This is a genomic window from Vibrio sp. 1731, assembly GCF_033339955.1.
Taxonomy (GTDB): Bacteria; Pseudomonadota; Gammaproteobacteria; order Enterobacterales; family Vibrionaceae; genus Vibrio; species Vibrio alginolyticus.
Map to the genome: position 1 here is coordinate 57,672 of NZ_JAWOVO010000001.1, position 57,671 is coordinate 115,342.

58 protein-coding genes (1 of these 58 only partly in view) are annotated in these 57,671 nt (G+C 43.5%); 27 read left to right on the forward strand and 31 right to left on the reverse strand.

The window, feature by feature from the left end; translation table 11 throughout:
* The 4 genes from R7035_RS00180 to rmf all read left to right on the forward strand — a co-directional run.
* On the forward strand, positions 1 to 37 hold the 3' end of the coding sequence (locus R7035_RS00180; protein WP_017821808.1) for a glutaredoxin family protein. The gene continues 206 nt to the left of window position 1, outside the view; 37 of the gene's 243 nt are visible here — the last part of the coding sequence; its start codon lies beyond the left edge, outside the window; the stop codon is at positions 35 to 37.
* Positions 15 to 1,934: an ABC transporter ATP-binding protein gene (locus R7035_RS00185; RefSeq protein ID WP_054730902.1), complete on the forward strand. Its 1,920-nt coding sequence runs from the start codon at positions 15 to 17 to the stop codon at positions 1,932 to 1,934. The genes R7035_RS00180 and R7035_RS00185 overlap by 23 nt, the downstream gene beginning before the upstream one ends.
* A 7-nt stretch (positions 1,935 to 1,941) precedes the next feature.
* Entirely contained in the window at positions 1,942 to 3,675 is a 1,734-nt protein-coding gene (locus tag R7035_RS00190; protein ID WP_256901109.1) for a DUF3466 family protein, read from the forward strand.
* A gap of 181 nt (positions 3,676 to 3,856) precedes the next feature.
* Complete coding sequence (rmf, locus tag R7035_RS00195; protein WP_005377453.1) at positions 3,857 to 4,030, forward strand: ribosome modulation factor; 174 nt, start codon at positions 3,857 to 3,859, stop codon at positions 4,028 to 4,030.
* A 140-nt stretch (positions 4,031 to 4,170) separates the two neighbouring features.
* Here the strand turns inward: rmf and fabA are convergent, their stop codons facing one another.
* Both fabA and R7035_RS00205 read right to left on the reverse strand, forming a co-directional pair.
* Complete coding sequence (gene fabA / locus R7035_RS00200; RefSeq protein ID WP_005390081.1) at positions 4,171 to 4,689, reverse strand: bifunctional 3-hydroxydecanoyl-ACP dehydratase/trans-2-decenoyl-ACP isomerase; 519 nt, start codon at positions 4,687 to 4,689, stop codon at positions 4,171 to 4,173.
* A 70-nt stretch (positions 4,690 to 4,759) separates the two neighbouring features.
* The gene (locus tag R7035_RS00205; RefSeq protein ID WP_132937250.1) at positions 4,760 to 6,400 is read right to left on the reverse strand and encodes a Lon protease family protein; all 1,641 of its coding nucleotides are present in this window, start codon (positions 6,398 to 6,400) and stop codon (positions 4,760 to 4,762) included.
* 210 nt (positions 6,401 to 6,610) lie between these two features.
* On the opposite strand from R7035_RS00205, the gene matP reads away from it, so the two are divergent.
* The 5 genes from matP (at position 6,611) to R7035_RS00230 (ending at position 9,020) form a co-directional block, all read left to right on the forward strand.
* Complete coding sequence (gene matP, locus R7035_RS00210; protein WP_005396497.1) at positions 6,611 to 7,060, forward strand: macrodomain Ter protein MatP; 450 nt, start codon at positions 6,611 to 6,613, stop codon at positions 7,058 to 7,060.
* 15 nt (positions 7,061 to 7,075) lie between these two features.
* The gene (locus R7035_RS00215) at positions 7,076 to 7,387 is read left to right on the forward strand and encodes a DUF3634 family protein (protein ID WP_005377468.1); all 312 of its coding nucleotides are present in this window, start codon (positions 7,076 to 7,078) and stop codon (positions 7,385 to 7,387) included.
* Between the two features lie 114 nt (positions 7,388 to 7,501).
* Entirely contained in the window at positions 7,502 to 7,825 is a 324-nt protein-coding gene (locus tag R7035_RS00220) for a hypothetical protein (RefSeq protein WP_132937251.1), read from the forward strand.
* A 520-nt stretch (positions 7,826 to 8,345) separates the two neighbouring features.
* Positions 8,346 to 8,711, forward strand: a complete 366-nt coding sequence (locus R7035_RS00225; protein WP_262662257.1) for a regulator — start codon at positions 8,346 to 8,348, stop codon at positions 8,709 to 8,711.
* 84 nt (positions 8,712 to 8,795) lie between these two features.
* Positions 8,796 to 9,020, forward strand: a complete 225-nt coding sequence (locus tag R7035_RS00230) for a hypothetical protein (protein ID WP_262662254.1) — start codon at positions 8,796 to 8,798, stop codon at positions 9,018 to 9,020.
* Positions 9,021 to 9,045: 25 nt separating this feature from the next.
* Here the strand turns inward: R7035_RS00230 and R7035_RS00235 are convergent, their stop codons facing one another.
* The 3 genes from R7035_RS00235 to R7035_RS00245 are packed head-to-tail and all read right to left on the reverse strand — an operon-like array spanning position 9,046 to position 10,385.
* Complete coding sequence (locus R7035_RS00235) at positions 9,046 to 9,465, reverse strand: protein-export chaperone SecB (protein ID WP_262662252.1); 420 nt, start codon at positions 9,463 to 9,465, stop codon at positions 9,046 to 9,048.
* A 1-nt stretch (position 9,466) separates the two neighbouring features.
* The gene (locus R7035_RS00240; RefSeq protein WP_262662250.1) at positions 9,467 to 9,784 is read right to left on the reverse strand and encodes a hypothetical protein; all 318 of its coding nucleotides are present in this window, start codon (positions 9,782 to 9,784) and stop codon (positions 9,467 to 9,469) included.
* A 19-nt stretch (positions 9,785 to 9,803) separates the two neighbouring features.
* Positions 9,804 to 10,385, reverse strand: a complete 582-nt coding sequence (locus tag R7035_RS00245; protein ID WP_262662248.1) for a hypothetical protein — start codon at positions 10,383 to 10,385, stop codon at positions 9,804 to 9,806.
* Positions 10,386 to 10,622: 237 nt separating this feature from the next.
* On the opposite strand from R7035_RS00245, the gene R7035_RS00250 reads away from it, so the two are divergent.
* Positions 10,623 to 11,249: a DUF2726 domain-containing protein gene (locus R7035_RS00250; protein ID WP_262662246.1), complete on the forward strand. Its 627-nt coding sequence runs from the start codon at positions 10,623 to 10,625 to the stop codon at positions 11,247 to 11,249.
* A gap of 39 nt (positions 11,250 to 11,288) precedes the next feature.
* Here the strand turns inward: R7035_RS00250 and R7035_RS00255 are convergent, their stop codons facing one another.
* The 8 genes from R7035_RS00255 to R7035_RS00290 all read right to left on the reverse strand — a co-directional run bounded on the left by R7035_RS00255 (position 11,289) and on the right by R7035_RS00290 (position 19,137).
* The gene (locus R7035_RS00255) at positions 11,289 to 12,641 is read right to left on the reverse strand and encodes a secretin N-terminal domain-containing protein (RefSeq protein ID WP_318145912.1); all 1,353 of its coding nucleotides are present in this window, start codon (positions 12,639 to 12,641) and stop codon (positions 11,289 to 11,291) included.
* Between the two features lie 17 nt (positions 12,642 to 12,658).
* On the reverse strand, positions 12,659 to 13,732 hold the full coding sequence (locus tag R7035_RS00260) for a zonular occludens toxin domain-containing protein (protein WP_025816149.1): 1,074 nt from the start codon (positions 13,730 to 13,732) through the stop codon (positions 12,659 to 12,661).
* A complete protein-coding gene (locus R7035_RS00265) occupies positions 13,732 to 14,091 on the reverse strand; it encodes a DUF5455 family protein (RefSeq protein ID WP_012841818.1) in 360 nt (119 codons plus the stop codon). Before R7035_RS00265 ends, R7035_RS00260 begins: the two co-directional genes overlap by 1 nt.
* Positions 14,091 to 15,677: a chemotaxis protein gene (locus tag R7035_RS00270; RefSeq protein ID WP_318145913.1), complete on the reverse strand. Its 1,587-nt coding sequence runs from the start codon at positions 15,675 to 15,677 to the stop codon at positions 14,091 to 14,093. Before R7035_RS00270 ends, R7035_RS00265 begins: the two co-directional genes overlap by 1 nt.
* Positions 15,678 to 15,749: 72 nt before the next feature.
* Positions 15,750 to 16,013 (reverse strand): major coat protein, encoded by a 264-nt coding sequence (locus R7035_RS00275; protein ID WP_318145914.1) that lies wholly within the window; start codon positions 16,011 to 16,013, stop codon positions 15,750 to 15,752.
* A gap of 270 nt (positions 16,014 to 16,283) precedes the next feature.
* Positions 16,284 to 16,589, reverse strand: coding sequence for a hypothetical protein (locus R7035_RS00280; RefSeq protein ID WP_005389159.1), 306 nt, complete (start codon positions 16,587 to 16,589; stop codon positions 16,284 to 16,286).
* A gap of 83 nt (positions 16,590 to 16,672) precedes the next feature.
* The gene (locus R7035_RS00285) at positions 16,673 to 18,703 is read right to left on the reverse strand and encodes a replication endonuclease (protein WP_318145915.1); all 2,031 of its coding nucleotides are present in this window, start codon (positions 18,701 to 18,703) and stop codon (positions 16,673 to 16,675) included.
* Positions 18,703 to 19,137, reverse strand: coding sequence for a hypothetical protein (locus R7035_RS00290; protein ID WP_318145916.1), 435 nt, complete (start codon positions 19,135 to 19,137; stop codon positions 18,703 to 18,705). Before R7035_RS00290 ends, R7035_RS00285 begins: the two co-directional genes overlap by 1 nt.
* Before the next feature lie 93 nt (positions 19,138 to 19,230).
* On the opposite strand from R7035_RS00290, the gene R7035_RS00295 reads away from it, so the two are divergent.
* Entirely contained in the window at positions 19,231 to 19,599 is a 369-nt protein-coding gene (locus R7035_RS00295; protein ID WP_025522911.1) for a DUF3693 domain-containing protein, read from the forward strand.
* Between the two features lie 173 nt (positions 19,600 to 19,772).
* Here R7035_RS00295 and R7035_RS00300 read toward each other — a convergent pair whose 3' ends face one another.
* The 3 genes from R7035_RS00300 to R7035_RS00310 all read right to left on the reverse strand — a co-directional run bounded on the left by R7035_RS00300 (position 19,773) and on the right by R7035_RS00310 (position 23,135).
* The gene (locus R7035_RS00300) at positions 19,773 to 21,494 is read right to left on the reverse strand and encodes an ATP-binding protein (RefSeq protein WP_213971245.1); all 1,722 of its coding nucleotides are present in this window, start codon (positions 21,492 to 21,494) and stop codon (positions 19,773 to 19,775) included.
* The gene (locus R7035_RS00305; protein WP_017634895.1) at positions 21,484 to 22,665 is read right to left on the reverse strand and encodes an FIST signal transduction protein; all 1,182 of its coding nucleotides are present in this window, start codon (positions 22,663 to 22,665) and stop codon (positions 21,484 to 21,486) included. Before R7035_RS00305 ends, R7035_RS00300 begins: the two co-directional genes overlap by 11 nt.
* Positions 22,666 to 22,778: 113 nt before the next feature.
* Positions 22,779 to 23,135, reverse strand: coding sequence for a hypothetical protein (locus R7035_RS00310; protein ID WP_005377473.1), 357 nt, complete (start codon positions 23,133 to 23,135; stop codon positions 22,779 to 22,781).
* Positions 23,136 to 23,392: 257 nt separating this feature from the next.
* Between R7035_RS00310 and ccoN the strand changes: the two genes are divergently transcribed.
* The 10 genes from ccoN to uspE all read left to right on the forward strand — a co-directional run bounded on the left by ccoN (position 23,393) and on the right by uspE (position 32,394).
* On the forward strand, positions 23,393 to 24,820 hold the full coding sequence (gene ccoN / locus R7035_RS00315; RefSeq protein WP_005396488.1) for a cytochrome-c oxidase, cbb3-type subunit I: 1,428 nt from the start codon (positions 23,393 to 23,395) through the stop codon (positions 24,818 to 24,820).
* Between the two features lie 12 nt (positions 24,821 to 24,832).
* Positions 24,833 to 25,453: a cytochrome-c oxidase, cbb3-type subunit II gene (gene ccoO / locus R7035_RS00320; RefSeq protein ID WP_005377475.1), complete on the forward strand. Its 621-nt coding sequence runs from the start codon at positions 24,833 to 24,835 to the stop codon at positions 25,451 to 25,453.
* A 9-nt stretch (positions 25,454 to 25,462) separates the two neighbouring features.
* Positions 25,463 to 25,636 carry a cbb3-type cytochrome oxidase subunit 3 gene (locus tag R7035_RS00325; protein ID WP_005377485.1) on the forward strand — a complete coding sequence of 58 codons (174 nt, stop codon included), beginning with the start codon at positions 25,463 to 25,465 and terminating at the stop codon, positions 25,634 to 25,636.
* Positions 25,636 to 26,610 carry a cytochrome-c oxidase, cbb3-type subunit III gene (ccoP, locus tag R7035_RS00330; RefSeq protein ID WP_005377487.1) on the forward strand — a complete coding sequence of 325 codons (975 nt, stop codon included), beginning with the start codon at positions 25,636 to 25,638 and terminating at the stop codon, positions 26,608 to 26,610. The genes R7035_RS00325 and ccoP overlap by 1 nt, the downstream gene beginning before the upstream one ends.
* A 105-nt stretch (positions 26,611 to 26,715) precedes the next feature.
* Positions 26,716 to 27,192: a FixH family protein gene (locus R7035_RS00335; protein WP_005377489.1), complete on the forward strand. Its 477-nt coding sequence runs from the start codon at positions 26,716 to 26,718 to the stop codon at positions 27,190 to 27,192.
* Between the two features lie 4 nt (positions 27,193 to 27,196).
* On the forward strand, positions 27,197 to 29,560 hold the full coding sequence (locus R7035_RS00340; protein ID WP_206970822.1) for a heavy metal translocating P-type ATPase: 2,364 nt from the start codon (positions 27,197 to 27,199) through the stop codon (positions 29,558 to 29,560).
* 15 nt (positions 29,561 to 29,575) lie between these two features.
* Complete coding sequence (gene ccoS / locus R7035_RS00345; protein WP_005377493.1) at positions 29,576 to 29,740, forward strand: cbb3-type cytochrome oxidase assembly protein CcoS; 165 nt, start codon at positions 29,576 to 29,578, stop codon at positions 29,738 to 29,740.
* A gap of 8 nt (positions 29,741 to 29,748) precedes the next feature.
* Positions 29,749 to 30,429, forward strand: a complete 681-nt coding sequence (locus R7035_RS00350; RefSeq protein WP_172563260.1) for a sulfite exporter TauE/SafE family protein — start codon at positions 29,749 to 29,751, stop codon at positions 30,427 to 30,429.
* A 90-nt stretch (positions 30,430 to 30,519) separates the two neighbouring features.
* Positions 30,520 to 31,266, forward strand: coding sequence for an FNR family transcription factor (locus tag R7035_RS00355; protein ID WP_005377497.1), 747 nt, complete (start codon positions 30,520 to 30,522; stop codon positions 31,264 to 31,266).
* 180 nt (positions 31,267 to 31,446) lie between these two features.
* Complete coding sequence (gene uspE / locus R7035_RS00360; RefSeq protein ID WP_005377500.1) at positions 31,447 to 32,394, forward strand: universal stress protein UspE; 948 nt, start codon at positions 31,447 to 31,449, stop codon at positions 32,392 to 32,394.
* A 140-nt stretch (positions 32,395 to 32,534) separates the two neighbouring features.
* On the opposite strand, the gene ttcA is transcribed toward uspE, so the two are convergent.
* From ttcA to R7035_RS00380, 4 genes are all read right to left on the reverse strand, one after another.
* A complete protein-coding gene (gene ttcA, locus R7035_RS00365; RefSeq protein ID WP_005377502.1) occupies positions 32,535 to 33,428 on the reverse strand; it encodes a tRNA 2-thiocytidine(32) synthetase TtcA in 894 nt (297 codons plus the stop codon).
* Between the two features lie 198 nt (positions 33,429 to 33,626).
* Positions 33,627 to 34,289, reverse strand: a complete 663-nt coding sequence (locus R7035_RS00370) for a DUF2987 domain-containing protein (protein ID WP_025766641.1) — start codon at positions 34,287 to 34,289, stop codon at positions 33,627 to 33,629.
* Between the two features lie 13 nt (positions 34,290 to 34,302).
* The gene (locus R7035_RS00375; protein ID WP_025766642.1) at positions 34,303 to 35,139 is read right to left on the reverse strand and encodes a glucosaminidase domain-containing protein; all 837 of its coding nucleotides are present in this window, start codon (positions 35,137 to 35,139) and stop codon (positions 34,303 to 34,305) included.
* On the reverse strand, positions 35,132 to 35,929 hold the full coding sequence (locus tag R7035_RS00380) for a hypothetical protein (protein ID WP_005389175.1): 798 nt from the start codon (positions 35,927 to 35,929) through the stop codon (positions 35,132 to 35,134). The genes R7035_RS00375 and R7035_RS00380 overlap by 8 nt, the downstream gene beginning before the upstream one ends.
* 400 nt (positions 35,930 to 36,329) lie before the next feature.
* Here R7035_RS00380 and potA point away from each other — a divergent pair, with 400 nt between their 5' ends.
* The 5 genes from potA to R7035_RS00405 all read left to right on the forward strand — a co-directional run bounded on the left by potA (position 36,330) and on the right by R7035_RS00405 (position 41,477).
* Positions 36,330 to 37,445 carry a spermidine/putrescine ABC transporter ATP-binding protein PotA gene (gene potA / locus R7035_RS00385; protein WP_017634901.1) on the forward strand — a complete coding sequence of 372 codons (1,116 nt, stop codon included), beginning with the start codon at positions 36,330 to 36,332 and terminating at the stop codon, positions 37,443 to 37,445.
* Positions 37,426 to 38,286 (forward strand): spermidine/putrescine ABC transporter permease PotB, encoded by an 861-nt coding sequence (gene potB / locus R7035_RS00390; RefSeq protein WP_213970427.1) that lies wholly within the window; start codon positions 37,426 to 37,428, stop codon positions 38,284 to 38,286. The genes potA and potB overlap by 20 nt, the downstream gene beginning before the upstream one ends.
* Entirely contained in the window at positions 38,286 to 39,056 is a 771-nt protein-coding gene (potC, locus tag R7035_RS00395; RefSeq protein WP_255984309.1) for a spermidine/putrescine ABC transporter permease PotC, read from the forward strand. The genes potB and potC overlap by 1 nt, the downstream gene beginning before the upstream one ends.
* Before the next feature lie 102 nt (positions 39,057 to 39,158).
* Entirely contained in the window at positions 39,159 to 40,190 is a 1,032-nt protein-coding gene (locus R7035_RS00400; protein ID WP_186584256.1) for an extracellular solute-binding protein, read from the forward strand.
* 249 nt (positions 40,191 to 40,439) lie between these two features.
* Complete coding sequence (locus tag R7035_RS00405) at positions 40,440 to 41,477, forward strand: extracellular solute-binding protein (protein WP_033905298.1); 1,038 nt, start codon at positions 40,440 to 40,442, stop codon at positions 41,475 to 41,477.
* Positions 41,478 to 41,565: 88 nt separating this feature from the next.
* Here R7035_RS00405 and cobB read toward each other — a convergent pair whose 3' ends face one another.
* Positions 41,566 to 42,297, reverse strand: coding sequence for a Sir2 family NAD+-dependent deacetylase (cobB, locus tag R7035_RS00410; RefSeq protein WP_005377522.1), 732 nt, complete (start codon positions 42,295 to 42,297; stop codon positions 41,566 to 41,568).
* 118 nt (positions 42,298 to 42,415) lie between these two features.
* Between cobB and R7035_RS00415 the strand changes: the two genes are divergently transcribed.
* The gene (locus R7035_RS00415) at positions 42,416 to 42,589 is read left to right on the forward strand and encodes a hypothetical protein (RefSeq protein WP_169695108.1); all 174 of its coding nucleotides are present in this window, start codon (positions 42,416 to 42,418) and stop codon (positions 42,587 to 42,589) included.
* A gap of 32 nt (positions 42,590 to 42,621) precedes the next feature.
* On the opposite strand, the gene R7035_RS00420 is transcribed toward R7035_RS00415, so the two are convergent.
* From R7035_RS00420 to R7035_RS00465, 10 genes are all read right to left on the reverse strand, one after another.
* A complete protein-coding gene (locus R7035_RS00420; RefSeq protein ID WP_262651995.1) occupies positions 42,622 to 43,842 on the reverse strand; it encodes an ammonium transporter in 1,221 nt (406 codons plus the stop codon).
* 342 nt (positions 43,843 to 44,184) lie between these two features.
* Positions 44,185 to 45,072 carry an immunity 49 family protein gene (locus tag R7035_RS00425; protein WP_258478519.1) on the reverse strand — a complete coding sequence of 296 codons (888 nt, stop codon included), beginning with the start codon at positions 45,070 to 45,072 and terminating at the stop codon, positions 44,185 to 44,187.
* 1 nt (position 45,073) lies between these two features.
* Positions 45,074 to 49,459, reverse strand: a complete 4,386-nt coding sequence (locus tag R7035_RS00430; protein ID WP_318145917.1) for an RHS repeat-associated core domain-containing protein — start codon at positions 49,457 to 49,459, stop codon at positions 45,074 to 45,076.
* Positions 49,460 to 49,882: 423 nt separating this feature from the next.
* Positions 49,883 to 50,299: a membrane protein gene (locus tag R7035_RS00435; protein ID WP_005377532.1), complete on the reverse strand. Its 417-nt coding sequence runs from the start codon at positions 50,297 to 50,299 to the stop codon at positions 49,883 to 49,885.
* A complete protein-coding gene (locus R7035_RS00440) occupies positions 50,283 to 51,335 on the reverse strand; it encodes a formate dehydrogenase subunit gamma (RefSeq protein WP_064353916.1) in 1,053 nt (350 codons plus the stop codon). The genes R7035_RS00435 and R7035_RS00440 overlap by 17 nt, the downstream gene beginning before the upstream one ends.
* A 14-nt stretch (positions 51,336 to 51,349) precedes the next feature.
* Complete coding sequence (gene fdh3B / locus R7035_RS00445; protein WP_005377536.1) at positions 51,350 to 51,958, reverse strand: formate dehydrogenase FDH3 subunit beta; 609 nt, start codon at positions 51,956 to 51,958, stop codon at positions 51,350 to 51,352.
* A gap of 11 nt (positions 51,959 to 51,969) precedes the next feature.
* A complete protein-coding gene (locus R7035_RS00450; RefSeq protein ID WP_318145918.1) occupies positions 51,970 to 54,825 on the reverse strand; it encodes a formate dehydrogenase subunit alpha in 2,856 nt (951 codons plus the stop codon).
* 10 nt (positions 54,826 to 54,835) lie between these two features.
* Positions 54,836 to 55,036 (reverse strand): twin-arginine translocation signal domain-containing protein, encoded by a 201-nt coding sequence (locus R7035_RS00455; protein ID WP_005396171.1) that lies wholly within the window; start codon positions 55,034 to 55,036, stop codon positions 54,836 to 54,838.
* A 73-nt stretch (positions 55,037 to 55,109) separates the two neighbouring features.
* Positions 55,110 to 55,736, reverse strand: coding sequence for a molecular chaperone (locus tag R7035_RS00460; RefSeq protein ID WP_318145919.1), 627 nt, complete (start codon positions 55,734 to 55,736; stop codon positions 55,110 to 55,112).
* A gap of 9 nt (positions 55,737 to 55,745) precedes the next feature.
* Positions 55,746 to 57,407, reverse strand: a complete 1,662-nt coding sequence (locus R7035_RS00465; RefSeq protein ID WP_262651998.1) for a 4Fe-4S dicluster domain-containing protein — start codon at positions 57,405 to 57,407, stop codon at positions 55,746 to 55,748.
* Between the last annotated feature and the right edge of the window lie 264 nt (positions 57,408 to 57,671).

Sequence of the window (57,671 nt, forward strand, 5' to 3'; positions counted from 1 at the left end):
TTGGTTGGATAATAATGGCATTACTTACCATTCATAACGCACAACTTGCATTTGGTGACCACCCATTGCTAGACAAAGCGGAGTTCGCTCTTCAAGAAAACGAACGCGTTTGTTTAGTTGGTCGTAACGGAGCAGGTAAGTCCACGTTAATGAAAGTGCTTGCCGGCGACATTTTGTTGGATGATGGCAAGATTCAAATAACTCAAGACGTAGTAGTTTCTCGGCTTGAACAAGATCCACCGCGCAATCAAGAGGGTACAGTTTACGAATACGTATCTGGCGGTTTGGCTGAAATCGGCGAACAATTGAAGATCTATCACGATCTTCTCGATCTCGTTGCTCAAGACCCAAGTGAGAAGAACATTAACCGTTTGGCGAAAGTTCAAGAGCAACTTGATCATTCTAACGCTTGGCGCTTTGATGACCGTGTTAAGAACGTACTTGGCTCTTTAAAACTAAGCCCAGAAACCAAACTGACCGATCTATCCGGTGGCTGGCAACGTAAAGCTGCTTTAGCTCGTGCGCTGGTTTGTGATCCTGATGTATTGCTTCTTGATGAACCAACAAACCATCTCGATGTGACAACGATCGAATGGTTAGAGAACTTCTTAAAAGACTTCAAAGGCTCGATCATCTTTATTTCTCACGACCGTGCATTCATCAAGTCGATGGCGACACGCATCGTTGACTTAGATCGCGGTCAATTAGCTTCTTTCCCTGGTAATTACGAACAGTATTTGAATGACAAAGAAGAAATGCTTCGCGTCGAAGAAATGCAAAATGCTGAGTTCGATAAGAAACTAGCTCAGGAAGAAGTGTGGATTCGTCAAGGCATTAAAGCACGTCGTACTCGTAATGAAGGCCGTGTTCGAGCCCTTAAAAAGCTTCGTGAAGAGCGTCGTGACCGTCGTGAAGTTCAAGGTAAAGTTAACCTAAACATCGATGATGCTTCTCGTTCAGGTAAGATTGTATTTGAAGCAGAAAATGTATCTTTTGCTTACGAAGGCAAGACAATTGTCGACGACTTTAGCTTTAACATCATGCGTGGTGACCGTATTGCACTTATCGGACCAAATGGCTGCGGTAAGAGTACGGTACTTAAATTGCTACTAGGGCAATTGGAAGCGCAGTCTGGTCGTTTACACTGCGGAACAAAATTAGAAGTCGCGTACTTTGATCAGTACCGAGAGATTTTGGATCCAGAAAAGACAGTGATCGACAACTTAGCGGATGGGAAACAAGAAGTAATGGTTGGGGGACGTCAGCGTCATGCGCTGAGTTATCTTCAAGACTTCTTATTTGCACCTAAGCGCGCCAGAACCCCGGTTAAGGCACTTTCTGGTGGTGAGAAAAACCGATTATTGCTAGCCCGTATCTTGTTGAAACCAAACAACTTACTTATTCTTGATGAACCAACTAACGATTTGGATATCGAAACGTTGGAACTTTTAGAAGAAATGCTTGCCAATTATCAGGGTACATTATTGTTAGTGAGTCACGACCGTGAGTTCGTAGACAACACAGTAACAACCAGCTGGATTTTTGAGGGTAACGGTATAATCGAAGAGTTCGTTGGTGGTTATCATGATGCTAAACAGCAGCGTGACCAAGTTCTTGCTTCGCGCAGTCAGGTTGAAAAACCAACGAAGAAAGAGAAAGTGGTTGAGGAAACTCCCAAAACTACGCAACCTAAGAACAATTCGAAGAAGTTATCGTATAAGCTGCAAAGAGAATTAGAGGCTCTACCAGCTAAACTTGAACAATTAGAGTCGGATATCGAGAGCCTTCAGGAGCAAGTGAACGATCCAGAGTTCTTTGCTAAACCTGTAGAGCAAACTCAGCCGGTATTGGAACAGCTTGCTGCACTAGAGCAGGAGTTGGAAATCGCATTCGAGAGATGGGAAGAACTCGAAGCAATGCAACAGGATAGTTAAGAATTCAATGAATTGTAGTAATAAATTCAAATTGACCGCCATTGCAATGATGGTTGGTACCACAATGAACGCACAGGCGGCATTGTATCAAGTTGTTGAGGTTTCACCTCAGGATCATGGTTCAAACGGTGACTACCAAACGGCTTACGGGGTTGCAATTCAACAGGGCAATGCAGGTACAGATCCTTCAACAGGTTCACCTTTCGCTTTAGGCTGCTTTGATGCAGCAGCAAACTGCACGCCAGAGCAGTTTAAACTTGCAATGGAAACTCGCACTACACCGATTTCAGCGACACAAGCCGTGGATGGGAACAGCTATCGTGAAGAAATCCCATTCGGATTAGACGCTGGCTTTTATTACATCCAAGAACTCAAAGACTTTGAGCGTTACTGTTACAACCAGCTTCGCTATTCCACCTGTGACTCTTGGGCTTCAGTAAACTGGACGCCGTGGAATAAAGAACGTAGTAAAGACTTTACTTCTAATGCGTTAGCGTTCATAGAAGAAGATTCTGCTGCTTATAAAAATGAATATAACAATGTTATCAACCAGCTTACCGAGGATGGTGCAGCTGTCGGTAATCAGAGTAAAGTTAGCACAGAAAATGCTTCTACATTAGAAACACGAAATACCGTAGTTGCACCAGTAGAACCAAATATTCTTACTGGCGATAGTGACGCAAGTGTTGTGCAAAGCCATGCTTGGAGCACAGACGGCATTTTTACTGTTGGCAGTGTTTCTCGAACAGCAAGCAATACCAATGGATCTCACCACACATCAAAAGCAGCGATTTGGGATCAAAGCGGAACCGTCAGTGAATTGGCTTGGCCAAGTGGCACATCTAAAGATGGAGAAAGGTTAGCTCAAGGGAGCATGCGTGACCTTGTCACTGATGGAACAACGGTCTACGGCGTAGGTTACAACACTTACAGTGATGATAACTACCTGAATGCGACTGTTTTTGTTGGAACTCTAGAAGCCGAAGGTAGCGTTGAAAACGCAACTTGGAAAAATAAAGTTGTTGTAGGAGCTAGGCAGCGCGAAGGTGATGATACGGTTCATACAAACTCACGATTAACCGACGTTAACTCTAATTTTGTTGCTATTGGTGAAGCGAAACGTTCGGGCGGATACTTAATGCCAACGGGCTCTGCTCCGAATCGTCTCTTTATCGTAGATGATGTTCGTAAGGATTCTATTAGCGCTTTTTACCCAACTACTGGCATTTTCTTTAGCGGTGCGGGCGGTAAGATGGGCGGTATCAACTCTTACAATGAAATCGTCGGGCAACTTGATGCGGAAACGACTCGTGAAGACGATGGCAAGCCACGTCGTAAGCGCGGTTTTATCTATCCATATAGCGTAGGTGGCGAGACTAGTGAACGTGCTGCAACATTATTCAATGGAAAAGCTTGGTTCCTAGACAGTTTGACTAATGGCGGTGATTACTCTGAACAAAACAATCAGTTCCGTATTATCGACGCAACTGATATCAATGATGCAGGTGTGATCTCTGGTACTGCTATGAAATGTGCAGGTGGTTATAGCACAACAGCAAACAATGCGACATGTAGCTCTGAAGAGCAAATTGTAGCAGTCAAACTAGTACCTATTGCTGACGCAACTAAGGACGACATCGTATCTCGAAGCATTGACTCAACGACGACAGAGCGTCAAGGTGCAGGTCTTGGTTGGTTAGCTTTGACCATGCTTGGATTGTTTGGGTTCCGTAGAAAATAGTTAAAAATCGTCAGTAATTTTTAAATCAAGCAGAGGCTCACACATTTGAGTCTCTGCTTTTTTTATGCCTTGAGAAATTGCCTACTTTGATCGATTCTTATAAGTGGAGTCATAAAAACTCCATCAAAGTTTCACAATAACAGCTGTACGTTAGTAAATGGACCTGTATGAGGAATTAACTATGAAGAGACAAAAGCGTGATCGCCTAGAACGAGCTCAATCTCAAGGCTACAAAGCTGGGTTGAATGGAAGGTCTCAAGAGGCTTGCCCATATCAACAAGTTGATGCTCGGTCGTATTGGTTAGGTGGTTGGCGTGATGCCAGAGATGAAAGACAATCTGGTCTCTACAAATAAACTCTCCACATACAAAAAGAAGGATTCGAAAGGGCTCTACGGAGCCTTTTCTACATTATAGGGACATAGGGAAGTAGGTTAACACTCGATAACAAAAAGGCTCCTAAATAGGAGCCTTAATAAATCGATTAAAATCGTGATTAGAAGCTTGAAGTGTCTTGGAACAAGCCAACTTTCAAATCTTTTGCTACGTAGATTTCTTTGCCGTCCACACATACACGACCGTCGGCCAAACCCATCACAAGTTTACGGTTTACAACGCGTTTCATGTGGATTTCGTACGTCACTTTTTTCGCTGTTGGCAGGATCTGACCTGTAAACTTCACTTCGCCAACACCCAGAGCACGACCTTTTCCTTTGCCACCAACCCAGCCAAGGAAGAAACCAACAAGTTGCCACATCGCATCAAGGCCAAGACAACCCGGCATTACAGGGTCGCCAGGGAAGTGGCAGTCAAAGAACCACAAATCTGGAGTAATATCCAATTCCGCCAAGATCAAACCTTTACCAAAATCGCCTTCAGTCTCAGACATTTTAGTAACACGATCCATCATTAGCATGTTTGGCGCAGGAAGCTGAGGGTAACCAGGCCCAAACAGTTCGCCTTGGCTAGAAGCAAGTAGATCGTCACGGTTATAAGAATCACGTTTGTTTTGCATTATCAATTACTCCAATTTTTGATAGCTGCATCTTAGTGAACACGTGTACGCTAAACAACTCCGATCAGTACTAGACAAACCAGTTTTTGATGCGCTGCACAATTCCTTCTGGATGCTCATGTCTTTCAAAGTTTTCAATACGTTCCGCTATTTTGCCAATAATACTATCGTCTTCACCTCTAAAAGGTTTATTCATTACAATCGGAATAGCTTCATCTACGGTAGAAACGGACCAAATATGGAACTCACCATTTTTAATGCTTTCTATTACATCTTTATGTAATGCAAGGTGTTTAAGGTTTGATTTTGGCATCACAACACCTTGATTTCCTGTAAAACCTTGATGTTTACAAACCTGATAAAAGCCTTCAATTTTTTCGTTCAAGCCACCAACGGCTTGCACTCGACCAAACTGATCAACAGCCCCTGTAACCGCAACTTGTTGATTAATTGGAGATTCAGATAAAGCACTTACCAAGCAACAAAGTTCTGCAAGAGATGCGCTGTCACCATCAACTTCACTATAAGACTGTTCAAATACGATGGAGGCTGAGTAAGGCAGTGGTTCATCCAGTTTCAGAGCAGAGCTCAAGAAAGCTTGCATAATCATCATGCCTTTTGCATGTAGATTGCCTCCAAGCTCAGCTTTGCGCTCAACATCGGAAACATCGCCATCACCAAAATGAATTACACAAGATATTCGTGCAGGCTCACCATAGCTGACAGGGTGCCCAGCCATATCAATAACGGTTAGGCCATTGATTTGACCAACTTGTTCCCCAGTTGTCTCAATGATGACTTGTCCATCTAAAATATCGTACACGGCACGCTGAGGAAGGTAAGATTCTCGGTAATACTTGTCGTCAATCGCTTTATCTAACGCCTTGTAATCTAATGCGTGGCCATCACTGAACTGGCTGGCAAGCGTTAGAAGTTGAGAGTGCCACATTACTCCTAAAGGCAGATAATGTTGATCTTCAGTAAATCTCATACCGGCTAGCAACAATCTTCTAAAACCACATTCAGTTAAGTGAGGCAGCTGATATTGAGAACATATCCAGTTCACTAAACCAAAGTAATCTGTCAAATTCTGCTCTGACAGATGAATATCTTCTTCAACTTCCGTATACATGGCAAAGCCAGAACAGAAGTCTTCATCGATGTATTCTAGCTCTGCTAACTGACTTCTTTCTCCTGTTACAATCAGTTTTACATCATAAGCTTTAGCTTGCGGTACTGAAGTAGGTAAACGAGTAGGGCTTAGGTTCAGTGGCTCGATAAGGTTTTGTTGAATTGCAGACTTTATATTTGGCCAAAGTCCTGGGTTAGCCAAAATTAGATTAGCCGGTACAATTAAGTAACCGCTATCTGCCTGTGAAATTAAGCCAGGTTGGAAGGCAATATCACCACTTAAATCGACACTGTAACGGTCAAATAAGCGTTTGGCATCAAGTGATTCCGACAAAACAATCGCAGCGTTAGACTGGCTCTGAAGAGCTTTACTGATGAACTCTCTATAGACAGAATTATCTACGCAGTTAATGAGTAGTACTCGCGTCAATCCAGAAATTTTTGAAAAACGAGATATCGTTGCCGACATTCTCGGTTGGAGCTCAGTAAAAGACTTCTTTGGTAACGAAGGTGCAGACTTTAAAAGTGCTTCGTACTGCTCAAGTGAAGGTGTTACGTCTTGCCAATTAAGTTGGTTCATTAAAATTCATCGTAATTCAATCTTGCCGACATTATAACGAAACGGACTATAACACCCTAGCACCAATTTGGTTTGCTCTCGGCATTCATCTCTCAATGAACAATACTTAGACAAATGAGTGATCAACATCGATACTTCTAAGAGTTTTATTTGCCCAAGTAAACCATCTGGGTTACGCTGTCACTAGGTTATGTTTATGGGTCGGAACAAATGAAATATCAGCAGCTTGAGAATCTAGAATGTGGGTGGAAATGGAAGTATCTCATCAAAAAATGGAAAGATGGTGAAGCGATTACCCGACATATTGATACAAGCGAAGCAGATGCAGCGGTCGCAGAACTAAAACGCCTTGAACACGAGCCTACACTTGTCTTAGCTTGGATAGAAAACCACATGTCAGAAGAGTTAGATAATAAACTCAAGCAGGCTATCCGAGCGAAACGGAAACGTCACTTCAATGCAGAGCAAGTCCATACAAAGAAGAAATCCATTGATTTAGATTACCGAGTTTGGGAAAAGCTTTCTAGTAGAGCGAATGAACTTGGTTGTACGTTATCTGACGCAATTGAATATTTGCTTTCCGAAGCGTCGAGAAGTGAAAAAGCGAGTCAAAAAGTTACCTCAATTAAAGAGGATTTGAGTAAATTGCTATCTAGCTAGGATAGGGAGTGCCAAATGTTATATGTAATCTTAATTGCAGCCATCGTGATCTTTTGGTTGATCGCAGTCGATAGGCCGGTGTTAAAAGTAAAGTTCGATAATGGCCATATTAGTAACGTAAAAGGGCATCTACCTCCTTCTTTCAAACACAACTTACAGGATATTAGTGAGCATAACCCGTTTACTGGTGAAATGAAGGTGTATAGCCAACGAACAGGAATGCGCTTAAGCTTTTCCAAAGGCATTCCCAAAAAAGTTCAACAGAGGATTCGTAACGTTTTTCCGCACCAGGGCTTCAAAGCAAACAAAGGCAAGAAGCGCGCTTAATTACATATCAGTTACTTCATCATGTTAAATGGGACGCAATGTGGCGTCCCATTTTCGTATCTACAGAAAAATTACTTATCATCGAACAATCAACAACATAAACGGACCAAAACGATGAGATACGTTGTAACTTTAATGATATTGATATTTGCAAGTACTTCAGTTTTTGCTGACGATTCGGAAACGAACCTGTTGGCTAAAAAGATTAAAACTAAGCTTCAAAAGAAAGTAGACAATAAGTTTGATGGCTATCAAGGCTATTGTGACGTCATGATAGAAATGGAGCACAAAAGTAAAAACGCAGTAATAAAAAGAGTAACCAGTAGTGGTGACCAAAAAGTGTGTAGGTACGTTAAGTCCAACTTGAAGAAAGGAAAACGCTATCGTTACAAATACCCCGAAAAGTACATTCGCCTCCATATAACCACAGGCTTATAAATGTTTCAGAACGCCTTGATTAAGAGCGAGTAAACTGAGCTCGTGATTTTTGGCAGATTTCGTTGCGGAGCGATTAGAGCGTTTAGCTGATTTTTGCTGTTGTACGAGGCGAGTATGAAAGGCTTTTTTGTTTGGTAGCGCTTAAGTTAGTAATCGTGATGCCATTGAATGGCAAATTCAGTGAGTTGGCCATCATCACCATACATAGATTGATTCAGGTGCTTACGGAAGGACACGCCAGTAAGTCGGGGACTAAGCGCGCATCAATTTTCAATAAGAGATTTGATTTGCTTCGTAAGCATAACCACAAACCAAACTAGCGATTGCAAGTCCACAGGAACCTCGGTTAAAGCCTCAAAAGCAAACAATGTTGTTAATCTTAGGAGGACATTTTAAAGTAGCTAAAACCGGACATTATTGCTTTGAGATCTCACTCCTTGGTGCGCATTATATCTGCTTATGTTGAATGCGATTGCATATACCAGTCATATAAAATGTCTCTCTTTTGAGGGACTATTCAATGAAGTATCACGAAATGACTAAAAACTATATTTTTCGTGAATTTGAATGTGGTTTATCCGTCGAACAAGCTGCTGAACTTTGTTTAAAAACTGTGAGAACGGTCAAAGAATGGGATAAGGGGAAAACCATCCCCCCTGAGTGTAAACGTCTAATGAGAATGACAAAAGGAAGAGAGCTTAGTTCATCCAAACAGTGGGAACAATTTAAAATGCATTACGACAGGCTAGAACTACCAACAGGGCAATTGGTTACAGCACAGCAGGTTTTGACAGGAATTGCTTTGTTAGAGATTGGCGCTTTGACCGATTTAGAAGTAGCCGGAAAGGTTTTAAAGTATGCTAGATCTCTCAAAAAAATAATGTGAACAGCGGGATGCCATTGGTTGCATTGCAATTGCGCTCATTTCGATTCTATTATATGGATGACATTTATCGCAAAAGGTTTAACTATGTCTGATAACAAAACTATAGCTCCAAGTGGACTACCATCGTTTAAAAGTATTCTTCAATCATACAGCAATTGTGAAGGGGCGACTCAGCGTGAAATGGCTGTAATATGTGCTTTAGAAGTTGTGAGGGCAAATACTATGGGGGGCCCTAGCCATAAGTTAAAAGAGCATTTACAAAACTTGGGAGAGTATGCGAATTATATTCAAAATGCTTTAAAAGAATAAGAAAAGGCTCCAATCGGAGCCTTCTTTATGTAGTTGTAGGGACTGTCAACAAAGGCATAACTACATGATCCTTATTGAACAATCTTCCACTCAATGAAGCAACAGCTTCTCGAATGTATGGGTATAACACGATAGTCGCGTTGGTTTGTGCCCAATGAGGCAGGTTCTTTGGAGCAAACCTTGTTGTATCTACTTCAAAAGCGGCCTCTAATTCTACTTCAAGCCAAAACGATGCGTCTTCTTCCTTATTGGCATTCTCATCATATCCAATAAGGCATCTAACTTTAACCCAAATTTCGCGTGTTTCTTCATTGAAGTCCGAATGCATGGATTGGATATGAAAGTTACCTTGCTCTAAATCGTCTAAGTCTGAAGTTGGGTTCTTTTCAAGATACAATTTCAGGTAATCAATACCCAAAATTTGAATAGGGTGTTTATCGTACATGTTATGCGCACATTAATTCAGGTTCTAGAGATTGCTCTCCGAAAGAAAAACGTCCTCCCATAGAGGACGTTTCTTTGTATGATGAACTTCTATTATACCGTTTTGCACTTTTAGCTTGTGCAGGTGCAGAGATGATAAACTGCAACAGGTAAGAAAAGTCTTCACAATAAATCGCAGGTTTTTTTTGCCTAGATAGGTAATCTAGTGGTGTTCCAAGTAAGTCTGATAAGCCAAAATCATCAGCTTTTGCCAGTTCATTAAAAAATTCTTCATCTGACATAGCATCCAATCTTGCGAGAATGTCTAAATTGTCAGTCATTTTCATTACTCCTGATATGCTATGGTACTGAGATGGTATCCATCACGTCCACGACTTTAGTATCATTTATAACATAACAACTATCAAGCCTTGCTTGTGTAAAACTTTGCCACCTTAACAAATTTTCCTTGATAGGACTGCTAGTTAATACATGCACTGCATTATATTTTTTATTATCTTGTTTGCCTTTCATGGCAACAAACATACCGTATAGCTTAGATGCTTTCTGTTCGTCAACCTTCTCTCCATAGTACCTAGAGCTTTCAATTCTATCAGAAGCTTTTTCTAAAAATGCTTGAAATATATTGGCATTTTTATGGTCCACAAGATCTAGAAGTTCGACATCAGCTTTACAGTCTAATACAACACAGCTTTTCTTAGGACAATTGTCATATAGTTTTTTACTGAAGCAAAAAGAATGCCACTCTTTGGCCAAATTTAATGCCCTTGGTCTTGTATCTGGAGCGTCTACGTTATAGCTCCAAAGATAAACTCCTCGGCCATGCCTTCCTGGAGATAGCTTTGAGCCATTAAAACCGCTCCCAACTATATCCTCTGCAAAGCTTTTACTTGTCCCATGAGTTCCATAGATTAGCGTCATATATATGGGTTATTGTTATTAGTTTATCAATAAAGCAATCGAGTGCATAAACTATCAGGAAATAACATAGCATTCAATGAAAATATATTTAAATATAAGCTTGTTAAAGCGAGGTTTAACTCCCAAAATCCGTGAAAAAGACAAATGTTTTTGGTTAAATTATAGATGTTTAGTATTTAAACTAAAGCAAAGCCAATATAATAAAATTTTCTTATTTTTATGAGCATGAGAGTGTAAGTGGCTGAGTTAATAATACTTTTATCTTTAGCGTGTATTGTATATTTGTTTACAAAAAAGGGTAAGAAACCTAAACGTAGGCTTAACGAATGGGAACAAGGTGCAGCGGTTAGAAGACCAAACAGCGTGCATTCTTTTGAACCCAAAGTTGTAGAAAAGAACCCAAAGATAGTCGGAGTAGCACTGCCGAAGACTGGCAATAAGACTAATTCTGTACCTCACAAGAAAAGTACATACTTGGCCACCAAGACAGAGCGCAGATTCTATAGGGTGTTGCAGGAGCTTATACCTGATGAATACGTGATTCATAGCCAAGTTTCATTGATGGCGTTAGTTCAACCGACCAATTTTAAAGATAACTCTCGAACTTGGGCTAAAAGAATGGACTACGTGATAACGGATAGAGACACAAAAGTCTTGGCGGTCATCGAGCTGGATGATTCATCTCATAGGCAGAAGAAGAGACAAGAACGAGATATATACGTAAACAATGCACTTAACGGACACCATCCGTTGCTTCGGTTTGAAGCTAGAAGCTCTTATGACAAAACACATATCGCAACCGTGTTAGAACGTGACACAATAATAAAGTGTAGAGAATTGGAAAACGCATTACAGTACAGCTAAAGCAGAGCCGAACAGCAATTGTTCGGCTTTTCTTTTAACTCAAAGTATCGTGGTTCTTATCGTTACTTTAAGTTCTTTATCTACCGTATTGGTCTTTTCTGACCGGAATAAAGCACCAAGCAACGGCACATCCATCAAGACAGGCACACCGCTTACAGAGTCGCGCTGCTCTTGGGAAATCAAACCACCTAAAGAGATCGTTTGTCTGTCTTTGACCTTGACCACCGTTTGCAGTGTTCGCGTATTGGTGATGATGTCGGATGCGATAGAGGAATCCGTTACCGAGTCGGACTTTTGCATAATCTGCAACACAACATGATCACCAATCACATGCGGTACTACCTCAAGTGACACACCCACATCCTTACGTTCAATTTGCTGGACTCGATTACCGCCGTCAGTTACCTCTGACGAAGTGAGGAACGGCACGTTCTGACCAACCGTGATGTAACCACGCTCCCTGTCCATAATAAACATGTTTGGTCGTGATAAGAGCTTGGTATTCTGGTTCTTAGACACGGCTTTGATAAGCGCGTTAAAATCACCGCCCTCATAGAACAGCAGGTTATCAACGGCTTTCTTGATTGCGGTTGGTTGCGAAACAAAGCCAGCCTCACTCAATGCCAAGTCCATATTTACGCCGATTTCTTGAGAATCGCCTAGCTCAGTTTCGGTAATCACCGCCTCGATAAAGACTTGCTTTTGTGGTCTATCAATCCCTTTGATGAGCACATCAATGTGCTTCAATTGGTTTGCAGAGCCAGTCACGATAATGCTGTTTGTGGTAGGTAGCACTTCAACCTTGTAGTTCTTAATTGCTTTGTTGTTCAGTGTTTGATTCTGCGTTGCAGCAAGCATCGAGGAAATCAAATCAACGACCTTGGTATTTCGAACATTCTCAAAGAAGTACAGCTTCACTTGAGAGGGTTCGAACGTCTCCACCTTGTTAGCGTCAGCGATGATGGTAAAAACGCCGTGGTCATGCGTAAGCTCGTAACCGTGCGCGCGAAGCACGGAAAGGAAAAAGGCTGGATAGTCCTCATCTTTCAAATCGGGCGCGGTAAAGCTGACCTCACCAGTAACACCTTGACCGAGCACCACCGTATTCCCAGTATGAACCGAGAACCACGATGCAAAGTCTCCAATCGGTGTGTTCTTTGCCTCAAAAGGCGCAGAGCTTGCAGCAAAAGAAGGGGAGCTGAGCAGGGTGCACGCGAGCAGAAAGGTGGTAATGCTGGATGTGGAAAAGTTGGAACAAGCCGTAGTTTGTTTCTCAACTTTACCACAGCGCATAGTGAGCAACGAGAGCGCTGATAATAAGCCTCCGGCACAATAAGATTTTTTTTGTTTTTTTGAAAGACAAGCTGTGAGTTTTGCGATTATCCATGACATAAAGCGCACCTTATTCCCTAGCACATGACTTTGAATGATTGACCGTTGCCGCTAACCGTAATGGAGCAAGAGCCGTTAGATTGAGCCGTAAAGCCCTTTGCGTATAGTTGCGACGACGACAGACGCACATCGTCCTTAACGAGCACAAAAGACGGGGCTACGTTTGGGGGATTCATTGACGATTCGATTCGATAGCCGTCGAGCAAGTCACTCAATGACTCGCGAGGCACCGCCGTTTGAGCCGTTTCGGGTTCCGTCGACATGTTCGGCGTGCCAACTAAGGTGAACACCGCAAAAGAGACGGCGACACCTGCCGCAAATACACTGAATCGAGAGTATTTACGGAGATAGATTTTCGTAATGCGCATGATATTTCTCAACGTATACGGGACAGTGTAACGTCCGTGGGTATAGTAGGGCGGCAATACTGAATAAACGCCGTCCTCATAGTTGTTTCTAAACATCTGCTTAGTGTCGTAAGAGCTGTATAAGTCCGTACCCCAAAGCATCCATTTATCTACAGTGAGCGAGTTCGCGTTGTCACCATACTTCACAATGCCAACGTGCAACTTGGGCATTTTCAACTTGAGTTGACCGAGCGTCAGAACGGATACCGCCGTCGAGATAATAGGGACTTGAAGACGGTCTAAACGACGACAAAACACGGTGTGTTCAGCCAGTGCAAGACGCGCTTGTTTATCAACAATCGAAATGTCTTGAACGATGAAAATCACATCCCATCCAAGCTTTCGAATATGCAAAAGGTGATCAATTAACTTTTGTCGATTCTTGTCGTTCCATGTGCGCGAGTTAAACCACGTTCCGCACTCATCGAGCACAATCAAGCCGTCTTTTTTGGTGTCATAGCTTTTGTTTGCCGAACCAATCACCATCAAATCTTCCACTTGAGGCTTGTCCGGCAGACGGTAAAGGCGAGTGTTGCGCTTATCGCGTCCAAGCATTTCTTTCAAGTTGATATCGAGGTTTGTCGCCACAGGCACACCGCGCATAAATGCCTCACGAATCTTACCGACTGCCGTTAGCGTTTTGCCTGAGCCGAGCTTACCCGTAACAAAGTAGACCGATGCCATTACGCCGCCCTCACAATCGCGTAGAACTTCCACTCCCACACCCAACGTAGGAGACGCGCCGAGTAAATCGCACTCACACAAGGAATTGCGTTGTTAGGAATAAACATGCCAGCAGCTTGTGACCAAAACGGGGGTGTGACATAAGAAAGCCCAGTGGCAAGCGTATAAATGGCAAGAGTGAGTGCGAGAGTAAGCCCAATCAATAAGGTAATAATCACCAAGTTAATCGTGACGTTGCGTGCCTTGGCGATAAAGAACCAACCAAACAGGGTCGTCGCTATTTGTGCAATAAACGCGACCAAAGCAGGTAAACGCAGTGCCGCACTAATGCCTGAAACAATAGGTAATAGCTGAATCATTAGTAATATCTCCCCGAACCTGGCTTGTTACTTGGTACAGGCGTGACCTCAGTCAGCAGGATTTCAACAAGCGTCTTAATCGTGTAGATGTAAATCAGAATGGAGAGGATCATTTTTAACTTATGAGAGAACTCACAAGAGATTGAAACGTTCCCACCATTGAGTGTTGGCAAAGAAAGCCGCATACATTGGCTAGGCTGTGGAAGCAAGTTAAGAAATGAATCGGAAACGGCAGTAATATGCGCCTCAGATTCAGCCGTAATATTCTTTTCGAGCAAATCATTTGCCGCACCAACAACCGTCGATTCATAAGAGCCTAAAGCACCGGAAACAATCGAATCCGCTTGAGTTAATGCATCACCAACAAAGTTACTATCCAATCCATGAGGACTTTCACAGAATCTATTCTCAGGAGTAGGTACACATGGTTTTAAATCGTCTAGCTTATCTGAAAGCTCATCAAAGCCTTGTTGGTTGGTTTCTTGCAACTCTCCAAGGTCACTAGACAGTTGACCAAAACCATTACTTAACTGGTTGTTCGCCGAAGTCAGCAAACGGTTTGTATTGTTGCCAATATCAGACAACATATCGGACTGACCTTGAATCGCATTCGCTACATGGTTTGCATTATCGACAACGGTATCGGTATTCAAATCAACCGACGCCTTGAGCGCATCAAGAGCGGACTTAGTTTCCGCCTGATTCTTGTTCATGTCGTTATTGATGCCAGTTAGCTGTGCATTCAAATCACTATTCATGGATTTAATAGCGGCGAGGGTATCACTCGTATTATCGACATCAGGCTCAGGTTTATCTGGGTCAGGATTACCAGTACCGCCACCACTTGGTTTATCAGGGTCGCCCAAATCACCGCCTGTTGGAGGGTCGATATCGGTATCAGTCGCACACGCTGGCCAATTAGGACCACCAATAACACAAGATTCGGGTTCAGGTGTGTCACACCAGTTGTTTTCTGGTCTACAGCACATACCGTACCTAGGGTCCCAGTCCGGCGAATCAGGTGTACATTCTTCAGGCTCTGGGTCTTTACATGCAGGCCAATCAGGTGAGTCAGGGGTGCACTCTTCAGGCTCTGGAGGTGGGTTACATGACATCTCTAAAGATTCAGTTGAATCAGTACAAGACACCACAGGGTTCCAACCCTTGTCGAAACAAGCATCTTTAAACTGATTCATTTGATTGACTGTATCTTCCTTTTCGCAGAAAGGAACTGGAGGCTCTTCACACTTACCAGTATCAGGATTTACCTCTTGACCCGATGGACAAGAATCAACGGATTGAGCAAGAAGTTGACCACCGTATGGTTTGCCACGATAGTTCAGGAAAGAGACGCTAACATAGCCATCATGAACGGTATAACGCTTACAAGTATTACCATTAAAGCGTTTACCACCTAAATCAGACTGAGCGCCAACCTTTACAACATCACCAATATTAAGACCAGAACAACCAGCTGCTACACTACCGTTGTTACCCAAACGATAAATCTTGATCAACTTAGCCGAAGCACTAAACGAAACACTCAGCAAAATAACCAGTGACGCAATGCTTTGTTTAATACTCATTTGTAATCCTCATAAAAATAACGCCCCCATTCGGAGGCGTTCACCAATGGGTGTATAAAGCAGTCGTTAGAATTACGTTGCTCTGTTTGCACCTTTCTTGAATAGCTTGATACCGATGAAACCAACCGTTAGTGGAACGGCGATACCCCAAGTCGAGGTGAGCATATCAGTCACATAACTACCAAGCTCAGTAAAGGCGCTAGCAGCAACCTCAGGAAGTGCAGCGTTAGCACCAGACGCCGCCGTTAGAAGTGCACCACCAAATGCGGCACGTTTTGCTGTTACTACTGCGCCAGCCTTAGCCATTGCTGCGCGTACTTTGCTTTGCTTTTCCATAGTCTTATTTCCTATGTTATGGTTTATGAAGAAGTTGAAACCTCAGCCGCTTTCTTGAATCCGAGAATGTGGAAGCCAATCGAGAAGCCAAGGATAAAGGCTGTCGCGAAACAGCCGAGCATGAACTCTGATGACAGCATTTATCTTTGTCCTCCGACTATCCAACCGAGCGCAACTAGCAAGAAACAAATGCCTAAGAACACCATCAACTGAAAGTTATCGAGTCGAGCCATTAGCTCTGCAAATTGCGTCTCGGTCATGATTTAACCCTTACTTTTCGTTTAATTGAGGTAGGGCGTAGAGATGGAAACCGTCGATAGAGACGTGTTTACCCTCATCGTTACCAAAGCTGAATTTCTTGTGTTCCACATCAAACATCATGCGATTACCCACACAGCGCTTGAGCAGTTCGCCAGCCTTGCCGTTTTCCCAAAGCTCAGGAGACACGCGCACTTCAATAGTGTCTGTTGGGTTGGTCGTGATAAGACGCAGCTTGCCGTTTTGCTTTTGTTCGCCGTTACGGTCTGTTTTGGTTTCTTGAACGATGTCCGAAACATCTAGAATTAAACCTTCCATTCTCATAGTGTTTTGCCCTTATTTTTACGTTGTTGGTTAGTTGAAAATTGAAATGACAGTTATTGACACAAGTCCAAGGGAAATTAATGCATCATGTCGGGCGGTGCTGCGCCCACCCAACACGACGCATTAATTTCCTGAGGGTCAGTGAGCAACAGCGCTTCCATTTCGTCATAGAGCGCTAGGTGCTTTTCGTATTGTTCGTAAAGGTCGTCATACATACGCTCGTATTCTTTTTCACGTTCTAGCGCGTCAAAGTAATCGACCACGTTAGACATGATGCCTTGTTGAGCACGGATGAATTGCGCTTTGTTCTCGGTCTTCCAAGTACGGAAGCGAGTCGCGATAAAAATCTTATGGAACATCAAGCCATTCAAACGCGCTTGAGCCATATCACCGTAGCGAGTCGATGAATATTCACCGCCTGAAGCAATCAGTTTTTCGATAGAGGTTGAAACGGAGTATTCCGCTTTTACTGGTTGGTCTTTGCGCTTAACGAACACACCGCCCATTGCGTAACAAAACGCTTTCCAGTCGCCCTCATCAGCAGAGCGGCGAACCTTTTCTAATAGAAAGTGTTCGTCTTGAGATAAATCTGTAAACAAAGCATCGTCCTCTTTGAATTCATCACGAAGACGACGAAGCTCACGCCATACCGTGACAGATGGACCACCAATAAATTGAAATTGACGAATTTGATTCACACGCGCCCAAGTCACGACACGTTCCGCCGCATCTGAGCCAGACAAAGACGAACCTTTGTCAGAATCAATGTGTTGACCGTCGATGTTTTTGCTCAGGTACTTAGCGACATAACCAACGGCTGAACCTTGCGACCAGTCGATAACCTCCGCTTTGAAACGGGCTTTCTTTGCGCCTTTTTCGTCAGGAGAGTCAGCCATAGCAAGACGACGAAACTCAGACGTCACAAATTTGCGTGCGGATTTTTCCATGAACAGCAACAAGTGGTGATGCGGCGTGCCGTCTTGGTGAGGCTCGACAATGCGCATCCCGTAAACCTTGATTTTGCTCTTATCAATCGACTTGCGAAGATTCGCCCAAACGCCCATAAGGTAAGCGTGAGCCGCTTTCGCATCAGGCTTGCCAGCCTCAAGCCATTTCGGGTTGATGTCACCCTTAGAAACAGAGTGGAAACGAGACGGAGCCGTTACCGTGAAGAACACCGCATCGTGATTCGATTCTTGAGCGATTTCCTCAAAGCCACGCAGACGAACGAACATTTCAGCGCGGCGAATCTCAGCGTTAGAAACCGATTTAGCGGATAGCTCGCTGAGTGTGAAGTAGTTAGAAGGGTCAGCCTCATCGTAAGCAATCGTGTTTTCTAGCGCGATACGGTTAGACGTATTGCGGTCACGTTGACGGTTTAGAGAAAAATCCGAGCAGTAAACTTGCTTACGGCGTTGAACAAGCGCTAAATCACGCGCAACACATTCAACCTCGTAAGCACATTTACGGCGCAGTTGACGAACAAGCCAATGCTCATCAAGAGCACGGTTCACCAATGCGAAAAGTTCACAGTTGTTTTCTGCGTATTGAATTTGCTCAGGTGAGAATGCCAAGCCTAATGAATCAAGAAGCTGACGCGCTTTATCAAAACGCGCTTGTGATTCTTCAAGCGGAATTGCACTTAACACGCGAGAGAAGTCGCGTGATTTGCGCTTGGCTAGATTGGTAATTTGCTCATCTGACATCGCGTAGCTGTAGCCGTGCTCAGTCAAACGGTCGTGAGCGTCATTAACTGCGCGTACAGCTTCTAAAGCGTTGCGTGTTTTCAGGATGTCGGTGTAAGCGCGTGTCATGTGTCGAGCGAAGTCGCCGTTACGGTGTAATGATTTCGGCAAATCCAAGCAAGGGTTAGAAGTAGGGCGCTCAATAAAATCTGACAGGTCGTGTGAGTAGATTGGCGCACTCATTGCTGACTTCACAGCCGACGGAATGAAATCCTCAGGCGTTGTGAATCTGTGGTCGACGTACTCAAAACGATGGTCGAATAAGTTGTCAGGAATGTGCTCACATGAAGCCCAAGAATGGACAGGAACAAAATCAATCCATTCTTGTTTGCCGGACGCTAAATCAATAACAAGTTCGCGCATTATTGAGCCTCCATATCTTGGAGAACTTTTTGACAAGGATTGATAGAAAAGTGACGGCAAAACTGCTTATAGCAGTCAATATCATCAAAACGGAACTCAACAGAATTCTTATCAAAACTAACCGCAGGAAAGCGATTTGGGTAAATAGAAACAACAGAATGGAAGATTGTTTGAGGCTCAAAAACACTATGAACCGTAACAGAACAGGCATTAAAAGTATGGCAAACAGCAAACCAACACTCAGAGGTAGTTTCGTTAAAACCAAACTCGATACCATCGCAAGCGATGATGTGATCACAATCTAGCTTATGATAATCAAACATTTTTAAACAACCACCTTGACTAGTTGAGAGAGCGACCGCCAAAGCCAAGCGCGAAAGCGTCAAGGGCAAACGCCCAGAGCTAAGGCGGTCTGATACTGATTGAATAACCAAATTTGGTTAGTAGCCTAATCACCAAAATTGGTTAGCGCAAGACACCAAAAATGGTGATTGATAAGCTAAACTGACGGAAACGGAGGAAGCGGTATGTATCAGAACAAACTATTAGATGCCTACAAAAAGGCTCAAAGTTACGTACAAGACAAACAAATTGCAGCGGATATGAATGTGCCGCCGCAGAGAATCAGTGATTTCCGCAAAGGAAAGCGTTATATGACTGATACACAAGCAATTTTTCTTGCAGAGCAATCAGGTTTAGACCCTGAGATTGCATTGTTGGGTTGTCACGCTGATCGCAATGATAATCCGCAGATAAAAGCAGTATGGGAAGGAATTGCAAAAAAGTTTAATGGGCTTGGATTATCAGGTATTTCAATGGCTTGTGCCGGATTGGCTTTAGTGATTGCAAGTCCACAGGAACCACTATTGCAGTGCGCATTATATGTGTTATGTTAAATTATGTATTGCTGTACGCTAAATGTTGTCTGAGTATGCTCCTATTCCCCTGCAGATTTTAAATTTAAGGGCCTTACAGTGAGCATTAAACATAATCGTTATTTACCATAAAATACTTAATATAGATCTTAATAATCTATCGATTGTTAAGATCTATATTAACGCCTTTTTACTTATTGAAATGACTGTATAGCTTCAAAGATATCTTGTCTTCTAACTGGCTTGGAAATGAATCCGTCCATCCCGGCATCCAGGCATTTATCTCTATCGCTTTCTAGCGCATGTGCAGTTAACGCTATAATTGGAGTCTTGAGGCCTTTATCTCGAATAAGCCTTGTTGCAGTAATTCCATCCATCACCGGCATCGAGACATCCATGAGAATCAAATCGATTAAATCCTCATGCTCCTCTAAAAATGTTAATGCCTCTGCTCCATGGCTTGCGATATGAACATTATGGCCAAGCTTATTTAAGATAAGCTTTATTACGAACTGATTCGACTCGGTATCTTCTACGACGAGAAGTTCCATTGCTTTTGTCGGTTGATTGGTTTCGATTCTAACTGGACGATTTTGATTACAACGAGTCAAAACTGGAATCGAAATCGTAAAGGTTGAACCAACATGCTCATCACTTTTAACGGCAATCTTTCCACGCATCATTTCAACTAAATGCTTGGTTATTGCGAGCCCCAGTCCTGTACCACCGAAGCGTCTCGTGATGGAACGGTCTCCTTGATGAAATGCCGTAAACAAGTGCTCTTGCTTTGCTTTAGATATACCAATTCCAGTGTCAGATATTGAGATCACAAGTTCAGCATCTTGCTCAGATACAGAAACTTTTACTTCACCTTCGTCTGTAAACTTTATTGCATTCCCTATTAGATTAAACAGGATTTGAGATAACCGCGTGGAGTCAATCCAAAATTGTTTGTCATTAGTGACAGTACAGTTGAGTTTAAATTGGAGATTTTTCTTCTTAGCTATTTGTTTTTGCTGAGAAATGACAAAAGTGACAGTGTCTCTTAAATTAATCCATTGTTCATTGAGCTGAAAGCGACCTGACTCGATTTTAGAGAGATCAAGAATGTCACTGATTATCGCGAGAAGTAACTCTGCAGAGCACTCCATTTGGCTCAACGCATCAATTTGTTCTTCTGACAAGGTTGATTGCTTCAGTATATCTAGCATTCCAAGAACGGAATTTAAAGGGGTTCTTATTTCATGGCTCATCATCGCTAAGAACTCCGACTTAGAGCGGTTCGCAAGCTCTGCTTCTTCTCTTGCTTTAGCGAGCTGAGTTGTTCTTACCTCAACGATACGTTGTAACTTCTCTTTGGTCTCGATATCAATGACCGCCCTTTCAATTAAGGGACGAAACCGCCTCAAGGTTTCCTTATTCTCTATGCTAAAGTGCCCTTTCTGAGCTCCAATAAGTAGGATTACGGTTTGCGTTACTTCTGAACGTATACCAGTTAAAACGACCGAGTTTACATGGCTTTTTATAAAGCTGTTTAAGTTAACAAACTCAGCGAGTTTATCTGGCTCGAACAGTAGAATGCATTCACCATTGAGAGCTCTTTGATAGGTGTTACCGTGTAACCAGGATACATTATCAAATACGCTATTAGTTGATATCAATGTCTTGAAGGGATATCGTTCACCATCACGAGTCAGTACAATAAAATCATCGAAGTTGATGTACTTTTTGAGGACATTGTTTAATCCCGTAAATATCTCATGCCGATTCTTTGCCTCACTCATCGCAGATATCGCGGAAAGAATGGCCTTGTTTTCATCAGCGAGTAGTCGTTCTCTTTGTCTAGCCTGCTTTAGCTCAACTAACGCTTCTTGAAGCGCTTCCTGTTGATATATGTCTAAGTATTTATCTTTCATAAGGTTTATGGAATATAGCCGATGAAATCATCAGGTTTCCATGTCCATTCTCACCACCAATAAATCTACCTTGCTCGCCGAAAGTAAAAGGGCAAATAAAAGGCAAATGTTCTAGTTCTTGGTTAATTTGTTCACAAACGCTATTCATGTCTTGCATTAAGTGCAACATGGGACCTGCGCAAAAGATATTTATCACTCCAATTTTTCGAGACTCTTCTAATTTTTGGTTAAAAGCGGCATTGACGACTTTTGCAGCGCGCGCAACGAGATGCTCACGACTTCCTTTCATTAATGTGAGCTCGTCACCCTCTTCTATTCGTGTAAACAACTCGATTCCACCATCTGGCGTCTCACGGATCGGATGGGATAACTTGTAATATGGGCGATCATAGAGATGACCTGCGATCCGCCCTAATGGATAAGCACTCGAGTTTGTAAACAGCATATTATCTTTACCTACTTGGTTATCCTGGTGATTTGTCCACCTTCTATAAACATTGAGCGCAGGTTCATTATCAATTTCAAGTAAGCATCTATCGTTGGTCTTGGTTGCAACACCTTTGATATTAGTTGGTGTATGCCCAGCGCTGAAAGCGATATCAACAGGTTGAGAGGAGTAAAAGAGAGTTAAGCTTAAACCTGAAGTTTGAGAGCCTTGGGCGGTTATCACAGACCATTTCCCAGCGATGTTATTATCAGCGGCCGAACCACCAATAATTGGAATTAGAGTTCCAAATCTTTCATCTATAGACGCAATGATTGATTCCTCTTGCCCTGGTGTAGCATGAAGTAGAATTAAGTTTGGTACCTCTCCTACACGGTTTGCGTTCTCAAGGGCCATATCCAAAGCCTTGGTGACGCTGTCACCTGAGTTGTGATTAGAAATACCAGTACCATAAGCATGAGGACCTGTATCATAAACAGCAAGTGCCGCAATTACTGGTCCTGTATGAAAGCCCTGATCTGTCATTACGGCTTGACATGAACTGGCGCCATGAAAAGGCACACCAGGAAAATGCGCAAGAAACGCTTCTCGAATCAACTCGAAATTGTATTCTTCCGTGTAGTAACACATCACGTAAGACAAGTTCTGTTGTGTCAATTCTGACCTGAGCGTTTTTATCGCTGAGTCTTCATCTTTAATATGAGTAAAAACTGATTGGCAATGCATACGATTTTATAATTGGATATCACTCTGCTGTTATACCATTCCAACCAATTTTCTCTAGGTAAGAAGGTGTTAATTTCATTAATAAGTTACGATTATCTCGTGATAGATCGTATTTATAATTGAACTACAACAATGTTTTCACCTTTTTTAAAGGTGATTTTTTTCGATTCAGGCATGATGTCCCATTCTACTGACTTATGCTTTTCGTTGAGATTGATAAAATTACCAGATTGATTTAGATCAATTTTTAGAGTGCTACTTTCTGTCGTTTCGAGCGAAATTCCCATTGAGTCACGATTAATCGTGATTATTTCTCCTTCAATTGTTACATCGCATCGTTCTTTTTGTGAACAGTCAACGCTATTAACGCTCTCGTGTGTAAAGGTACGCCAGAAAAATGCGCCTATTAAAACACTGAGCATGATTAAGATTTGTGCAAGTCGCGCCTTTGTTAACTTTTGTGCAGGCATAATTACTAATATCCTTGTTACAAACTTCAAACTTTTTAAATAAAAAATGATTTCCAGAGGTCCAGTAAGGTTACTACCCTGTCATTGAATTGTTAATTCAAGTATAGTGTCACGCTGAAAATGCCACTTTTTATTAAAGTCAGCAATGGAAATAAGGTGATGATAACACTTGAATTCTAGAGTTTACTTGGGTGGTGTTACGACGCAAGTCGTGTTGGAAGTAAAAGTGTAGTTAATTAGAAATTGGAAGCATGCAAATGAGCCAAGTAAAGCAGCTTGAACAAAACTACAACTATACAGTCGTTCGCCAATTTACCCTTGTGACCATTTTATGGGGCATAGTTGGTATGGCTGTTGGTGTTTTGATTGCCGCTCAATTAGTTTGGCCACAGCTAAACTTTGATACGCCGTGGTTGACGTACAGTCGCTTACGTCCACTGCATACTAATGCGGTAATTTTTGCGTTTGGTACCAGTGCTCTGTTCGCAACGTCTTATTATGTTGTACAGCGCACATGTCAAACACGTCTTTTTGGTGGCCCACTCGTTGCCTTCACCTTTTGGGGTTGGCAAGCAATCATCCTGGCAGCAGCCATTACTTTGCCTCTCGGTTTAACATCGGGTAAAGAGTATGCTGAGCTAGAATGGCCTATTGATATCGCAATTGCGCTAGTATGGGTATCATATGCGGTGGTGTTCTTCGGCACACTAGTGAAGCGAAACACGTCACATATTTATGTGGCAAACTGGTTCTTCGGTGCCTTTATTATCACAGTAGCAGTACTTCACATCGTGAACAGCATGGCTATTCCTGTGTCACTTGGTAAATCTTACTCGATTTACTCGGGCGCAGTGGATGCGATGGTTCAGTGGTGGTATGGACACAATGCGGTAGGTTTCCTACTGACCGCTGGTTTCCTAGGTATGATGTACTACTTCGTTCCTAAACAAGCTGAACGTCCTGTTTATTCTTACCGTCTATCTATCGTTCACTTCTGGGCACTTATTTCTCTATATATTTGGGCAGGCCCTCACCACCTTCATTATACAGCGCTGCCAGACTGGACTCAGTCTCTAGGTATGGTTATGTCGCTGGTTCTATTTGCTCCTTCTTGGGGTGGTATGATCAACGGTATTATGACGTTATCTGGTGCATGGCATAAGCTTCGTTATGACCCTATCCTACGTTTCCTAATCGTTTCACTGTCGTTCTACGGTATGTCTACCTTTGAAGGCCCGATGATGTCGATTAAGACGGTTAACGCACTTTCTCACTACACAGACTGGACCATTGGTCACGTTCACTCTGGTGCGTTAGGTTGGGTTGCGATGGTCTCTATCGGCTCTGTATATCACTTGGTACCTCGCCTATTTGGCCAAGAGCGTATGTACTCTGTTGGTCTAGTTAATGTGCATTTCTGGCTAGCAACAATCGGTACCGTTCTTTACATCGTTGCGATGTGGATCTCTGGTGTAATGCAAGGTCTTATGTGGCGCGCGGTTAACTCTGACGGTACGCTAACTTACAGTTTTGTTGAATCTGTAGAAGCGTCTTATCCGTTCTACTTTGTACGTTTCCTAGGCGGATTTATCTTCCTATCTGGTATGTTCCTAATGGCATACAACACGTACAAAACGGTAAGTGCACCTAAAGAAAGCCTAAAAGCTATCCCACATCCGGCATAAGGAGATTTAAGAATGAGTAATAATTCTAATAATCGCCATGAAATCTTAGAACGTAATGTCGGTTTGTTGGCTATTTTTATCGTGTTTGCTATCAGTTGGGGTGCTCTTGTAGAGATCACTCCTCTGATTTTCCAAAAGCAAACGACTGAACCTGTAGAAAATCTGCGCGCTTACACTCCTTTGGAGATGGAAGGCCGTGATATCTACATCCGTGAAGGTTGTAACGTCTGTCACAGCCAGATGGTTCGTCCTTTCCGCTCAGAGACTGAACGTTACGGTCACTACTCTGTTGCTGGTGAGAGTGTTTGGGAACACCCATTCCTTTGGGGCTCTAAGCGTACAGGCCCGGATTTAGCTCGTGTTGGTGGTCGTTATTCTGACGAATGGCACCGTGTTCACCTGTTAGATCCTCGTGAGCTTGTACCTGAGTCAAACATGCCAGGTTTCCCGTGGCTAGCTGAAAACGTTTTAGACGGTAAGCTAACTCAGAAGAAACTTGAGCTATTTCGTGATCAGTTCGGCGTTCCATACACTGATGAAGAGATCGCGAATTCGGCTAAAGAAGTAGAAGGTAAAACAGAGATGGATGCAATCATCGCTTACCTTCAGTCTCTTGGTCATGCAATGAAGTAAGGGGATCATATGGATTTCGGTACAATTCATAGTATTTATACCGTTGTACTCTTCGCTAGTTTTATTGGCATCGTATGGTGGGCATTTAGTAAAAAGCGTAAAGCACGCTTTGAAGAAGATGCCAACTTGGTGTTTGCTGACGAAGAACAAAAGACCCCTAATAACCAAGGAGTGAAGAAGTAATGACTACATTCTGGAGTCTCTGGATTATCGTGATTACTGTCGGCACGCTAGTAGGCTGTGCGATTCTCCTGACTTGGTGCGCTAAAGATAAAATGGGCGTCGAGGAAGGGGAAGACATGGGCCACGAGTACGATGGTATTCGCGAGCTAAACAACCCTCTACCAAAGTGGTGGACTTACCTGTTTGTAAGCACATTTGTGTTCGCAGCAGTTTACCTTGCCCTATTCCCAGGTCTAGGTAGCTTCAAGGGCTTTTTAAACTGGCAGAGTTCGGCTCAAACCGTTCGCTCACTAGAAGAGTCAAAAGAAGCCATCGCTGCAGCACAAGAGAACAAGCAACTAAACCAATATGCAAAAGAACTGGATGATGCCGACGCTTACTTCGGCGAAGCATTCCGTAAACTTGCGCACAATGACAGTGGTCTACGCCCAATTCCTGAAATTGCGCAAGATCCTGAAGCATTAAAAGTTGGTCAGCGTTTGTTTTTGCAAAACTGTTCTCAATGCCATGGCTCTGATGCACGTGGTCAGAAAGGCTTCCCTAACCTGACTGATGATGCATGGCTATATGGTGGCGAGCCAGCAGCGATCGTTACAACCATCATGCACGGCCGTATTGGTCAAATGCCAGCATGGAAAGATGCCCTTGGTGAGCAAGGTGTTCAAGAAGTTGTAAGTTACACACTTAGTTTATCTGGTCGTAAAGTAAATGCTCGTGAAGCCGCGGCAGGTAAAGCACGCTTCGTAGTGTGTGCTGCTTGTCATGGTACCGATGGTAAGGGTAACCCTGCAGTCGGTGCGCCTGACCTTACAGACCAAGACTGGTTATTTGGTGACTCTCGTGCAGCTGTAACAGAAACCGTAATGAACGGACGCTCAGGCGTAATGCCTGCGTGGAAAGACATTTTGGGTGAAGATAAAGTTCAGCTCGTTGCCTCATATGTCTGGAGTTTAAGTAACTCAGAGAGTAAGTAACTGAGATATTACGTAACATAGCAATAACAGCCCCTTTCATAGGGGCTGTCTTTCCTTTAAATTTAACGCCTTACATTTTTTCATTTAGCTGTTGAGAACTTTTTTATGGTAAAGCCTTGGTATAAACAATTTTGGCCGTGGTTCCTAATCATCCTTCCTCTTACTGTCGTAGTTTGGACTGTGATTACTGTGGTCGTTTTCTCGAACAACTCTGTTTCTTTAGTCGCCGAGGATTACTATAAAAAAGGCAAAGGCATTAATATCGACATTAGTAAAATGAATGTCGCTCGTGACCTAGGTCTTAACGCTGAGATTTCCTCTGAAAATAACAATGTTGTGATTGTTTTCGCTAAAGGGAAGCTACCTCATTACCCTGCTCTAACGGCCACTTTCACTCATCGTACTCTTCCTGATCGTGACTTCACAAAGCTTGTAACAGCGGATGCATCTGGTAATTACCGACTAAAAGCTGAGGAATCTATTCAAGGACCATGGTTTGTTGAACTACAACCACACGACAAGCAATGGATGATCCAAGGTAAAGTTGAGTTTCCTGCCTCTTCAACACCGTTAATGAAGTAAGCATATGTGTAAATCCTGTTATCACTGCGGTGAAGATGTACCAGCCAACACGGATTTCAAAGTAGAAATATTGGGTGAAATTCGCGACATGTGTTGTCCGGGCTGCGAAACTGTGGCGCAGACTATTGTCGATAGTGGTCTTGTCTCATATTACCAATACCGCACTGCGCCTGCAGAAAAGGCAGATCTAGTACCAGAGCAACTCCAAGCTTTAATTCATTATGATAATCCGGATGTACAATCTGAATTCGTACGAAATCGCGAAAATGTTTCTGAAGTAACCCTTTCTTTGGAAGGCGTTTCATGTGCCGCTTGTGCGTGGTTAATCGAAAAGCAAGTTTCTAATACGGCCGGGTTGGTATCTATCCGTGTTAATACAACCACCAATCGAGCGTTACTAGCCTGGGATAAAACTCAGGTACGGTTAAGCGAGCTCCTTTCCGTTATACATAAACTTGGTTACAAAGCTGCACCTTTTGAAGCAGATAAGCAAGAAGCCTCTTACCATCGAATGATGAAGCAATATCTATATCGGCTAGGTATTGCAGGCTTAGCAACCATGCAGGTCATGATGCTCGCCGTTGCACTGTATCTCGAAGTCTTTGGTGATTTAGAGCCAGAGTTTAAAAGTTACTTTCGTTGGGTAAGTTTGATTTTTGCTACTCCTGTTTTGCTTTATTCCGCTCTTCCATTTTACTTAAACGCATGGCGCAGTATCAAAGGCCGAACCCTTGGTATGGATGTCCCGGTTTCTATCGCGTTGATCTTTGCCTATGTTGCAAGTTTAGTTGCAACAGTAACTGAACAAGGCGAAGTCTTCTTTGAATCTATCTCGATGTTTACCTTCTTTTTGTTAGTAGGTCGATTCTTAGAGATGCGCGCTCGTCGCAAAGCTGCTGCAGCGAGTGGTAACCTTCTTAAGTTGATTCCGGCAATTGCTACAACGCTGGACGGTGATCAGATACCCGTGAAGACGCTAAAAGTTGGCGATCGTATTCGCGTTCTACCTGGTGAACATATCCCCGCTGACGGTAAAGTTATTTCAGGCCGTATTCATATTGATGAATCCATGCTAACGGGTGAGTCAGTGCACGTTGTGAAACGAGAAGGTGATGTCGTCTATGCGGGAACGCTAAACGGAGACGAATCATTTGAACTCGAGGTAGTAAGCTCAAAGGCCGATTCAATGATTTCTAACATCGTGCGTTTACAAGATGAAGCTCAACACTCCAAACCTAAAATTGCGGAAATTGCAGACATTGTCGCCCGTTACTTTGTTGGTGTGATTCTTATTATCTCTGCTGGTACTTGGTTTTACTGGCATCAAACAAAACCAGATGATGCGTTTTGGATCATGCTGTCTGTGTTAGTCGCTACATGCCCATGTGCGCTATCTCTGGCTACTCCGACCGCTCTCACTTGTGCTACCTCTAGAATGGGTAATTTTGGCATTTTGCTTCGTAAAGGCCATGTGTTTGAGACACTATGTAAGATCAACCACTTAGTTGTAGATAAAACAGGCACTCTAACGAAAGGTGATATTGAGATCTGTGAAACAAAGGTACTTAGTGATCTCCCACAGAAAGATTGTCTATCACTAGCTGCAGCTTTAGAGGCTCATGCAAACCACCCTATCGCTCGTTCTTTTGCAACTTTCACCAATGATGACTTTATCGTGTCTGATGTGCAAAACGTGATTGGGTCAGGGATTGAAGGGATATGGAATGGCAAAATCGTTAAGATAGGTAGTGCTGCTTTTGTTCAAGGCAAAGAAAGTGATGAAAGCCAGGCGGTCTATCTGTCGGTTGATGGCAAGCATGTCGCTAGCTTTTACTACCGCGACCCTATCCGAAAAGAAAGCAAAGCCTTTATTCAACGTTTTGCTGACGCTGGAATTAAGACAACCCTGCTAACTGGTGATTCTCTCTCAAACGCCCAACCAGTGGCGAATGAAATTGGTATCGATCACATCGTCGCGTCAGCAAAGCCAGAAGATAAGCTTGCATACCTTAAGAGCTTGGACGAAAACAGTATCACTATGATGGTTGGTGATGGAATCAATGACGCGCCGACTCTCGCCGGAGCTCACCTTTCTGTCGCAATGGGCGGTGGTACAGATGTCGCTAAAGCTTCTGCAGATATGACGTTACTTGGGGATAATCTCGAAAAGCTACTAGAGGCACGTTTGCTTGCACTGCGTACAAGAAAGATTATTCGAGAAAACTTGGCTTGGTCTTTGGGTTACAACCTGTTAATTTTGCCTTTGGCGGTCGCAGGTTTAGTGGCTCCCTACATTGCAGTAGTTGGCATGTCTGCAAGCTCAATTATCGTTGTATCTAACTCTTTGCGCCTGCTCAAAGAGAAATAAGTAGAGAAAGCAAACATGGAAAGTCTTTATATATTGATTCCCATCGCTATCGTTCTCGTTTGTGTTGCTGTCGCCGTTTTTCTTTGGGCGGTAAGAAGCGATCAGTTTGAAGATCTTGAACGGCAAGGGCATAACATTCTTCTCGACGAAGAAGACCAATCTAATAGTGATAAAAAGTAGCGACCTTTATGACTCCTGATTTTATCGGTGCGTTGATGATCGGCTTAGTAGGAGCCGGTCATTGTATGGGTATGTGTGGTGGTATCGCGTCTCTGCTTACCATGGGCTCTTCTGCTAAAAATAAAACCACCCCTCTTATCCCCCTCTTCTACAACCTCGGACGATTGATCAGTTATACCTTAATAGGAGCATTAGTGGGTGGTGCTATATCAGGTTTATCTGAGCTTAGTGGGTTAACGCATTCTCTTGCTTGGTTAAGGCTGATTGCGGCGTTATTCATGATCCTGGTCGCGCTGTATATTGCTAAATGGTGGCAAGGCTTACTTTTAATAGAAAAGCTAGGGCAGTATATCTGGCGCTTTATCTCGCCGGCAGGGAAGAATCTGTTGCCACTAAAGCATCCTCTTCACGCGTTGCCATTTGGCTTTATTTGGGGTTGGTTACCATGTGGTTTAGTTTATTCAGCGCTTACTTGGTCGGCGGTTTCTGGTAGTGCGATGAACGGCGGCCTAATTATGCTTGCGTTTGGGCTCGGAACGCTACCTGCGATGCTTATTATTGGATACGGTGCCAATCATTTTCAGAAATTACAAAAATCATTAATATTTAGAAATATTTCAGCATTAATCCTTATTGGCTATGGTACGTATACCGCTGTAGGAGCCTTAGCGTTACTCGGTTTCAGATAACGTTAAACTCTATTGAGGTGACATTTTTGCTACCCTTTAGGATTAAGCGATGCTAAAATATTGATGTATATCAAATAGTGAAAGGTTGTTATGATTTCTGAAAAACCTGCAACAAAGCGTATCCAATCAGGCGGTTGCGCCATTCATTGCCAAGATTGTAGCATTAGTCAACTGTGTATCCCGTTCACTCTAAATGAGGCAGAACTTGACCAGCTTGACCAAATCATCGAACGTAAGAAGCCTATTCAAAAAGGACAAGAGCTTTTTAAGGCCGGTGATGAGCTAAAATCGCTATACGCTATCCGCTCTGGTACCATCAAGAGCTATACGATCACAGAGCAAGGTGATGAGCAAATCACAGCGTTTCACTTAGCTGGAGACTTAGTCGGTTTCGATGCTATCACTGGTGACTCCCACCCTAGCTTTGCTCAAGCACTCGAAACGTCGATGGTATGTGAAATCCCATACGAAATTTTAGACGATCTATCGGGTAAGATGCCTAAGCTTCGCCAGCAAATCATGCGTTTGATGAGTAACGAAATTAAAGGTGATCAGGAAATGATTTTGCTTCTTTCTAAAAAGAATGCAGAAGAGCGACTAGCTGCTTTCCTTTACAACCTATCAACGCGTTTTTCTCAGCGTGGCTTCAGCCCTAGAGAGTTTCGTTTAACTATGACTCGTGGTGATATTGGCAACTACCTTGGTCTTACAGTCGAAACGATTAGTCGTTTGTTAGGTCGTTTCCAGAAATCTGAGATCCTAAGCGTAAAAGGTAAATATATCACTATCTTAGACCACGATGCATTGATGGAACTTGCTGGTGTAACTAAAGAATAATACACCCTAATTATTGATGTAGCTCGAAAATGAGCTACATCATATTTCTCATAAATTCCTTTCGAAAGTCCTCAAAAAGTTCTCCAAACTAAGCTACAGTAAAAATGTACGGTGAGTACTCCAAAATACTGATTTAATTTACATTCAGTATCTGGTTTTGCAATAGAAGTGGGCTTAGTTATGAGTATATACAGTAAGATCCTTGTTGTAGCTGACATCAATAATGATGAGCAGCCCGCACTTGCAAGAGCTGTTCAATTAGCTCAGAAAAGTGTATCTAGAAGCCGAATCACTTTCTTTTTATCCATTTACGATTTCTCGTATGACATGACGTCAATGCTATCGGTGGATGAAAGAGATGCTATGCGTCGAGGTGTCATTCATCAGCGTGAGCAGTGGATGCGTAAAATTGCTCAACCATACCTAAACGATGGCTTCGACTTTGATGTTTGTGTTGTCTGGCACAACCGCCCTTATGAGGCGATTATTGCTGAAGTCTATGCAGGCAATCATGACCTAGTCATCAAAGGCACACGTAAGCATGATGTTTTAGAGTCTGTCATTTTCACACCGACAGATTGGCACTTGTTGCGAAAATGCCCTATTCCAGTGCTTCTTATTAAGAATGCTGCTTGGCCGGAACAAGCAAGTATCCTTGCCTCAGTACATGTGGGCTCAGAAAACCCGACTCATATTGATCTCAACGATACGATGGTCGAGCGATTAAAAGAAATCACCACTCGGCTTGAGGCCAAGCCATATCTTGTTAACGCCTACCCCGTTACACCGGCGAATATTACGATTGAACTTCCTGAATTTGACCCAACGACTTATACCGATGCAGTGCGAGGTCATCATTTAACGGCTATGAAAGCACTACGCCAAAAACATGGTCTTGATGAAGAACAAACGATAGTTGAGCAAGGTTTACCTGAAGATGTCATTCCGGCAGCTGCAGAGCGCTTGAACGCAGCAATGGTTATTTTAGGTACCACAGGGCGAACAGGGCTTTCGGCTGTCTTTATTGGTAATACAGCGGAGCACGTAATTGATAAAATAAATTGCGACGTGTTGGCTCTAAAACCAAAAGGCTATATTAGCCCTCTCGACCCAAATACAGCAACCTAATCTCTCCTTAGTATCGCTATGTATTGAGCACTTTCAAATAAGCGCTAATAAATCCCCCCAATACAGGGGGATTTTTGTTTGGGAACAGTTAAAGCGTTGGGTACAAAAAAGGAGGTCTAATTGACCTCCTTTTTTACGAGTTAGATGTTCGTAACATCGATGAACATCGATTCATCAATATTCGTCGAAGAAACGACAGCCTCATTAAATTCATACTCTTCGCGGTTACCTTCACGATCTAGCGGTAAGTTAACAAAGTCGAACAATTCGCGGTCTGCTAGTTGGCTTGGGCTTACGTTTTGAATTGATTTAAAAATTGCTTCCACACGCCCTGGCGTCTTCTTATCCCATTCAATCAACATTGCTTTTATAGATTGACGCTGAAGGTTCTCTTGAGAGCCACAAAGGTTACACGGAATTATTGGGAAATCCTTGTGCTCAGCGTATTTGATCAAATCTTTTTCACGACAGTAAGTCAATGGACGAATGACCACGTTACGACCATCATCAGAGCGTAGCTTTGGTGGCATCGCTTTAAGGCGAGAGCCGTGGAACATATTCAAGAACATTGTTTCGACGATGTCATCCATGTGATGACCTAGCGCAAGCTTAGTTGCACCAATCTTCTCTGCAAATGAATACAGCGTACCACGTCGCAGGCGTGAACACAGACCACAAGTGGTTTTGCCTTCTGGTACCTTCTCTTTTACGACGGAATACGTGTCCTTATCGACGATATAGTAAGGGATGTTCAGTGTTTCGAAATACTCTGGCAGAATGTGCTCAGGGAAGCCCGGTTGTTTTTGGTCTAGGTTTACCGCAACCACTTCAAATTTGATCGGTGCGGCTTTTTGAAGATTCAGCAGGATATCAAGCATCGCGAATGAATCTTTACCACCGCTAATACATGCCATTACAACATCGCCTTCTTCGATCATGTTGTAATCAGTAATGGCATTTCCAACATGTCTTCTTAGGCGTTTCTGAAGCTTGTTGAATTCTAGGGTTTCTTTTCTTGTATCTATTTGGTTCATTGCGGGCTCTCACATCGCCGATAAATCGACTAGGACTTCCTAACATGGGTTTCTTTGGGGCGTGGATTATACGAGCTTTTTACGCAGGATTAAATGCTTGTCTTATTGAGTCTTTAAGAAAAGAGTGTGAAAGATACTTTAGTTACGGTCAAAATTAAAAAAGAGCTGCGATTGCAGCCCTTTCTAAACGTTCAGTGTTCATTTCTTTGCGTTAGGTAGATAAGGTAACACTCGCATCGTCGGTTCTGGTAGTGTCATTGTGCCACCTTGCCCTATTTCACTTAGTGCGACTTGTATCTTGCCATTGACAATTGGCTTTTCGGTTCCGTTTGAGAAAATCACTTTATCATTCAGTTGATTTGCAAACTCCATCGTCACACCTTGAACCTCCGGTGTAAACCAACCCGCAAACATACCGCCTAAATCTTCCAGCATCGTCTGCATTTGAGGTAGAAGAGGCTTAAGTTGGTCGTAAGAAACGTTACCCTGTAATGGTTCTTTGGTCATCACGACAAGTGAGTAATCGCAACGTGTATCTTTTGGGGTATCGACAAAAACCAACGGATTCGCTGACTTTAAGTTTTTATCAACAGGTAAAGGCAACTCTTGTGAAGCAGGGATAACAAACTCTTCATAGTGCTCTTCTTTTTCCATCCAAGCTTTTTCTATCATACAAATTTGTTTAGTTTTTGCGTCCACAAAAAAGACACCAACTTTCACATCGTCATGCCCTTCTTTATTGTTGTTTTTTAGTTGAGTATATAACTTTGAGTACGTGAACATGTACTCTTGAGCTTGGGTTATCGGCGATGCAAGAATTAGCGCCGCACTTCCCAACAGACTTAGGCTTAACTTTTTCATTTTATCCGTTATTTTATTGCGTCCAGTAGGCGTTGTTATGACGAATCATAGCGCGAAGATCGTGTACATAGGCGATGCCACGTTCAGAATAGGCTAGCAACCCATGCGTTAACTCTGACGCGGTTGCGACCGTTAACAAGCCCTTGTTCTTTTCAGCCAGAGATGTTCTGATTTCACGCAGGTCTGCATACGCTGGGTTTCGATTAACGTTCATAAAGTAGCCATGAACAGACTGTTGTACAGAATCGAATTTTTCAACTTCATGAACTTTGTTAGCGCCACGTTGCGCTGGAACAATTCCACAGCCCTTTTTATAACACCATTGGCCGAACAAGTTGTTTGCTTGAGTAGCAAAACGAGAAGTGCCCCACGCAGATTCATTTGCCGCTTGAGTTAGAACCAAGGCTTCAGGTAAGACGTTCACTCGCACAAGCATCTCATCTAGCCACGTTTGATCAATCTTATCGTTACTCAAGGGCAACGAATACAGAGATGATAACCGCTGAGCATACTCTTGTTGTTCTTGCGTCACTTGTCCCACCTTTAAAGAGGTAAGAAAGGCCCGCTCATGACGAATTCGTTGATTCTCAAGAGCAATTTTAGGCCTTAAAAAATCAAAAAAAGCAGCTTTTTTCTCTTTCGTATCTTTTATTGAATTGAAGTCTGGGATATCACCGATGTATGGCAAGTGTGATAAATCGACATGCTTAATCTTGCCAGAGAGTACGTCAGGATTTTCCACATATTTAAACTGTTTCTCGTAGTGTAAATATGGGCCTATAGAAATGAAAGTGGCGGCTATACAGGTTGCCGCCACTCGTAAACTTATTGATTTCAAAGAATTAGGCATCAAACACCTGTGAGTTACCATCGTGATCATTATCGTTTTTCTGTGTTGTAACGATCTTAAGCTTAATTCCAAACATTTCGCGGTAGAGTATGCCTTTCAAATGGAAGAAGAATGGCAGCACAAAAATCAAGCCAATACCGTAGAACATTGCTGCAATAATAAACATTAACATCACGCCTAAGTAAAGCCCCGCGACCACAAAAATCTTCTTGTTGATTGCGCGAAGTGATAACAGCAACGCTTGCATTGGTGGCACCCTTTTCTCACAAATCAACAAAATAGAGTGACTAAATGCCAAGGAAAGATACAGCGACAGTAAAGGAAAAATCATACCAACCACACCTTGTAGCATTAAGCTCATGAGCGTTGCTAGAATAACAGGAATGGTGAACTGCAACCCCTTTCCAACATGGCGCAACTTAGTCTTCAGGCCGGCGACATGGCTCATAGCCATCAAGCTGATCCCCGCATAAATTGGTGCGCTAATCACCTCATAACTGAAATTCGCGACATAAATAGAAGACACAATATCGTTTGTGAACGACTCTGGGTTCTCAAATGCATCAAGAATAACGCTCAAATCGCCCAACTGCAGTTTTAATGCAATATAGAAAATACCTAACTGGACAAAAAGCAATACAATAATGGCAGGAGAAAATGATAAAAAGTGCTGGATGGTTGCTCGCCAAGCTTCGTTAAAAACCGCGCCAGCTTTAAGCTCGTAGTTGCCAGACAAAGCTCGCTCTACACTCCCCCCAAGATTGAAATCTTTCTCAAAATCGTCGTTCATAGTTTATCCAAGACTAACTTGTAAAATTTTGACTGGAATTCCAGTCAATTAATGTAATCGTCATTATAAAGAAATCTTTCCACATCTAACATCACAACTCACCTACAATCCTTGCAATCTCAACTGTATGGTTGATAATTAACCACTTTCAAGGTCATGAAATTGAAACAATTGTTGAACAAAGTTTAGTGCTATCAAACTGTGTCTAGATGCCAATTAATCTCATAAAAACAGTATGGTAAGGAATGATGGCTTTTTCCTGCAAAATTATTTCTGTTTCAAGATAAGAAAATGCTTTAATTTCACACTTTTGGTGATTATGATGCGCGCCTCAAAAGTGAATGGTTAGTGTCACATCAGCTGGGATAATCCCGGCTTGAACGTGGGGGAAATACAGACGTTGAACGCAAAACCGCAAGCAGGAAAGCCAGTTATTCGTTTATCTGGTATTAGTAAAAGTTTCGATGGTAAGGAAATCATCGGTAATTTAAATCTGGATGTTAATCATGGTGAATTTCTGACGATTCTCGGGCCTTCTGGTTGTGGTAAGACAACAGTTTTACGCATGATTGCAGGTTTTGAAACGGCAGATAACGGTCAAATTATTTTGGATGACCAGGATGTAACACAGGTTCCTGCAGAGCAAAGGCACGTCAACACGGTATTTCAAAGTTACGCATTGTTTCCACACATGACCGTATATGAGAATGTCGCTTTTGGTCTTCGTATGCAGAAAACGCCTACTGCGGACATTGAACCACGAGTAATGGAAGCGCTACGCATGGTGCGCCTAGAAAAAATGGCTCAGCGTAAGCCTCATCAGCTTTCTGGCGGTCAGCAACAACGTATCGCCATTGCGCGTGCGGTTGTTAACAAACCAAAAGTACTGCTGCTAGATGAATCTCTATCTGCACTTGATTACAAACTGCGTAAGCAAATGCAAATCGAGCTTAAACAGCTTCAGCGTCAACTTGGTATTACCTTTATCTTCGTTACGCACGATCAGGAAGAGGCCCTATCGATGTCTGACCGCATTATTGTTATGCGCGACGGTGTTATCGAGCAGGATGGTTCTCCACGTGAGATTTACGAAGAGCCGAAGAACCTATTTGTTGCTCGCTTTATCGGTGAGATCAACGTATTCAACGCAACCATGCTAGAGCGTATCGACGAGAAACGTATCCGTGCAGAAATCGAAGGTGTCGAGTCTGTTGTTTACTACGATCAGGAAGCGCAAGCAGGTGAAAAACTGCAAGTACTACTTCGCCCAGAAGACTTACGTATCGAAGAGATCAAAGAGTCTGAAGAAAAAGGCATCGTAGGTCACGTAACAGAGCGTACCTATAAAGGTATGACGCTTGATTCCGTTATCCAATTGGATTCAGGCATGCGTGTAATGGTTAGCGAATTCTTTAACGAAGATGATCCTGATGTGGACCACTCACTTGGCCAGAAAGTCGCTATCACTTGGGTTGAGAGTTGGGAGGTAGTCCTCAATGATAAGCAAGAAGATTAATCTTCAAAACGCGATCATTACCTTAATCGTCGGTTGGTTAACACTTTTCGTGTTGGTACCAAATGTGATGATTATCGGTACGAGTTTCTTAACGCGTGATGAAGCAAACTTAATCGAAATGACATTTACTTTCGACAACTACTTACGTCTACTCGACCCCTTGTATGCGAAAGTGCTGATGCACTCGTTCTACATGGCGATTGTGGCGACGTTGTTGTGTTTAGTAATTGGTTACCCATTTGCTTACATCATAGCGAAAATGCCAGAGAAATGGCGCCCATTCATGTTGTTCTTAGTTATCGTACCTTTTTGGACAAACTCTCTTATCCGTACTTACGGCCTGAAGATTGTTCTGGGTACACAAGGTATTTTGAACAAATCATTAATGGCGATGGAAATCATCGATAAGCCATTACGTATTATGTACACCGAAACAGCAGTAATGATTGGTCTTGTGTACATCCTGCTTCCATTTATGATTCTGCCGCTTTACTCGGCAATCGAGAAGTTGGACAACACTTATATCGAGGCGGCGAAAGATCTTGGTGCGAACAAGTTCCAAACCATTACGAAAGTGATTCTACCTCTTACAATGCCTGGCATTATCGGTGGTTGTTTGTTGGTTCTGCTACCAGCACTAGGTATGTTCTACATCTCTGACCTTCTTGGTGGTGCGAAGAACCTACTGATTGGTAACGTTATTAAGAGCCAAGTATTGAACGCTCGTGACTGGCCATTTGGTGCTGCGACCAGTATCGCCCTCACCTTAGCAATGGCTGTGATGCTTTACGCTTACTACAGAGCAGGCAAACTATTGAATAAGAAAGTGGAGCTAGACTAATGGGACGCACAGTTAGATTTAGCTTTATGGCGCTGGTGTATGCATTTTTGTATCTGCCAATCATCGTCTTAATTGTTAACTCATTTAATGCCAACAAATTTGGTATGAAATGGGATGGTTTCACCACGAAATGGTACGAAACCTTAGTAAATAACGACAGCCTAATGCAAGCTGCATGGCATTCATTGAACGTAGCGGTATTCTCAGCGACAGCAGCAACCATCATTGGTAGCTTAACGGCCGTTGCCCTATTCCGTTACTCGTTCAAAGGTAAAGGTGCGGTAAACGGCATGCTGTTTGTCGTGATGATGTCTCCAGATATTGTTATGGCGATTTCATTGCTTGCTCTGTTCCTAGTATTAGGCGCGCAGCTTGGCTTCTTTACTCTATTGATTGCTCACATCACCTTCTGTCTACCATTCGTTGTGGTAACAGTGTACAGCCGCTTAAATGGCTTTGATGTGAAAATGTTGGAAGCTGCAAAAGACCTTGGTGCAAGCGAATGGGTAATCTTGAAACAGATCATCCTTCCTCTTGCTAAACCAGCGGTTGCTGCAGGTTGGCTACTGAGCTTTACCCTGTCTTTGGACGATGTGATCATCAGCTCGTTTGTAACGGGTCCAACATACGAAATCTTACCATTGAAGATTTACTCCATGGTTAAGGTGGGCATTTCACCGGAAGTGAACGCCCTAGCAACGGTGATGTTGATTGTTTCTTTGGTCTTGGTAGTAATTTCTCAGTTGCTAGCAAGAGAAAAAGTGAAGTAGAATCCGCACCTGTTAACATCACGAAACAGAATGGTTACATGCCATTCTGTTTTTCTATCTATCGTCCAAAATTGGACAACGTTTGGTTTGGAGCTAACGTCAATGAAAAAATGGGCTACTCTATTAGCTGGTAGTGCATGTGCGCTTTCTCTGTTCTCTGGTACAGCGACAGCGGATGATAAAGAACTAGTATTTATGAACTGGGGTCCTTACATCAACAGTAATATCCTAGAGCAATTTACTAAAGAAACTGGCATCAAAGTGATCTACTCGACTTACGAGTCGAACGAAACTTTGTATGCAAAGCTAAAAACCCATAACCAAGGTTATGACCTAGTAGTACCTTCAACGTACTTCGTGGCGAAGATGCGTGACGAAGGCATGCTACAAAAGATCGATAAGACTAAGCTGAAAAACTTCGGCAACCTAGATAAAAACTACCTAGACAAGCCTTACGATCCAAGTAACGACTACTCTATCCCACACGTTGTTGCGATTACAGGCCTAGCGGTTAACGCAGATATGTACGATCCAAACGACTTCCAAAGCTGGGCTGACCTATGGAAGCCTGAGCTTGAAGGTCAAGTAATGTTGATGGACGACACTCGTGAAGTGTTCCATATCGCTCTGCGTAAACTTGGCTACTCAGGTAACTCAAAAGACCTTAAGCAAATCGATGAAGCGTACGCTGAGCTACAAAAGTTGATGCCTAACGTTTTAGTTTTCAACTCTGACAACCCTGGCGCACCTTACATGTCTGGTGAAGTGGGCGTTGGTATGCTTTGGAACGGTAGCGCCGCAGCGGCACAAAGTGAAGGCCTGAACCTTAAACTCGTTTTTCCTAAAGAAGGCGGTATCGGCTGGGTTGATAACTTCGCTATCTCTTCCGGTGCGAAGAACGTAGAAGCCGCTCACAAGATGATTGACTTCCTACTGCGCCCAGAAATCGCAGAGCAAATCTCTCGTGATACTGGCTACCTAACGGCGGTGGAAGAATCGAATGCTAAGTTTAAAGACGTTGCCCCACTGTTCCCTTCTCAAGAAGACCTTGACCGCGTTGAATGGCAAGATGCGGTTGGTGATCTAACCGTTAAGTACGAAGATTATTTCCTCAAGCTGAAAGCGGGACAATAATCTAGCTTGTGTAACAAGTCATCAACCATAGGAAAATAGGCAGCAATACGCTGCCTATTTTTGTCTTAGGCTGATATAATCGCGCGTTGCTAGGTTTATTTGTCTTGGTATCATAGATTTATCGTCTCATAACAAGGAGACAACGATATTCAAGCTAAATGAACATATTTGTGCTTACTGCGATTTGGCTCAAATTGATAACTCCAACTAGTATTGACTTGTCCAATCGCGAAACAAAACGGAAAACAAATGAAAAGTAAATTCTACGCAAGCGCTCTATGTGCAGCGACGCTCATCGCTACCCCTGCAATGGCTGCTGATCAAGAACTGTATTTCTACAACTGGTCGGAATACATTCCAAACGAAGTTCTTGAAGACTTTACAAAAGAAACTGGAATCAAAGTTATTTACTCTACATACGAATCTAACGAGAGTATGTATGCAAAACTAAAAACTCAAGGTTCTGGTTACGACTTGGTAGTACCGTCTACCTATTTCGTCTCTAAAATGCGTAAAGAAGGCATGCTACAACAGATCGACAAAGAGAAATTATCTCATTTTGCCGATCTTGATACTAACTTCCTAAACAAACCGTTCGATCCGAACAACAACTACTCTATCCCATACATTTGGGGGGCGACCGGTATTGGTATCAATGCTGACATGCTAGACAAGTCATCGGTTTCTAAATGGGATGATTTCTGGGATAGCAAGTGGGAAGGTCAACTAATGCTGATGGATGATTCTCGCGAAGTATTCCACATTGCATTGACTAAGCTTGGTTACTCACCAAACACGACTAACCCAGAAGAAATCAAAGCCGCTTACGAAGAACTGAAAAAGCTAATGCCAAACGTATTAGTATTTAACTCAGACTTTCCTGCAAACCCTTACCTTGCGGGTGAAGTTTCACTAGGCATGCTTTGGAACGGTTCTGCATACATGGCTCGTCAAGAAGGCGCGAACATCGACATCATCTGGCCAGAAAAAGGCACTATCTTCTGGATGGACAGCCTAGCAATTCCAACTGGCGCAAAGAACGTTGACGCCGCTCATAAGATGATCGATTTCCTACTACGTCCTGAGAATGCAGCTAAAATCGCACTAGAGATTGGTTACCCTACTCCAGTTAAAACGGCACACGATCTGCTACCGAAAGAATTTGCTAATGATCCAAGCATCTTCCCACCACAAGAAGTGATGGACAGCGGTACTTGGCAAGATGAAGTTGGCGAAGCGAGCGTAATGTACGATGAGTACTTCCAAAAGCTAAAAGTGAACAACTAATTCGTTAGTTTTAAAGATATGAAAAAGCGGCTCATGAGCCGCTTTTTTGCTCTTAATGACAAGACAAAAACTCTTCCTGTTGAAGTTATTACGCTCTTTCTTTTCCTTCTAGAGCCAGTATCTCGTCAACTAATTTTGGAACCTCAACGCTTGCTTTTCCGTAGCGTTTTTCCTCAAATTCACTTTCTACCGCACTAGGTTCTAGGTTAATTTCAATGGTATGTGCGCCGTGCATTTTTGCATCATGAACAAAACCTGCTGCGGGATACACAACGCCAGAAGTCCCAATCGAAATAAACAAATCTGCTTCTTCTAATGACGCGTAGATATCACCCATTCGCAGTGGCATTTCACCAAACCAAACAATATGTGGTCGCATTTGTGAAGGGATCTGACAACAATGACAAAGCTCGCCGGTCTTAATGTCCTCATTGTGCTCTACTACTTGGTTAGATTCACTACAGCGGGCCTTGAGCAACTCACCATGCATGTGAATCACATTCTGACTGCCTCCTCTTTCGTGAAGGTTGTCTATATTTTGAGTGATGACCGTCACTTTACCTTCTAACTCAGCCTCTAAACGACCCAATGCTTCATGCGCTGCATTAGGCTTTATCGCATTATCTTGAAGTTTCTTGCGGCGTTGGTTGTAAAAATCTTGAACAAGGTCCGGATCGCGAGCAAACCCTTCAGGCGTTGCTACATCTTCGATACGGTGATTCTCCCATAGGCCATCTTGCGCACGAAATGTTTGAATACCAGATTCGGCCGAGATACCTGCACCAGTAAGTACTACAATATTTCTATAAGGGAAATTCATAACTCATCCTTGCTGTTTTTTCATTAGCTTAACACTGAAAGAATAGCAACAGTAGTAATATGGATTAGACCATAGTCGTAATGGTCACTATTAGAATTACAATTTAAGAGGAACAGCAATGAGACAAGTATCTCTAGCGTTTATATTGCTTATGACTTTGGCAGGCTGTCAACTTACCAATGTTGAAGGCGAAGTCGATGATGTAAAGGTAAGAGTCAGCACCAATGATGATGACCATCGAGGTAATGGTAATTTCTGTCCTCCGGGCCAAGCCAAGAAAGACAATTGCTAAAAGAGCGGCTTTATGCCGCTCCCATATTGGCCTCAATCCTCGTTGGTCGAAGATATTTTATGAATGGCTAGGTCAGCGCCATTGAATTCTTCTTCTTCTGAAAGCCTTAGTCCCATACTGGTATTAATCGCGCCGTAGACTGCAAGCGCCCCAAGCACTGCGATGGAAAGGCCCAAAAGCGTTCCTAGAAGCTGAACGATAATGCTCACGCCACCTAGCCCACCCAATGCGCTTTGACCAAAAATCCCAGCGGCAATACCACCCCAAGCGCCACATACACCGTGTAAAGGCCAGACACCTAGCACATCATCAATCTTGGTTTTGTTTTGTAGGTGGGTAAAAAGATAAACAAATAGCACGCCAGCAATCGCACCTGTCACTAAAGCACCGATAGGATGCATTAAGTCTGAGCCCGCACATACAGCAACCAAGCCAGCTAGTGGGCCGTTATGAATAAAGCCAGGGTCATCCTTACCAGCCAACAGTGACGCGACAATACCCCCGACCATTGCCATCAATGAGTTCATAGCCACCAAGCCACTTATGCCTGACACGGTTTGAGCTGACATGACGTTGAAGCCAAACCACCCCACACATAAGATCCAAGCTCCCAAAGCCAAAAACGGAATATTCGAAGGTGCAAAGTTGGTGTGCTTTCCTGCTCGAACTCTGCCTTTTCTCATGCCCAAAAACACGACGGCAACAAGCGCTATCCAGCCGCCAACACCATGCACAACGACTGAACCTGCAAAATCGTGGAAGCCATAACCAAAGGTATTTTCAAACCAAGCTTGAACACCAAAGTTTCCGTTCCAGATCATTCCCTCAAATAGTGGGTATACAATACCGACAGTGAAAAATGTTGCGATTAAAATCGGATAAAAACGAGCTCGTTCTGCGATACCACCTGAAACAATAGCGGGAATCGCTGCAGCGAAGGTCAGCAAGAAAAAGAACTTCACTAACTCGTAACCATTGCCTTGAGATAATGTCTCAGCATCAGCGAAGAAGGTGCCGCCATAAGCGACCCAGTATCCAATGAAAAAATACGCGATGGCGGATATACCGAAATCGGCCAAGATTTTAACTAAAGCATTAACTTGGTTCTTTTGGCGCACGGTTCCTACTTCAAGAAAAGCAAAACCAGCATGCATCAAAAAAACCATGATTGCGCCAAGTAGTAAGAAAAGTGTGTCGGAACTTTGCGTGAGAGTTTGTACAGCGCCGTGTACCTGATTGGCAGTTACACTCATTATGATTGTCTCCGTTGATCTGTAGCGCACTTATCCTGTGCATCAAAGTTAGGCTCATCACCAATTTGGTGAACTTAATTTATAGAGCGTCTAACAGAGCAATTCTCATTCCATAATTTATATTTCTAACACTTACGCTTTAATTTATTGTTTTGTATGAACTTTAATAAAATTACGTATTCTTGAAATGGTGTTTAACATGCTAATAAATGCACCAATATGGTTTTAGTGCACCAACACAATGCGCACTATATGGTTCAACAAACAGCAAACTCTCTACCATAAACGTAAAAGCCACCCCATGAGAGGTGGCTCATATACGGAATTGCTAACTAAAGGGGTTTATCGAGTGATCTTCCCTGCTTTTACATCTTCTAACCAACGTCCTTCGACAAGATAGGGAGGAAGCCAACCAGTTTCAACAGATAGACGGTTGCCTTTGTCGTACCACATGCAAGCCATGCCAAGCAGAGGGAAGTTGATAAAAGTTCTGATGCCTATCCTATCTGGTCCTAATTCTCTAAGATGATATTTCTCTTGGAACTGTAGGTTTTTAACGAGCGCTTCCTCAAAATCATAACCAATATTAGTAGTGAGCGCTGCGAAGGTTTCTAGGATCCCCATCGCAATTTCCAACGCCCAGTTATTCCCTTGAGCTACCGCTGCGTCCATTGCTGCAACCAGCTTATCAGGATAATCCGGTGTGCGGTTGTGGAACGACTGAATTACGTCTACTAGCATATAAGACAGCTCACCCGCTTTGGTAGAGCTCTGCCTCATCAAAGAAATTGGAAAGTTCGCCAATACGTCCATACTTGGCCTGTCACGCACAATTGTCGATATGAAATACATATCAATCCATCTATTAGGATTTATGCACCCCGTTTTTAAAATGCCTTCCCCGTCCCACTTTACTTCAGGATAGTCGAGAATCTTGATAGTTAATTCATCATTGGGATTCATAGCAAGTCGATGATAACAAGCGCCCATTAGAGAAGTTTCGTAAAGACGTAATGTACAAATTTGTTCGTCTTCATGCGAGGTTTGAAACCAGGTATACCAGCGAACCTGGTCAATGGCGAAATCACCAAGACTGACCAGGTTTTCCCGCCTGATTTTAAGACCTTCTTTTCGCTGATCTAGTATCTTATTGATAAATTCTTTCTCAGAAGAAACTCCACTTTCACTCAACTCAGGGTTTGCTTTGCGTTCTACAACTTTACTTTGCATTTTAACTTAGTCCTTTGGAATCAATTTTAAATTCTGCCACTTCTACTTTTACATCTGAGACATTCCCACCTTCAGGGATGTTTGCTTGAGTATGTATATATCGAATAGGTATACCGAACGAAGCTGCATGTTGAATTTTTCTTGCTGTTATTTTTTCAGTCGTCCCTTCCTTTTTTTCAGACATTAGGTTGGTGATTTCTGCAGTGTATTCCGTTGTCCCTTGCTGATATGCCATATTTCCAATCTTGCGGCTGCCCAGCGGGCTGCTCCCTCCTTTGGCCTCAACAATTATAATTTCACCTGGTGGCGGCTCTTCCACCTCGTAAACCATATCAAAATCGCCCGGCTTCGAAATTGAGGTTCCAATATCTTTGGGATGAAGCAGCTTAGCGTTAGGACGTTTACTCCGGACAAAGTCATCCGCGGCCAACTCACCTATTTTTGCAGACTGTTGGTTAATATTACCAATTTGAGCGTTATATCCCTCTTCGCCAGATCGAGCGTCCATTGCCTCTTGACGCTCTTTCAAGCATTCATCAATTTTTGCTTTGTTTCTTTCTGTTAGCTCATAATCACTCGTATTGAGTTCAGAGTTTTCTTTATACTCTGCTTTATTCAGCACAAGATCTTCAGTGAAGATCGTACAACCTTCCTCTCCACCAACTTTCTCTGAGTCAAAAACATGCGCATTTACAAACTCCTCAATCCCAACAACATACTGCACTTCGTGTCTGGTGCCATCTGAGTGATTGATATGACGATAAAAAGTAATCTCGTTTCTTTCGCAATCAATATGGTCTAAATCGTATTCATATCGAATATGATTTTTACCTTTGGGTTTTCGGATTTTGACTTGCGAGCGAACGCCATCTTCTCCGACGGATGATTCTTTTGCAGCTTCTAAAATCTGATCGCAAACCTCTTGGGGGACATCGCTTTGCGCCTGATACGCTGCCAACATTTGACCCAAGCGTTTTAGCCCTTCTTCACAAAGGAAACCTGTTGGATCAATCCACTGGATAGGATTGACTGCATATTGGTAATGGTTAATGCCACCAGCAATAGATATCGGATCTTGTTGGATAAAGCGTCCTAGCTTAGGATCGTAATACCGAGCGAGGTTGTAGTGTAAGTCGGTTTCTTGATCGAAGTACTGCCCTTGAAAACGCACTGGATTTACTACTTTTTCAATATGTACATGAGCAAAGCCATGAGCATCGTAGCTGGCACTCCATACAACATTCCCCTCGCAATCGATCAGTCGCTCTGGTTTACCAACTTGATCGCACTGGTACCAATAAATAACGTCATTTTCTAGCAGTGCCACTGGCGTGTAGGTTTCTGGTTGATATAGGTACCAGCGGAAAGCACATGAAGAGCGTTCACCAATTAAACGTTCCCCTTCCCACAAGAACTCCGTAACGCCTTGTTGTGTAATTTTCTTCGTCCTGCGCCCTAATGCATCATATTCATATTGACTGATGCCATCGTCAGTGTGAACTTCAATGAGCTGATTTAACGCATCAAATACGCGAGTCTGAACATGTCCTTGCCCCTCACGTTTTGTCTGGTTTCCTTGCGCGTCATATTTGAACCGAACACCATCGTGTACTTCAATACGATCAGCGAATACCTCTGAAGATGGCAAAGTAGGATTGCCAAAACTATCGTATTCAAATTTAGTCACTTCTCCGGAAGCATTGACTCGTTTCAGTTGCCCTAAGGTATCGTACTGATAGTGCGTTGCTCCTGCCGTATTATCAATGATTGATGAAATACGGTTTTGCGCATTGTAAACGTACTTTTTCTCTCTATCAGGCCAATGTTGTTCGACCAAACGACCAACACCATCATAAATGATGCGCTCATTAAAATGTGCCGTTTCAATTTGGGAAACTCGTCCCATTTCATCGTAATGAAATTTGATTTGAGGTAAATCTAGGTTTCCAAATCGAATCGCTGAAAAACGCCCATATCGATCATAAGAGAAGCTCAGCTCCGTATTATCTGGCAGTACCTGAGATACGCGTTGGCCAACTCTGTTAAACTCCTGCGCTATCTCAAACTGACCTTGAATTCGCTTTGTTAAATGCCCGAATGAAGAGTATTGGTATTGCAATGTTTGATGGCGATTGGATGCGAAAGTAAGTCGCCCACCAAGCGTATAATTGAAGTGGTTCTCTACAATACTGCGACCATTTCCTGCTTTGACGTGCTTGAGATAACCCGCAGCGTCATAGCGGTACAGCACGGTCCTATCGGCGACTTGCTTACGATGGATGCGCCCCATATCGTCATAATCCAATTGGCTTTGTAGATTATCAAAGCCAACAGTTCCTGATAGCTGGCCTTCATCGTCATACAGGAATTCGAACTCTAAGCCGTCACTCCGAACTAATTTAGTCAGGTTACGTTGTTGATCGTATTCGTAAGAAATATGGCTGCCATCGGGAAAGATGACTGCTTCTTGTTGCGCGAGTGCTCCCCATTGATACGAGGTAATGCCTGCTGGCGTTCGAATCTGAGCAACACGGCTGTGCTCATCGTAAGAATATTCTTCGCTATAACCGACTTTGTCTTCGTCGTTAAAATAACGAACTGATGTACGCCTGCCAAATTGATCATAAGCGAGTTGAGCAATACACCCATCGGGATAAGCAACGCCATTCACTAAATCTTCTTCATTGTAGCTATAACGAAGTAATGTACCGTCTATTTCATTCGCGATAAGTCTTTGTTGTTCATCCCACCACCACTGACTTTTCTTACCATCTTCAGACTCTTTTTTGACGACTTGACCGTGTTTATCGTAATCATACTCCGTGACACAGCCGAACTGATCGGTATCCCAAACTCTTTGACCGAGACTATTGTAGTAAGCCTTCTCGATATCCCCGTCAGGTGAAACCGTTTTAACTAACTTACCTAAGCCGTCATAGCCATATTGAATTTCTTTGCCAGAGGAATGAAACTTAGAAACTAATTGACCATGCTGATTATATTGATAATTGACCGTTGACTGATCAGGATAGATAGCTTGTGCTTTTCGTCCTAATTCATCATATTGCCATCTCCAAGTTCTACCTGTGGGGCTTATTTTCTCAAGTAGGTTACCCTGCTCGTCATGCAAGAAAGACCATTGATTATCTAACGAGTCAGAATAAGAAGAGTGATTTCCTTGATAATGGAAGCGATAGTCATAAATTCCTGCGTCCCCAACGTTTCTGATGCACTTCGCTTTTGCACCTTCGCCATCCCATTCAAAATAATGAGTAAAGCCAGTTGGTCGTACACGCTTAACAATTAAATGGCCGAGGTATTGATACTGTTCCTTTAGGCCCAAATGATTAGTTGCACTGACCAAATCATCGTGCTCATCATAGGTATAAGTTGCCAGAACTTTTTGGGACTTTGCATTAAGCAGTTCTACAAGGCGTCCTTGCTTATCATATTGACATTCAAGAACCGGACGCTTGTTATATGCGATCTCGATCAATCGATGGTTTCGAGAATACTGCAATTGAAACGTTGAAAACGTGCCATTTCTAACTTGTTTAACAAGCCAGCGATCATCTTTTTGTTCAAATCGATATTGATGCCCATTAGCGAGCGTCACGATCCGCGTTGCTGAATTTAGGAAATAACAGCTCGCACCAGCGTATATCTGGTAACTTGTTGCTCCAATATCTACTGGCTCAAATTCTGTGATATTGGCCTTATCGTCAACAAACTCCCAAGCGATAACATTGTCTTTCTCGTCCGTCTTTTCGCGTAATTCAAACTGAAATGCATGTCGCCAACCAAAGCCCATTCCATGATTTACATCCGACTGCGAAGAGCGGTAAGTGCGCTGCCAAGTAGTACCTTGTTGTAGCTCGATATCATAGAGTTCGAGAATTTCTTCACCCGTCACAAGTGATACAGGATCACCGGCTTTCTCATGTTTTTCGCTGCTTTGTTGCTGAGGCTTGGCGGATGCGGCACTTCTGCCACTCTTTTTATTCGACTTCCCCTTTCCCTTCGATGGTTTTGCATTGACGGTATTTTGAGTTGGTGGAGGCGTAACCGCTGACGAGAGTGCGTAGTTTTCGCCGGTAGGTACAATTCGAGCGACATGCAAATAACCGTTCACCAAAGCATTGGCAAACGTTGAATTATAGTGTTGGGAAGTAAGCTCACCGTCAGGTATGTTTGGTTTGAATTGACCAATCGCATAGAACAAGTCCTCGACAGAGCGAAGGTCAAGCTCACCAAAGCTCTCAAGAAACTCTATTGCCTCTTGTTTGGTCACGAATGTTTTAGGTTCGCCGCTAGTAAGTAACTGACCAGAGAAGTGATAACTTTCGCCAAAGCGATTCGTGATAGGAATGACGAATTGAGGGATCATAGCCGTAACGTGTTTGTCCTTTTCTTACCTTGCCGCATCATTTAATGCTCGTTTCGCTCTTTTTATTTGTGAGAGCAAGATGCCTTAATCAAACATCCTCCGATAGAGATTCCTCTGTATGCGTAGACTGAATGTATTGATGGCAATTTTCACGTATGCAACTCTTTGAATTTCTGAGCGCAGCGTACTTTAACGGGACGATGAATCCTGAGTAAATGAACAATAGCGTGAGTGAGACTAATGTCTCATCGTGACGCGATTTTTTTACATGTTTCTTACTTAACTATGATTTTCTGCCCAGTTACGTAAATTCACTCAATAAGTTGCATCAAGTATCACCACTGCGACTCAACGCTTCATATTTGAGACAAAACAGCAACAAAAAAACCGCCTATTACGGCGGTTTTGCTTAAAGAATACTGATTAAAGGTTTGGACCTGTCGATGGTCTGTGTGGTTGGTTATTGAGCAGTTGCTGCATCCCTTGAAACATTCGCATAAACCACACCAAGATGGCTAATGCAGCAAACACCATCCCTACCCAAGGAATAAAGTAAGCGATGGTTTCAAGCAAAGTACTATGCAACCAATAATCACTCACGCCAACGAGTACACCGTTAGAAGTCGCGACGGTGACGATCAACACAACAAAAAACGTCAGGTAGAGAAAGAAGGTACGAATTAAACCGTAGTAATGAGAAATCACTACGTCGCTGTCCTCCCCCTTATCCAAACGGTAACCCGCATAGATAATTGCGATAACGCCTGAGATCAGAAACGTAAACGGGGTCAGACAGCTCAGGATGTACGCAACCCAAATCCCGTTATGAGGTTTGTTCATTCGCTTTCGCTCCTTTTACTTCCGTTTGTGCTGTATCTGTTTCACCCATCGCTTCTTTGGACTTCACTTCCTCATACCAAAGATCGTGATGCTCTTTCGCCCATGTTTCATCAACTTCACCTGTCACCATGCCTTCTAGCGCACCTTCCATACCGAATAGACCAATATAGATGTGGAAGATAAAGCCACAGATTAGAATCAGCGCCGAAATCGCATGAACTAAGTTAGAAAGCTCCATGTCACGGCGAGTTTGGCCAAAGATAGGAAAGTCCAGAACTAAGCCACTCACTGCCGCGATAGCACCAAAGAAGATTAACAACCAATAGATTGCCTTCTCACCACCGTTTGAGAAACCAGCTGACGGATGTGTGCCTTTGTATTTACCAACCATGCCGCCCATTTTCATAAACCAACGAACATCTGTCATGTTTGGAATCGACTTGCGCCACCATTTAAAGAGCACGAGCATCAGTAAAATGAAGAACAATGGTCCCATGTAATTGTGGTACTGCTTCGCCAACATGACGATAAAGCCCCAGAACTCAGTAGGAACGTACGGTTTTAAGAAGTGCTTACCGTAAACCAGCATCAAACCACTGAATGCCAGCGTTAAGAATGTAAACGCCATACTCCAGTGAAGCGCGCGGTCTAAACGAGACCAACGCTTCATTTTTTTACCAGTACGCGGCTTGCTAAGCATCAAAGGACCAACGAATACGTAAGCCATGATTACCATTGCAATACTGCCGAAAATCGCGACAGCACCCGCTGGAGACATCCATTTCTCTTTTAGAATGTACCAAGTCTCACCAGGTTTACTGATCAATACGCCATGTTCTGGCGATTGAGACGTGGTGTAGCCTTCTTGCCCCTCTCTGACTTCGCGCCAATAGTCTGCCCCGGCGAGTTGCGTGATCTCCTGTTGAATAACTTTAGAAGATTGTTCCTCTGCTGAAGCAGGCATTGCGAAAGTCAGCAGCAATGCTGTCATCATTGACAGCATTGCTAAAGATGCACGTTTAAGCGTGTTTAACATGTGCCTCTCCTTACTTAGCTTTTCGTCGCATCGTAAGAAAGATCGTTTCCGTCTGTCCAACCTGCGTTTTTCGCGCCGCGTTCTACCACACGTTGACGGAAAATGTCAGATACTTTCTCTGCGTCACCCGCAAGCAGCGCTTTAGTTGAACAAAGCGATGCACACATCGGTAACTTGCCTTCTGCGATACGGTTCGCACCGTATTTTTGACGTTCTTCCTCAGAGCCAGGCTCTGTTTCTGGGCCGCCCGCGCAGAAAGTACATTTATCCATTTTGCCACGTTCACCAAACGCTTCTTGTTTAGGAAATTGAGGTGCGCCAAACGGACAAGCAAACAAACAGTAACCACAACCGATACACAGATCTTTATTGTGAAGAACGATGCCGTCTTCGGTATGTTCGAAACAGTCTGCTGGACAAACTGCCATACAAGGTGCATCGGTACAGTGCATACAAGCAACAGAGATAGAGTTTTCACCAGCTTCACCGTCGTTTAGTGTTACCACGCGGCGACGTTGAATGCCCCATTCAAGCGCATCGTCGTTTTCGTTCTTACATGCAGTAACACAGCCGTTACACTCGATACAGCGTTTGGTGTCACATAGAAATTTCATTCGTGCCATTGTCAGACTCCTTACGCTTTACGAATGTTACATAGGGTTACTTTGGTTTCCTGCATCAAGGTAACCGGGTCGTAACCGTAAGTGGTTGCCGTGTTAGCCGATTCGCCAACAACGTAAGGTTGTGTACCTTCTGGGTATTTAGGGCGTAGGTCTTCACCTTCGAACTTACCGCCAAAGTGGAACGGAATGAACGCCAAACCAGGTTTCACACGACGTGTTACCATCGCTTTCACCTTGATTCGTCCTTTCTCTGCACCTTCAACCCAAACATCATCACCATCTCTAAAGCCAAGATCGTTCGCGTCTTTCGGGTTCACTTCAACAAACATTTCTTGTTGAAGCTCGGCAAGCCAAGGGTTTGAACGCGTCTCTTCACCACCACCTTCGTATTCAACCAGACGGCCAGAAGTCAGAACGATTGGGTACTCGCCCGATTTGTCTTGCTCTTGAATGGATTTATACAACGTAGGAACACGGAAGATTGCATCTTTGTCTTCCCAAGTTGGGTAATCCGTTACAAGGTCACGACGTGGTGTGTAAAGTGGTTCACGATGCAGTGGCACACGGTCTGGGAACGTCCAAACAATCGCACGCGCTTTCGCGTTACCAAATGGAATACAACCGTGCTTGATCGCGACACGCTGAATACCGCCAGAAAGGTCAGTCTTCCAGTTTTTACCCTCTGCTGCCACTTTCTCTTCAGCAGTTAAGTCGTCCCACCAACCAAGTTGTTTCAACAACTTGTCAGTGAACTCTGGGTAACCGTCTTTGATTTCACAGCCTTTCGAATAACTGTCTTCTGCAAGAAGGCTCTTGCCTTCAAATTCCACACCAAAGCGCGTACGGAAGTTACCGCCACCTTCTGCAACCGTCTTAGACGTATCGTACAGAATGTGTGTACCTGGGTGTTTCATTTCTGGTGTGCCCCAGCATGGCCAAGGTAGACCATAGGTTTCACCGTTGACAGGGCCACCTTCCGCTTCCAATGTGGTTTTGTGGAACGTATGCCAGTTTTGTTGGTGCGCTTTCAAACGCTCTGGGCTTTGGCCTGTGTAACCAATCGTCCACATGCCTTTGTTGAATTCACGCGTTAGGTCTTCAATCACCGGCTGGTTGTTTTCAACACGGATGTTTTTGAACAGAAGATCGGAATAGCCCAGTTTCTTCGAAAGCAGGTACATGATTTCGTGGTCTGGTTTTGATTCAAACAAAGGTTCAATCACCTGATCACGCCATTGTAGAGAGCGGTTAGATGCGGTAACGCTGCCGTGTGTTTCAAACTGTGTTGTTGCAGGAAGCAGGTAAACGCCGTCGGTACGGTCGTTCATTACCGCTGCAACCGTTGGGTATGGGTCCACAATCACCATCATGTCCAACTTCTGCATCGCTTTTTTCATCTCAACACCACGTGTTTGAGAGTTAACTGCGTGTCCCCAGTAGAACATTGCACGGATGTTTTCGCGTTGACGAATGTTGTCTTTGTTTTCCAGTACACCATCAACCCAACGAGATACAGGAATACCTGCACTGTGCATTGGTTTCTGACCGCTATAAGCGTTGTCATCGAAACGACCTTTGATCCATTCGTAATCGATTTCCCACACTTTTGACCAATGACGCCAAGCGCCTTCAGAAAGGCCGTAGTAGCCCGGTAGCGTGTCAGAAAGTACGCCAAGGTCGGTTGCGCCTTGTACGTTATCGTGACCACGGAAGATGTTTGCGCCGCCGCCTGATTTACCAATGTTACCAAGCGCTAGCTCAAGCACACAGTAAGCACGTGTGTTGTTGTTACCAGTAGTATGCTGAGTACCACCCATACACCAAACAATACAGCCTGGGCGATTTTCAGAAAGCAGTTTTGCTGTTTGGTAAACGTCTTCTTCACTTACGCCTGTTACGCGCTCAACTTCTGCTGGCTTCCATTTCGCCACTTCAGCACGGATCTCATCCATACCGAATACACGTTGACGGATGAACTCTTTATCTTCCCATTGGTTTTCGAAGATGTGCCACAGCACACCCCAAATGAATGCTACGTCAGAACCTGGACGAAGAGAAACGTAGTGAGCTGATTTCGCAGCAGTACGCGTACGGCGAGGATCCGCTACGACGATCTTACAGTTGTTCTTCTCTTTTGCGATCAGAATGTGCTGCATCGCTACTGGGTGTGCTTCAGCTGGGTTTGAACCAATGAATAGCATCGACTTACAGTTGTGCATGTCATTGAAAGAGTTGGTCATCGCACCGTAACCCCAAGTGTTCGCTACACCCGCCACGGTTGTTGAGTGACAAATACGCGCTTGGTGGTCAACGTTGTTCGTACCCCAAAGTGATGCCATTTTGCGGAACAAGTACGCTTGTTCGTTGCTGTGCTTTGCGCTTCCCAAGAAGTAAACCGAATCAGGGCCGGACTCTTTACGGATGTCCATCACCTTGTTACCGATTTCTTCGATCGCTTGATCCCAAGAAAGCTTTTTCCACTTCCCGTTTTCAAGCTTCATTGGGTATTTTAGACGACGCTCACCGTGACCATGTTCACGCAGTGCTGCGCCTTTTGCACAGTGACCACCGGCGTTAAATGGGTGGTCGAATGCAGGCTCTTGACCCGTCCAAACACCATTTTGAACTTCTGCGTAAATACCACAACCCACTGAGCAGTGAGAACAGATAGTACGTTTTATTTCTGTTTTCGCTTCTGGATCGACTGATTTTGCTTGCGCTTTTTTCATCATTCCCGGTGCGAATAGACTAGCACCAACCACTGCGCCACCAGCGGCAAGCGAAGTGTTTTTCATGAATGCACGACGAGATACACCAAGCTGGTTCGTTTCTTTGCTCACACTGTCGGAGCGTTTGACAAGTTTCATCCGTTATCTCCTAAAGTGTGTCGTAGTAATCGCGAATGTGTTGTGTTTCACGATACCCTTTCTTCTTCACGTCTTTTTCAGAAGGCTCAACCGTTTCTGAAGCAACGGCCACTTTCGTGGTTCCCGCAACAACAGCACCAGCAACGGCAGCGGTTGTGAAGCCTTTTAGGAGATCCCTACGGCTTGTGTTTATTTCTTTATTATCTTTCATCATTGCTTCCTTACCTTACGGTAGATCTTTGGAGACTCATGCCTCTCTATCGATATGACCAAGTACTGCTCGATTACTCGTAATCAGTGACGTTTTTCACATCAATTTTTAATTTGTTCTTACTGCTTTTGGTGTTCACGCTAAAGCGCACTTGCTCTAACGTTAAAAACGCATCGCAAAGCTGTGCAGCTGGCTTGTAGAAGTTCACGCTTTCCGCGTTCTCTAGTTGGCGCGTAAAAGATTGGAACCAAGGGGCGATGTGTTTGTTAAACACCGCTTGTTGAATTTCTTCCTCTTCACCCGTCAGCATTGCCATCACTTCGCACAGTGCAGAAATATGGTCTTCAGGCTCTTTCACGTTCTCTTCTCGTTCGATGCCTAAAAGATCCAAATCGCGACGAATTTCCGCTAACGGTTTTTCCATCATCGAGCCAGTGCGATGCCAAGATCCGAATGGCACAACTTCACCACGTCCAATGCCAATAAACAGATCTTGATATTCTTCTTCTAACGCTTCTCGCTGCGCTTCGTTCGCGGCTTGTTGCAGTGCGAGCCAAGCTTTTTGCATCGCGCTCTCAGACGGTTCAATTTCTAGCGATTTCAGGAACGTCAGCATTTCATCACTAGGCGCACTACGAAAAAGTGCAGATAGAACGAGATAAATGTCTGTTCTCAGTGTTTGTTCTTGTTGTGTGTCCACTGCAAGCTCCTAGTATTTCAGTTGTTTCATTGGGTCTTCTGCCATCGACTCAAACATGTCGATCACACGGCAGTCTTCACACATCGCGATACGATTGATCGCCGCTTCATCAGAGAAATGAGAGTGACCGCGTAACTTGTTTTGTAGCATGTCTATCATCGATTGCGGAGCAAAAGGCTTGTGACAACGAATGCACTCGGCTGCCTTTTCTTCATGAATCACAACCGCTTTCTGGCGTTCTTCTTTCACCCAGTTCATACGAGGCGTAAGCGTCAGCACTTTCTCTGGACACGCTTTCTCGCACAGCCCACATTGAATGCAGTTTTGCTCGACGAATTTAAGCGACGGAGATCGACCGTCCGTATGCAATGCACGTGTTGGACACACCGCCACACAGCTCATACACAACGTACAATCTTTACTTTCACAAGAGACTGTGCCGTAAGGTGCGTTCGCTGGAAGTTCAACAATGTTCTCAACTGGAATACGTGATGCGGACAACGCATCCAACGCCGTAAATAGACGCTGACGTTTGTTGCCTTGCAAGTCTCCTAATGCCAAATCAAAAGACTCGGTACAAAGTGTCGGAGCACCTTCACGTAGTGACTCTAGATACAGAATGTCGATGGTTTCTTTGGCGATACCAAGCTGACCGAGCAGCTCTTGAGCAATACCTACTTCGCTATTAAGCACACGAATAATGGTTTGAGGCATAAAACGTGAAGCCGCAAACAGCACCTGAGTAGCACCATTCACAAGCGCGGCGAACCAAGTATCAATACCAACCGAAGGCAGTTCTTCCACCACAATTGGAATCACATTATCTGGCAGTGCTTTTAGTGCCATCACGTTGTAGCTCTCGTGGCGAGAACTGCAAATCAATACGATAGGATCTAAACCACCCGCTTGCTCATAGTTGGCGAGCGTACGTTCAATAAACTTTTGCGTATCTTCAGGGTTTGGCAGTGCGTAATGAATCGCTTCTGTCGGACACGCTGTAGCACAAGTACCCACGCCTTGACATAGGTATGGGTTGATCTCGATGCGATGGCCCGTTTTGTCGCTGCCTTCACTCGATAGTGCCCCTGCCGGACAAGCATCCACACACCGTTCGCAACCTTTTACGCCACGAGAGCTGTGTGCACATAAATCGGTATCTAAACGGAAGAATTTCGGTTTATCGAACGTCCCCATTAAGGTTGGAATCTCTTCCAACGCTTCAGCCAGTTTCGGATAGCCACGACCTACTGGGTAGTAGCCCGGTACTGGGACTTCTTCCGACATGCAGCTGTTAAGGCAAAGATCGAGTACGATATCGAAACAATCGCTATTGATCGCGACCTTGGCAAGATTGTTGGTCGAACCATGATTTTCAATCAGAACTTCAAACGTACCTAAGAACCCTGAAACCTGAACCGAATTGGCGTAATAAAGCTCGGGATTTGTGCCCTTTTCGCCATCGGTAGAAAGCAGCGTTAGGCTGTTCATTTGCGACAATTGCGCTGCCGCACTTTCGATGATTGCTGTTGGGCCCACAATCAAAGTATTACCGCCGCTTTCATAGCTTACGGTTGGTGGAATAAGATTGGTCAACTCTACGGTATTTTCGAAAGCGTACAGCCTCGCTTTACCGTTATTGGAAGTTGCTTGTTCTAATAATTGTTTCAGCATTGCTCAATTCCATTTATGAACATGGATAGTCTTTTCCATCTCTTAGTGTAGTTAGCGCCGGAGATTCTGCTGATTAACTTATCAATGAGCATTCTTATTCCGCCATCAATACTACGCAGTGCGTCCGTACTAACTTCAACCAGATTGGTATTGAGCAACAGATAGCAAGTGTCATGCCAATAAAATATCAACTAAAAAAATCAATAGGTTATCAATTTTACTGACAAATAGTAGGGATAAAAAAACCGGTTGAGACATTTTGTC

Bases quoted from the DNA above. Each gene is read 5' to 3' on its own strand.
- R7035_RS00185 (WP_054730902.1), top strand. From the start codon at position 15: ATGGCATTACTTACCATTCATAACGCACAACTTGCATTTGGTGACCAC.
- R7035_RS00190 (WP_256901109.1), top strand. From the start codon at position 1,942: ATGAATTGTAGTAATAAATTCAAATTGACCGCCATTGCAATGATGGTT.
- rmf (WP_005377453.1), top strand. From the start codon at position 3,857: ATGAAGAGACAAAAGCGTGATCGCCTAGAACGAGCTCAATCTCAAGGC.
- fabA (WP_005390081.1), bottom strand. From the start codon at position 4,689: ATGCAAAACAAACGTGATTCTTATAACCGTGACGATCTACTTGCTTCT.
- R7035_RS00205 (WP_132937250.1), bottom strand. From the start codon at position 6,400: ATGAACCAACTTAATTGGCAAGACGTAACACCTTCACTTGAGCAGTAC.
- matP (WP_005396497.1), top strand. From the start codon at position 6,611: ATGAAATATCAGCAGCTTGAGAATCTAGAATGTGGGTGGAAATGGAAG.
- R7035_RS00215 (WP_005377468.1), top strand. From the start codon at position 7,076: ATGTTATATGTAATCTTAATTGCAGCCATCGTGATCTTTTGGTTGATC.
- R7035_RS00220 (WP_132937251.1), top strand. From the start codon at position 7,502: ATGAGATACGTTGTAACTTTAATGATATTGATATTTGCAAGTACTTCA.
- R7035_RS00225 (WP_262662257.1), top strand. From the start codon at position 8,346: ATGAAGTATCACGAAATGACTAAAAACTATATTTTTCGTGAATTTGAA.
- R7035_RS00230 (WP_262662254.1), top strand. From the start codon at position 8,796: ATGTCTGATAACAAAACTATAGCTCCAAGTGGACTACCATCGTTTAAA.
- R7035_RS00235 (WP_262662252.1), bottom strand. From the start codon at position 9,465: ATGTACGATAAACACCCTATTCAAATTTTGGGTATTGATTACCTGAAA.
- R7035_RS00240 (WP_262662250.1), bottom strand. From the start codon at position 9,784: ATGACTGACAATTTAGACATTCTCGCAAGATTGGATGCTATGTCAGAT.
- R7035_RS00245 (WP_262662248.1), bottom strand. From the start codon at position 10,385: ATGACGCTAATCTATGGAACTCATGGGACAAGTAAAAGCTTTGCAGAG.
- R7035_RS00255 (WP_318145912.1), bottom strand. From the start codon at position 12,641: ATGTCATGGATAATCGCAAAACTCACAGCTTGTCTTTCAAAAAAACAA.
- R7035_RS00260 (WP_025816149.1), bottom strand. From the start codon at position 13,732: ATGGCATCGGTCTACTTTGTTACGGGTAAGCTCGGCTCAGGCAAAACG.
- R7035_RS00265 (WP_012841818.1), bottom strand. From the start codon at position 14,091: ATGATTCAGCTATTACCTATTGTTTCAGGCATTAGTGCGGCACTGCGT.
- R7035_RS00270 (WP_318145913.1), bottom strand. From the start codon at position 15,677: ATGAGTATTAAACAAAGCATTGCGTCACTGGTTATTTTGCTGAGTGTT.
- R7035_RS00275 (WP_318145914.1), bottom strand. From the start codon at position 16,013: ATGGAAAAGCAAAGCAAAGTACGCGCAGCAATGGCTAAGGCTGGCGCA.
- R7035_RS00280 (WP_005389159.1), bottom strand. From the start codon at position 16,589: ATGGAAGGTTTAATTCTAGATGTTTCGGACATCGTTCAAGAAACCAAA.
- R7035_RS00285 (WP_318145915.1), bottom strand. From the start codon at position 18,703: ATGCGCGAACTTGTTATTGATTTAGCGTCCGGCAAACAAGAATGGATT.
- R7035_RS00295 (WP_025522911.1), top strand. From the start codon at position 19,231: ATGTATCAGAACAAACTATTAGATGCCTACAAAAAGGCTCAAAGTTAC.
- R7035_RS00300 (WP_213971245.1), bottom strand. From the start codon at position 21,494: ATGAAAGATAAATACTTAGACATATATCAACAGGAAGCGCTTCAAGAA.
- R7035_RS00305 (WP_017634895.1), bottom strand. From the start codon at position 22,665: ATGCATTGCCAATCAGTTTTTACTCATATTAAAGATGAAGACTCAGCG.
- R7035_RS00310 (WP_005377473.1), bottom strand. From the start codon at position 23,135: ATGCCTGCACAAAAGTTAACAAAGGCGCGACTTGCACAAATCTTAATC.
- ccoN (WP_005396488.1), top strand. From the start codon at position 23,393: ATGAGCCAAGTAAAGCAGCTTGAACAAAACTACAACTATACAGTCGTT.
- ccoO (WP_005377475.1), top strand. From the start codon at position 24,833: ATGAGTAATAATTCTAATAATCGCCATGAAATCTTAGAACGTAATGTC.
- R7035_RS00325 (WP_005377485.1), top strand. From the start codon at position 25,463: ATGGATTTCGGTACAATTCATAGTATTTATACCGTTGTACTCTTCGCT.
- ccoP (WP_005377487.1), top strand. From the start codon at position 25,636: ATGACTACATTCTGGAGTCTCTGGATTATCGTGATTACTGTCGGCACG.
- R7035_RS00335 (WP_005377489.1), top strand. From the start codon at position 26,716: ATGGTAAAGCCTTGGTATAAACAATTTTGGCCGTGGTTCCTAATCATC.
- R7035_RS00340 (WP_206970822.1), top strand. From the start codon at position 27,197: ATGTGTAAATCCTGTTATCACTGCGGTGAAGATGTACCAGCCAACACG.
- ccoS (WP_005377493.1), top strand. From the start codon at position 29,576: ATGGAAAGTCTTTATATATTGATTCCCATCGCTATCGTTCTCGTTTGT.
- R7035_RS00350 (WP_172563260.1), top strand. From the start codon at position 29,749: ATGACTCCTGATTTTATCGGTGCGTTGATGATCGGCTTAGTAGGAGCC.
- R7035_RS00355 (WP_005377497.1), top strand. From the start codon at position 30,520: ATGATTTCTGAAAAACCTGCAACAAAGCGTATCCAATCAGGCGGTTGC.
- uspE (WP_005377500.1), top strand. From the start codon at position 31,447: ATGAGTATATACAGTAAGATCCTTGTTGTAGCTGACATCAATAATGAT.
- ttcA (WP_005377502.1), bottom strand. From the start codon at position 33,428: ATGAACCAAATAGATACAAGAAAAGAAACCCTAGAATTCAACAAGCTT.
- R7035_RS00370 (WP_025766641.1), bottom strand. From the start codon at position 34,289: ATGAAAAAGTTAAGCCTAAGTCTGTTGGGAAGTGCGGCGCTAATTCTT.
- R7035_RS00375 (WP_025766642.1), bottom strand. From the start codon at position 35,139: ATGCCTAATTCTTTGAAATCAATAAGTTTACGAGTGGCGGCAACCTGT.
- R7035_RS00380 (WP_005389175.1), bottom strand. From the start codon at position 35,929: ATGAACGACGATTTTGAGAAAGATTTCAATCTTGGGGGGAGTGTAGAG.
- potB (WP_213970427.1), top strand. From the start codon at position 37,426: ATGATAAGCAAGAAGATTAATCTTCAAAACGCGATCATTACCTTAATC.
- potC (WP_255984309.1), top strand. From the start codon at position 38,286: ATGGGACGCACAGTTAGATTTAGCTTTATGGCGCTGGTGTATGCATTT.
- R7035_RS00400 (WP_186584256.1), top strand. From the start codon at position 39,159: ATGAAAAAATGGGCTACTCTATTAGCTGGTAGTGCATGTGCGCTTTCT.
- R7035_RS00405 (WP_033905298.1), top strand. From the start codon at position 40,440: ATGAAAAGTAAATTCTACGCAAGCGCTCTATGTGCAGCGACGCTCATC.
- cobB (WP_005377522.1), bottom strand. From the start codon at position 42,297: ATGAATTTCCCTTATAGAAATATTGTAGTACTTACTGGTGCAGGTATC.
- R7035_RS00415 (WP_169695108.1), top strand. From the start codon at position 42,416: ATGAGACAAGTATCTCTAGCGTTTATATTGCTTATGACTTTGGCAGGC.
- R7035_RS00420 (WP_262651995.1), bottom strand. From the start codon at position 43,842: ATGAGTGTAACTGCCAATCAGGTACACGGCGCTGTACAAACTCTCACG.
- R7035_RS00425 (WP_258478519.1), bottom strand. From the start codon at position 45,072: ATGCAAAGTAAAGTTGTAGAACGCAAAGCAAACCCTGAGTTGAGTGAA.
- R7035_RS00430 (WP_318145917.1), bottom strand. From the start codon at position 49,459: ATGATCCCTCAATTCGTCATTCCTATCACGAATCGCTTTGGCGAAAGT.
- R7035_RS00435 (WP_005377532.1), bottom strand. From the start codon at position 50,299: ATGAACAAACCTCATAACGGGATTTGGGTTGCGTACATCCTGAGCTGT.
- R7035_RS00440 (WP_064353916.1), bottom strand. From the start codon at position 51,335: ATGTTAAACACGCTTAAACGTGCATCTTTAGCAATGCTGTCAATGATG.
- fdh3B (WP_005377536.1), bottom strand. From the start codon at position 51,958: ATGGCACGAATGAAATTTCTATGTGACACCAAACGCTGTATCGAGTGT.
- R7035_RS00450 (WP_318145918.1), bottom strand. From the start codon at position 54,825: ATGAAACTTGTCAAACGCTCCGACAGTGTGAGCAAAGAAACGAACCAG.
- R7035_RS00455 (WP_005396171.1), bottom strand. From the start codon at position 55,036: ATGAAAGATAATAAAGAAATAAACACAAGCCGTAGGGATCTCCTAAAA.
- R7035_RS00465 (WP_262651998.1), bottom strand. From the start codon at position 57,407: ATGCTGAAACAATTATTAGAACAAGCAACTTCCAATAACGGTAAAGCG.